The following is a 48,621-nucleotide window of genomic DNA, read 5'->3' as shown; positions in this document are numbered from 1 at the left end:
CCCCGTCCACGCCTCTTCCGGGGCCGGCGTCCGCGTGTGGGAAGGCGTGCCGGAGGGCTTCAGCCCGCCGCGACCGTCACGGGCGCGAAACGGCGGCTCCAGTCACCCGGCAGCTCCGTGATGCCGTACGTCATGACCGCGTTGAAGGCGACGGACTCCAGACCGTGCTCCTTCGCCCACTGCAGCAGTTCCTCGTGGCGGACGTCGATGTCGGTGCGCAGCGGCCGGTCGGTGCGGGCGGCGAGGGAGCGGACGAGGGCCTTGGCCGTCGCCGTGTCACGGGCGATCAGCGGGCCCACGACGTGCGTCTCCATGTTGGGCCAGGCGGCCGCGTACCCGATGAGACGGCCGTCCTCCTCGGCGACGCGCAGCTGGTCGGCGAAGGCGGGCAGCCGGGTGAGGATGTGCGTGCGGTCCGCCCCGAACACCTCGTGATCGAGCCGCAGGATCGCGGGCAGATCCTCGGCGGTGGCGGCCCGCGTGACGGCTTCGTCGGCCTCCCCGCCGGGAGTGAGATGCCCGCGCACCATCTCCGCCCGGCCGGTGACCTTGAAGCCGAGCTGCTCGTAGAGGGGGCGCCCGTTCGGCGTGGCATGCAGGGTGAGCGGTGTGGGGCCCGCCTCCTCGATCACATGGCGCATCAGCCGGCGGCCGACCCCCCGGCGGGCGTGCCGCTCCGCGACCAGCACCATGCCGATGGCGCCCAGCACGGGACGCTCCTCGGCCCCGTACTCGGTGACCACACAGGCGGCGGCCAGCCCGCCACCGGGGTCGTCGATGCCGTAGCCCTTGCCGGCCGAGAGGAGGAGTCCCCACTTGTGCTCCTCCCGTGGCCAGCCGCGGTCCTCGGAGAGGTCGGCGCAGGCGGTGAGATCCTTGAGCGTCAGGCGGCGGACGGGCAGTGAGGCAGGAGAAGGCATGGGCACGCAGGTCAGGCTGTCCGACGCAGGCCGCCGCCGTCCACCTGTTTCTTCCGATGGACAGACGCTTTTGGCCATGCCGTCACCGGCGAAGCGCCGGCAGGGTCAGCCCAGGTCGGGTGCGTGCATGGCGCGGACTCCCTCGATGTTGCCGTCCAGATAGTGCCGCAGGGACAGCGGGACGAGATGGACGGAGGCGATGCCGACGCGGGTGAACGGGACACGGACGATCTCGTACTCGCCGGCCGGCTCGTCGACCTCCGGGCCGTGCCGCAGGGAGGGGTCCATGGACTCCAGGCGGCACACGAAGAAGTGCTGCACCTTCACACCGGTGGCGCCGCCGTCCTCGCCGATGTGCTCCACCGTGTCGACGAAGCAGGGCACCACGTCGGTGATCTTGGCGCCGAGCTCCTCGTACACCTCGCGGTGCAGGGCATGGACGACGGTCGGGTCCGATGGCTCGACCCCGCCGCCGGGGGTGACCCAGTAGGGATCGACGCCGGGTTTGGTGCGCTTGATCAGGATGAGGTCGTCACCGTCCAGCAGAACGGCACGGGCGGTGCGCTTGACCACGGGTCGGACGGTCATGGGAGGAATGTGGCCCCGCATGTTCCACGTGAAACATCGCGGGGCGTGACCGGGTGCATGCTTCGGCCGGGACACCGTTTCCACCGTCCCGACCGTTCAGCACCAGTCCTTCGCCGCCCGCTGCAGCCACTCGTGAGCGCGCGCGACATGCGGCATCGCCAGCGTCCCCGTGCGGACCACCAGGAAGTACGTGCGCAGAGGGGGCACCGGCGGCTCGTGCAGCGCGATCACCTCGCCCCGCTCGAGCGCCGCCGCGCACAGATAGCGGGGCAGGACCGCCAGGCCCGCTCCCGCGACGGTGCACGCCAGCACCGCGCGCAGATCCGGGACGACGACGGTGCCGGTGGCGACGGGGCGGGAGTCGAAGACGGAGGCCCAGTAGCGGGAGACGAGCGGCAGCGACTCGTGCACCTCGACGACCGGTACCTCCTCCAGGACGGATCCGCCGGTACGGGGCAGCTTCTCGATGTCGATCCGTTCGGCCCAGCGCGGAGCGGCGACCAGCACATGCTCCTCGTCGCAGAGCGCGGTCGCCGAGAGCAGGGCGCCGCGCGGCAGGATCGTGCTGATCGCCAGATCGTGATGACCGGCGGCCAGCCCCTCCAGCACCTCCTCGGCGGTCCCGAAGGAGGCCCGCAGGGCGAGGCCCTGGCCGTCCTCGCCGGTCAGCTCGGTGAGGGCGGGCAGGGCCCGTTCCGCCGTGAACTCGGGAGGCCCCGCCAGATGCAGCGTCCGCAGGGAGGAGTCCTCCTCGAGCCCGGTCTCGGCGATCTCCACGAGGGCGTCGAGATGCGGGGCGGCCCGGTGCGCGAGTTCGTCGCCGATGGACGTCGGCGTCACGCCGCGGGCCTGCCGTAAGAAGAGGGGGCGTCCGAGCTGCCGCTCCAGCGTCCGGATCTGGGAGGTCACGGCAGGCTGGGAGAGGCCGAGCAGAGCGGCGGCGCGGGTGAAGGAACCGGCCCTGTGCACGGTCACAAAGGTCCGCAGCAAGGCCAGATCCACGGTGTGCCCTCCCCTTGTCCCAACTACTGCTCTGGCCCCCGAAGAAAGCTCAACTATAAATAAGTCGATAGGTCGCTGTCGCTACTGTGATTGGACACTGACAGCGAGTCAACTAGCCTTGTTCGCGCGGTTCTTCGCGCGCAGAACCGAGGACGGTCCGAGCCATGAGGGGGGAGGCTCGGACCGTCCGTCGTGCGGCCTGCGGGCCATGCGGCCCGCAGGTTGCGGATATCCGTATGTGAGCGTCAGGTGGCTGAGGCGTCCAGGGCCCGCAGCACATCGGCCACCAGGTCATCGGGGTCCTCGCACCCCACGGAGAAGCGCACAAAGCCCTCCGGCACGGCGTCACCGCCCCAGCGGCCGCGCCGCTCCGCGGTGGACCGCACGCCCCCGAAGCTGGTCGCGTCGTCCACCAGCCGCAGCGCCGCCAGGAAGCGGTCGGCCACCTCGCGCGAGGCCAGCGTGAAGGACACCACGCACCCGTAGCGCCGCATCTGCCGGGCGGCCACCTTGTGCGCGGGATCCTCCGGGAGCCCCGGATAGCGCAGACCCGTCACCTCGGGCCGCTCCCGCAGCGCCCGGGCGAGCGCCAGCGCGGTGGCGTTCTGCCGCTCGACCCGCAGGTGCAGCGTGGCGATCGAGCGGTGCGCCAGCCAGGCCTCCATGGGCCCCGGGATGGCACCGGCGATCTTGCGCCAGCGGCGTACGGCCGCCATCGCCTGCGCATCGCGGCCGGTGACATACCCGAGGAGGATGTCGCCGTGCCCGGTGAGCTGCTTGGTGCCGCTCGCCACCGCGAAGTCCGCGCCGAGCTCCAGCGGGCGCTGGCCGAGCGGGGTCGCCAGAGTGTTGTCCACGGCCACCAGCGCGCCGCGTGCGTGCGCGGCCTCGGCAAGGCGGCGCACATCGCACACGTCGAGGCCCGGGTTCGACGGCGTCTCGATCCACAGCAGCCGCGCACCGTCGAGGACGTCCAGCTGGGCGTCGCCGCCGGTCGGCGCGGTGCGCACCTCGATGCCGTACTCCTCCAGCTGGGTGCGCAGCAGGGGCAGCGCCTGGTAGCCGTCGTCCGGCAGGACCACGGCGTCGCCGCTGCGCAGCTGGGAGAAGAGCACCGAGGAGATCGCGGCCATGCCCGAGGCGAACACCAGGGTCTCGGTGCCGTCCTGACCGGGCGCCTCCAGTTCGCCGATGGCCCGTTCCAGCAGTGTCCAGGTGGGGTTCTCGTCCCGGCCGTAGGTGTACGGGCCCGTGGGGTCGCCCGGCAGGTGGTAGTGGGCGGCGAACACCGGCCCCGGCAGGGTGGGTTCGTGCTTGACCGGCTCGGGGAGCCCGGCGCGCACGGCGCGGGTGCCGTCGCCGTCGCCCGGCATCGTCCCGCTCATGCCGCGCGTCCTTCCAGCTGCTCGCGCACGGCGGCCAGCAGGTGGGTGCTGGCAGCCTCCACCATCTCCAGGCACGCCTCGAAGCCGTGGGTGTCGCCGTAGTACGGGTCGGGCACGTCGAGGTCGTCGCCGGCGGCGGGGTCGTAGGAACGCAGCAGCCGGACCTTGTCCGCGTCCCGTTCCGTGGGGGCCAGGCGGCGCAGCGCCTTCAGGTGGCTCGAGTCGAGGGCGATGACGAGGTCGAGGCGGGGGAACCAGGCAGGGTCGAACTGACGCGCCGTGTGGGCGCTGTCGTACCCGTTCTCCTCGAGGACGGCGACCGTGCGGGGGTCGGCGCCGTCGCCCTCGTGCCAGCCACCCGTACCGGCGCTGCCGACCTCGATCAGCTCGTCGAGGCCGGCCTCCGCCACGCGGGCACGGAAGACGGACTCGGCCATCGGCGAGCGGCAGATGTTGCCGGTGCAGACGAAACAGACGCGGTAGGTCATGGGAATCAGTCCCCGTCGGGCAGGATGACGTTCAGGGCCCAGGAGACCACGGAGACGATCAGGCCGCCCAGCACGGCGGTCCAGAAGCCCTCGACGTGGAAGCTGAGGCTCAGCTGGTGGGCCAGCCAGGAGGTGAGCAGCAGCATCAGCGCGTTCACCACCAGGGTGAACAGGCCGAGCGTCAGGATGAGCAGCGGCAGGCTCAGCAGCTTCACGACCGGCTTGACCAGGAAGTTCACCAGGCCGAAGAGCAGCGCCACCACTATGAGGGTGCCGATCTGCTTGCCGGTGCTGTCACCGGTCAGGGTGATCTTGTCGAGAAGCCATACGGCGACCGCCAGGGCGCCCGCGTTGGCGATCGTCTTGACTAGGAAATTCTTCATGTGTCTGATCGTGGCAGACACCGTCGGAGATGAGCAGTGAGGCAGGGGCGGACAACGTGAAGGCATTCCGGCTGGACGAACTGGAGGCGGAGCGCGCCGCCAACGACGGTGCGTACCTGCAGTTCCTGCGGGAGCGGAACATGTCCGTCGGCCTCTACGCCCTGAACGCGGGCGAACAGGACCCGCAGAAGCCCCACAACCAGGACGAGGTGTACTTCGTCGTCAGCGGCCGGGCCTCGATCACCGTGGGGATGGAGACCACGCAGGTGGCGCGCGGCAGCGTGGTCTATGTGCCGGCCGGAGTCCCGCACAAGTTCCACCACATCAGCGAGGACCTCCGGGTCCTGGTGGTGTTCTCCCCGCCCGAGGGCTAGGCCGATACCCGAGGGCCAGGGCCGGCACCCCGGATTCCCTAGGGGATCACTCAGGGGAGGACAAGGGATGCACGGCGCCCGTCCGGGCCCCTCGCCGCCCTAGCATCGGTAGCGGAACATCGAGACACGACCCGGAGCGCGACGGGCGGAGAGGTAAGGACGAGGGCGATGCGAGAGATCTTCGCGGGACTGCCGTGGTGGGTGAAGTGGGTCGCGGTGCCGGTCATCGCCCTGGTCGTGTTCGGCGGCCTGATAGCGAGTGTGGTCGGTTTCGTGATCAACCTGCTGTTCAAGCTGCTGGTCTTCGTCGCCCTGGTCGGCGGACTGATCTACGTCGTACGGAAGTTCACGTCGAGTTCGTCCTCGCGTGGCGACTGGTGAACCGGAGAGGGACCGGTGAACGGTGACGGGAATCACCGGTTCCCTCGGGCGGGGGAAGTTTCCCGGACAGACGGTCCCGCGGCGCTGACCCGCGGTTAGAGTCCGGATCTCGACGCGGGGCGATCCCCGCGAGCGGCGTCCGTCCCCCACCCGTGTTCCCCCGCACGGGCTGCCCCCTCGCACCGGGAGTGACCCTTGGCCACGGCTGAAACCGCCCCGTCCCCCACCGCCTCCGCGCCCCGGCCCACCGTCCCCGCGCAGCCCCGCTCCCCGGACGCCCCGCCGCCGGCGGCGACCCTCATCGGCTCGGTGCAGCGGGCCATGCGCCTGCTGGAGACCGTCGCCGGACACGCGTACGGCGCCCCCGCCAAGCAACTGGCACGCGAGACCGGGCTGGCGCTGCCCACGGCGTACCACCTCCTGCGCACCCTGGTGCACGAGGGCTATCTGCGCCGGGACAAGGGCTTGTTCTTCCTCGGCGAGGCAGCCGAGCGGCTGAGCGCCGCAGGGGCACAGCAGAAACGTCGCAGCACGCTGGTCGACGCCTTCGCCCGCTGGCGGGACGCGATCGGTGCCCCCCTCTACTACGCGGTGTACCGCGAGGGCGAGATCACCGTGCTGTGCGTCTCGGACAGCCCCGGCGCCCCGGCGGTCGAGGAGTGGGCCGACTTCCGGGAGACCGGCCACGCGCACGCGCTCGGGCAGTGCCTGCTGTCCCAGCTCGACGAGCGGGCCCGCCGCGACCACCTCGACCGCTACCCGGTCCAGCCCCTCACGCCGTACACGGTCCGCGACAACCACAGTCTGCTGCGCCGGCTGGAGCGGACGCGGCGCACGGACCTGGTGGTCGAACGCCAGGAGTACGCCGTCGGCACGGTCTGCGCGGCCATCCCCATCACGGTCGGCAGCACGGCCGCGACCCTGGCCATCTCGCTTCCCGCACATCAGGCCGACCGGCTGCTCCCGGCGGCGCAGCGTCTGCAGGCGGAGGCGGGGGCACTGCTGGGATCGCTCGCGCTCTCTATCAGTATCTGAAAACTCACTCCTTGTGATCTGTCGTGCACGTTCAGCAAGATTCCTTCAGAGTCCGAGGGTCAGGTCCCGGCAGTCAGCGTCGAATGACGGGGTAGGCGATGCGCGAGTCCGTACAGGCAGAGGTCATGATGAGCTTTCTCGTGTCGGAGGAGCTCTCCTTCCGCATCCCGGTGGAACTGCGCTACGACACCTGTGATCCCTACGCCGTGCGGCTGACCTTCCACCTGCCGGGCGATGCCCCGGTGACCTGGGCGTTCGGCCGGGAGCTGCTGATCGACGGAGTGGGCCGGCCCTGCGGCGAGGGCGATGTGCGGGTCTCGCCGGTCGACCCCGAGTCGCTGAGCGAGGTGCTGATCCGGCTTCAGGTCGGCAGCGACCAGGCGCTGTTCCGGGCGTCCACCGCGCCGCTCGTGGCCTTCCTCGACCGCACCGACAAGCTGGTGCCGCTGGGCCAGGAGGGGGCGCTGGCCGACTTCGACGCGCATCTGGACGATGCGCTGGACCGGATCCTGGCGGAACAGAGCGCCGGGTGAAGCGTTTTGCCGGGCGCCTGCTCTCCGGCGGAACGTGCTGAGTGTTCCGCCTGCGGGTGAGCGTCACACCACTCTGCAGGAACGCTTCTGCAGGAGGGGCGGCCGCCGTGCGTGGTGGCACTTCGCCCGGGCGCGGGCAGCGTGGCGAACCTCCGCGACCGCGCGACCGGCTCGGCCCCGCCGCCCTCAGCGCTTGCGCCGTCTCCCCCTGCCGCCCCGTGTCGCCGCAGGCCGGTCGCCCTGGGCCGGGACCCGACCGCTCGACGGGCGGTCGGCGGAGACCACCAGGGCGGCCAGGGCCGTGGTGACCGGTACCGAGGCGACCAGGCCGATCGAGCCGATCAGCGTGCGGACGATCTCCTCGGCGACCAGCTCGCTGTTGGCGACCGTCCCCACCCCGCTCTGCGCGATGGAGAACAGCAGCAGCAGCGGCAGCGCGGCACCCGCGTAGGCGAGGACCAGCGTGTTGACCACCGAGGCGATGTGGTCCCGGCCGATGCGGATACCGGCGCGGTACAGCTTGCGCCAGCCCATCGACGGGTTGGCCTCGTGCAGTTCCCAGACCGCCGAGGTCTGGGTGACCGTCACATCGTCGAGCACACCCAGCGAGCCGATGATGACCCCGGCCAGCAGCAGGCCGCTCATGTCGATCTCCGGGTAGAGCCCGTGGATCAGACCGGTGTTGTCGTCGGTGTCGCCGGTGAGCGCGGCCCAGCCGATGAAGCCCGAGCCCAGAAGACCGATCAGCAGCAGCGAGACCAGCGTGCCGAGTACCGCCACGGACGTCCGCGCGGACAGCCCGTGGCACAGATAGAGGGCGAGCAGCATGATGGCGCTCGCCCCCACCACCGCCACCACCAGCGGATTGGAGCCCTGCAGGATCGCGGGCAGGATGAAGGAGGTCAGCATCAGGAAGCTGACCGCCAGCGCGACCAGCGCCATGAGGCCGCGCAACCGCCCCACGACCACCACCGCCAGTGCGAAGACACCGGCCAGCAGGGTCAGTGGCAGCCGCCGGTTCACATCGGCGACCGAGTACTGCAGGTCCGCGGGCGCGGAGGGCTCGTAGGCGACCACGACCTCCTGCCCCTTGCTCAACTGCCGGGACTGGTCCGGCTGCACGATCTCCGTGAAGGTGCGGCCTTTGTCCTTGCCGGAGTCGACCCGGATCGTCGCCTTCTTGCAGGTGCCCTGGGCCTGCTGCTGGGCGGAGGAGCCCTCCGCGGTGGAGGTGTCACCGGTCGGCCTGCCGCCGGAGGCGTTGACGTCCTTGCAGGGCACCTCCACCACCTCGGTGACCGTGGCCTGCTGCGTCTCGCGGTCGAAGCCGACGCCGGTGCGTTCGTGCGCCGGGGCACCGCCCGGCCAGAGCACGGCGAGGCCGATCAGCACCGCCGCGGCGAACGGGACGAGGACGGCGGCGATCACCTTGCGCAGATGCCGCGAGACGGGGGCGGCCGGGCCGTGGCTGTGACTGTGCCCGTGGGCATGACCGTGGCCGGCGTCGGGGGACAGTTCGGACGGTGGGACCGAAGGATGCTGCGAAGGGGTCACCGACCGATCATCGCAAGCCCCGAGGGGGCCCTCTGTTCACCGCGCCAGAATTGACGCTAGCGTGGGGGGCATCTTTGTACACGCGGGAGCTCGGAGCACCGGGCTGAGAGGGCGCTGACCTCCGTCCCAGCGATGTTTCACATGAAACATCACCGATCGCGAGTGATGTTTCACACGGAACGTCGGCAGACGGATACCGCTGCGTCGACCGCCGAACCTGTTACCGGGTAATGCCGGCGTAGGGAGATCGGTCTCATGACCCACAAGGACGCACGCACGCCTGCCTCCACGCAGACCACCACCAAGCCGTCGGTCGGCGAGGAGTCCGGGAAGTCCATCGGCTGGCACAAGGCATACATCGAGGGCTCACGCCCCGACCTGCGGGTGCCGGTCCGTCAGGTGCATCTCACCAACGGGCAGACTGTCACGCTGTACGACACGTCGGGCCCGTACACCGATCCGCACGTCGAGACCGACGTGCGCAGGGGCCTGCCGCCCCTGCGGGAGAACTGGATCATCGCCCGCGGCGACACCGAGGAGTACGCGGGCCGCCCCGTCCGCCCCGAGGACGACGGGATCAAGCACACCTCGCCGCGCGGCGGCCTGCGCAATCTGGACGCGGTCTTCCCCGGACGTCCCCGTCAGCCCCGCCGGGGCCGCGACGGCCGGGCCGTGACGCAGCTGGCGTATGCGCGCCGGGGCGAGATCACGCCCGAGATGGAGTTCGTGGCGATCCGGGAGAACGTTTCGCCGGAGGTGGTCCGCGAGGAGATCGCCGCGGGCCGGGCCGTGCTGCCGGCCAACGTCAACCACCCGGAGAGCGAGCCGATGATCATCGGCAAGCGGTTCCTGGTGAAGGTGAACGCCAACATCGGCAACTCCGCGGTGACCTCCTCCATCGAGGAGGAGGTGGAGAAGATGACCTGGGCGACCCGCTGGGGCGCCGACACGGTCATGGACCTCTCCACCGGCCGCAACATCCACACCACCCGCGAATGGGTGCTGCGCAACTCCCCCGTCCCCATCGGCACCGTGCCCCTCTACCAGGCCCTGGAGAAGGTCGACGGCAAGGCCGAGGAACTGACCTGGGACATCTACAAGGACACGGTCATCGAGCAGGCCGAGCAGGGCGTGGACTACATGACCGTCCACGCGGGCGTGCGCCTGGCCTATGTGCCGCTCACCGCCAACCGCAAGACCGGCATCGTCTCGCGCGGCGGCTCGATCATGGCCGCGTGGTGCCTGGCGCACCACAAGGAATCGTTCCTCTACGAGAACTTCGAGGAGCTCTGCGAGATCCTCGCCGCCTACGACATCACCTACTCGCTGGGTGACGGTCTGCGGCCCGGCTCCATCGCGGACGCCAACGACGAGGCGCAGTTCGCGGAGCTGCGCACGCTCGGGGAACTCAGCCGGATCGCCAGGCGTTTCAATGTGCAGACCATGATCGAGGGCCCGGGCCATGTCCCGATGCACAAGATCAAGGAGAACATCGACCTTCAGCAGGAGATCTGCGATGAGGCTCCGTTCTATACGCTCGGCCCGCTGACGACGGACGTCGCGCCCGGCTACGACCACATCACCTCCGGCATCGGCGCCGCGATGATCGCCTGGTGGGGCACCGCGATGCTCTGCTACGTCACGCCCAAGGAGCATCTGGGCCTGCCCAACCGCGACGACGTCAAGACCGGTGTCATCACCTACAAGATCGCCGCGCACGCCGCCGACCTCGCCAAGGGGCACCCGGGCGCGCAGGCCTGGGACGACGCATTGTCGGACGCCCGCTTCGAGTTCCGGTGGGAGGACCAGTTCAACCTGGCTCTCGACCCGGACACGGCCCGCGAGTTCCATGACGAGACCCTGCCGGCGGAACCGGCGAAGACGGCCCACTTCTGCTCGATGTGCGGGCCGAAGTTCTGCTCGATGAAGATCTCCCAGGACATCCGCCGTGAGCACGGCGGCACCCGCGAGGAGATCGAGGAGGGCATGGCCCAGAAGGCGAAGGAGTTCGCCGCGAGCGGGAACCGCGTGTACCTGCCGATCGCCGACTGATGTCGTTCGGCTGCGCCTGACATCCGCTCCGGCAGTCCCTGCCGGTGCCCGCCCTGACCAGGAGGCTGCCCCGGGCCGGCCCGGGGCAGCCTCGGCGTTCGACGTCCCAGCACCCCCAACGCGATCCGATCCGAGAACCGACCAACCCCGACGACTTCACCTGACCCGGCCTTGGCACAACTCATCCAACGACCAGACCCCAACAAAGTCACCGGTATTGCCCCTAGTCCGGCTGGTGTTCCGGGCCGCCGAAGTCCGGGCTGGTGTAGTCGGGGCTGGAGTAGCTCGGGCGGGAGGCGCGGGGTGAGCCGCCCTCCGGGCTGCTGAAGCCCGGGCGGGCGTAGCCGAGGTTCGGGATCCGGCTGACGGGTGCGGACGGTGCCGTGGTGCGGTGCAGTGCGGCCGTCTCCGGGTCGGCGAGGGCGTCCCTCAGGAACGGGACTATGCCCCGTTCCAGCAGGGCTTCGCGCCAGGCCTCCCTGGCACGAGAAAGTTCCTCGTCGGCCTCCGGGTACGGTCCGCCCAGTGCGGACGGCTTGTTGCGCAGCGCGGTGAGCAGCAGGCCGATCGCGGCGACGAGGATCGCCACCGCCGTCACGGCACCGAACACCCAGCCCGTGGTGAGCATGGTCCGGGCGAACGCGGCGTCCGGGTCGAGCATCCGCAGGACGTAGCCGACCAGCAGGAAGATGCCCGCCGCGGTGCCGGCCAGCACCGGGGCCAGTACGGCGAGCACGGCGACGACACCCGCGCCGGCCGCCTCGGCGACCTCGCCCATGCCGCCGGTGAGGCCCACCGCGCCGGCGGACTGTTCGGCGGAGGCGGAGCCGGACTCGCGTACGGACGGGTCGGCCGGTGCCGAGGGGCGGCGCAGTTCCTCGCGGACCTTGACGTAGTGCTGGTACTCGGCCGCCGCGGCGGCCGTGATGATCGCGGTGGCGCCCAGCGCCATGGTGCGCAGTTGTTCCGTGTTGAGCCGCTGACCGACAGCGGCGAGTTCCGGGCGGTGTGGTGCGGAGCGCAGCGCCTCATCGAGAACCCGCTCGAACTCCTGGCGGTCCTCGCTCGACAGGTGCTGCGGAACGCTGTTCATGTGCATCCCCCGATGCTCCGTAGGGCTTGGGGCTCGGCATGCTGACGAGCCGTCGGGCAGAAACGGAGGGGAGCCTGCTACGGATAAGCCGATGGTAGAGCGGTGACGGCGCGCGGTGACAGGGGGTTTACCGAAATTGGCGCCGCGCGGCCCCGGGAACCGGGCTCGGAACGTCCGGTCCGCCCAACGGTCACGTGGACAGTGGCAGTTGCTGGACCAGCAGCTTTCCTGCCATGGTCACGCCGCCGTCCATGGCGATGGCCAGCCCGTCGGCGTAGACGTGCGGTCCCTCGACCACGGGGCCGGATTCGTCCCCTCCGTCCTCGGACCCGACCTCGCCCAGCAGGTACGGAATGGGGCTGTGGCCGTGAACGACCCGGGTGCCGCCGTACGTATCGAGAAGGGAGCGCACCGCGTCGGCGCCGCCCTCGTCGCGGAAGGAGAACCGCTTGGTGAATTTGCGGAACAGGTCCCAGACCTCGTCCGCGTCGTTACGGGTGAGCGTCTCGCGGACGGTGTCGTTGACCTCCTCGATGGAGCGGCCGAAGTCGAGGTAGGCCGTGGTGTCGGAGTGCAGCAGCAGATGCCCGTCGACCTCCTCCACGGCGTCGAGGCGGGCCATCCACTGCAGGTGGTGGTCCTGGAGGCGGTCCATGTCGGTCTTCTGGCCGCCGTTGAGCAGCCAGGCCGCCTGGAAGGTGGCGGTGCCCGCGCCGGAGTTGACCGGGGTGTCGCCGAAGCGCTTGGCGCCGAGCAGCAGCAGCTCGTGGTTGCCCATGAGCGCCTTGCAGTAGCCGCCGGCCGCGGCGGCCTCGGCGGACAGGCGCATCACCAGGTCGATGACGCCGATGCCGTCCGGGCCGCGGTCGGTGAAGTCGCCCAGGAACCACAGCCGGGCGGTGCCCGCGCACCACCGGCCCGCGGAGTCGATCAGGCCCTTCTCCTGCAGCGCTGCCACCAGCTCGTCCAGGTAGCCGTGGACGTCACCGACCACGTACAGCGGGCCGGGGCCGCCGGCCGGCTGGGGGGCGGGGACGGAAACGGGATCGACGGTCACCTGGACAGTGTCCCCCCGATTGATGACCGGGAGATCCCGCTGTGTGGGTGTGTATCCCTCCGGGTACGCCGCCTCCTCGGTCGGGGGGACGACGTCGCCGGGGTGGGTGCTCTGGGTGTACGGACCGGGCTCGTGGACGTACGCGGGTACCCGGAAGTCGCGCAGCGTCGCCGTCCGCTCCACTTCGGGTCCCTGACCGGCCCCCTGAGTCATCGACCCCTCCACCATCGCGCCGCATCTGCACCGCTCGGACTGCCTGGTCGCAGCGGCCCGCGGTGTCGTGGGCCCATCATAGGAATGCGAATCGCGCCATGTGATGACCCAGGGGTGGTGAATCAGAGCAGGGCTCCGGTTCGTCGCGGCTTTCGCCCCGATTGTGCCGGGCTGCGACCGCCTCACCGGCCCTCTCGCCCTGCTCTCGCCCTGGTCGCCCGGCGCGGGAGCGGACCGTCCTCCTCGGGCGACCGGCCCGTTTTCGCCCGGAGGAGTGATGCCGTCCGCTGCCCTCGACGCTACGGAAGCTCCGGCTCCGCCCGGTGGGCGGACCGGGGCGCGAGGGGCTCCACCCCTCCAGGAGCCCGTCGCCGTCCTCCGCCGGTGCCACGGTCAGGCGCCCCTCGGCGACCTCGGCGGGCTGACCGTCGTCCGCGGGGGGCGCCGCTGGGACGAGGTGCGCACGATCAGCTCGGTCGGTATCACCTGCTCCACCGGGTGGTCGGACTCGACTCCCTCGATGGCGTCGATCAGCAGCTGGACGACCGCGGTGCCGATGCGGCGCGGCTTGAGGGAGAGCGTGGTGACGGGCGGGTCGGTGTTGGCGTAGACCGTGGACTCGCTGCAGCAGACCAGCAGCAGGTCGTCCGGCACGCGCAGCCCGTAGCGCCGGGCGGCGGCCAGCAGATCGGTGCCGTTCGGGTCGAACAGGCCGTAGACGGCGTCGGGGCGGTCGGGACGGGCGAGCAGCCGGTCGGCCGCGACGGCGCCCGCGCAGGGGTCGTGCGCCGGGTAGGCCTCGTACACCGGGTCCTGGCCGACGCGCTCGCACCAGCGCAGATACGCGGTGGTCGACAGGTGGGTGTAGGTGTCGGTCGTGGTGCCCGTCAGCAGGCCGATGCGCCGGGCGCCCGCGTCGGCGAGATGGTCGAGGATGCCGAGCACGGCGGCCTCGTGGTCGTTGTCCACCCAGGCCGTGACCGGCAGGGCGCCGGCCGGGCGTCCGTCGGAGACGACCGGTAAACCCTGCCGGACCAGCTCGCTGACCACCGGGTCGCGGTCGGAGGGGTCGATGACCACCGTGCCGTCCAGCGCGACGTTGGACCACACGTCGTGGCGGGAGGTCGCGGGCAGGATGACGAGGGCGTAGCCGCGGGCGAGCGCGGCGGAGGTGGCGGCGCGGGCCATCTCGGCGAAGTACGCGAACTCGGTGAAGGTGAAAGGTTCATCCCCGTAGGTCGTGACCGTCAGGCCGATGAGTCCCGACTTGCCGGTGCGGAGCGTACGGGCGGCGGCCGAGGGGCGGTAGCCCAGCCGGTCGGCGACCTCGCGGACATGCCGGCGGGTGGCGTCCGGGAGCCGGCCCTTGCCGTTGAGGGCGTCGGAGACGGTTGTGATGGAGACTCCGGCGGCGGCGGCCACGTCCCTGATGCCCGCTCGACCCGGCCGGCTGCCTCGGCGTGAGGTTTCCGCGCGGCTCACCTGGTGCTTCCCTGCTGCTGTCATGGCGAGCCGATAGTAGGGCTCATGCGGTGGGGTAGGGCGGACGCATATGCAGGCATTGACAGGCACGTTTCTGCATGATCATCAACGCTGAATTGCCTTGGATGGCAAGGAGGTTGAGCGCTCCCACGACGGGACCTGTCGTGCCGCTGCACACGGGCCTGTCGAGGGTGCGATGTTGCGAAGAGGTCTCAACTCACCTGCACGGGTGATGCGCGCTACGGCGCAAGCCACCGGCGCATAGATATATGTGAGGCGCGCCCCCGTGGTGCGCGCCTTTCGTGCGCCTATGGGGATGTGTTGCCTCTGTTGTACCTGTGACGCATGAGGAACCACCTCGGGACGCCCGTCGCCGCTCTACGCAGCCGCGCGGAATCCTCATAAGGTGAGCAGTATTGATGTCGGCGGCGGTCAGGGGCCGCCGGTCTGTCGAGGAGGACTGCGGTGAGCGAGACGAGTCCCAGGCTGCGCGCCGAGCTGGAAGGGATTCCCACCTACAAGCCCGGCAAGCCGGCGGCCGCCGGTGGTCCGGTGGCCTACAAGCTGTCCTCCAACGAGAACCCCTATCCGCCGCTCCCGGGCGTGATGGAGAAGGTCACGGCCGCGGCCTCGTCCTTCAACCGCTACCCGGACATGGCCTGTACGGCGCTGATGGAGGAGCTCGCGGAGCGCTTCGCGGTGCCGGTGTCGCACCTGGCCACCGGCACGGGCTCGGTCGGTGTCGCCCAGCAGCTGCTGCAGTCCACCTCCGGTCCGGGCGACGAGGTAATCTACGCCTGGCGGTCCTTCGAGGCGTACCCGATCATCACCCAGATCAGCGGCGCCACCTCCGTGAAGGTGCCGCTGACGGCGGGCGAGGTGCACGACCTGGACGCCATGGCCGCGGCGATCACCGACCGGACGCGGCTCATCTTCGTCTGCAACCCCAACAACCCGACCGGCACGGTGGTGCGGCGGGCCGAGCTCGAGCGCTTCCTCGACCGGGTGCCCGGTGACGTCCTCGTGGTCCTCGACGAGGCCTACCGCGAGTTCATCCGGGACCCCGAGGTGCCCGACGGGGTCGACATCTACCGGGACCGGCCCAACGTCTGTGTGCTGCGGACCTTCTCCAAGGCGTACGGCCTGGCGGGGCTGCGGGTGGGCTTCGCCATCGCACACGAGCCGGTGGCGGCGGCGCTGCGCAAGACGGCGGTGCCGTTCGGCGTCAGCCAGATCGCCCAGGACGCGGCGATCGCCTCGCTGCAGGCCGAGGACGAGCTGATCGGGCGGGTCGGCTCGCTGGTCTGCGAGCGCAACCGTGTGGTGGAGGGGCTGCGGGCCCAGGGGTGGACGGTGCCCGAGACCCAGGCCAACTTCGTGTGGCTGCGTCTGGGGGAGCGGACGGTGGCGTTCGCCGAGGCGTGCGAGCAGGCGGGCGTGGTGATCCGGCCGTTCCCCGGTGAGGGTGTGCGGGTCACGGTCGGTGAGTCCGAGGCGAACGACATCTTCCTGAAGGTGGCGGAGGAGTTCCGCAAGGAGTCCTGAAGCACGCGAGCAGTCCTGAAGCTCGCAAGGAGTCCTGCAACCAGGACCAAGGAGCCGGTCCGCGACTCAGTCGTCGGCCGGCTCCACGCGTATCGGGTCGCCGTCGCGGACGGTCGCGAGCAGGCGCGGGTTCTGGTCGATCCGGCCCAGGATGTTGCACGGGCTCGCCAGGCGGCATTCGTCCCCGTGGGAGATCGGCGTGGGTCCGAAGGGGAGGGCCAGGGCGTCACCGTCGGTCCAGAAGGCGACGGTGCCGGGCTCGACCACCTGCCGGGCGTCCGTTTCACGTGAAACGGCCACACCCGTGTCGAAGTAGACCTCTTCGCCCCAGGTCCGGGCGGTGGAGGTGAGGGGCAGTGCCTTGGCGAGGGCCTGGGTGGTGGGGGTGTCGTCGAGGGTCGCGGTGAGGTGCCCCGCCGGCCAGGAGATGCGGATACCTGTGCTCATGGCCGCAAATTCAACAGACTGTTGAAGTTCTTGCCAAGGGGTTGACGTCACAGGGGACCCCCCTTCCTGGCCCGAAAAGGGGTAAGTCATAATTGCTTGTGAATGTGAACGCGTTCACAAGCGCGGGTAAGGAGTGACGACGTGGACCTGGCTCTGGCGCCGGAGACCCTGGCGCGATGGCAGTTCGGCATCACCACCGTCTACCACTTCCTGTTCGTTCCCCTGACGATCTCCCTGGCCGCACTCACCGCCGGCCTGCAGACCGCGTGGGTGCGCACGGAGAAGGAGAAGTACCTCAGGGCGACCAAGTTCTGGGGCAAGCTCTTCCTGATCAACATCGCCATGGGCGTGGTCACCGGCATCGTGCAGGAGTTCCAGTTCGGCATGAACTGGTCCGACTACTCGCGCTTCGTCGGTGACGTCTTCGGCGCCCCGCTCGCCTTCGAGGCGCTGATCGCCTTCTTCTTCGAGTCCACCTTCATCGGCCTGTGGATCTTCGGCTGGGACCGGCTGCCCAAGAAGATCCACCTCGCCTGCATCTGGATGGTCGCGATCGGCACCCTGCTGTCGGCGTACTTCATCCTCGCCGCCAACTCCTGGATGCAGCACCCCGTCGGCTACCGCATCAACGAGGACAAGGGCCGCGCCGAGCTGACCGACTTCTGGCTGGTGCTCACCCAGAACACCACCCTCAACCAGGTCTTCCACAGCTTCTCGGCCGCCTTCCTCACCGGTGGCGCGTTCATGGCCGGCATCGCCGCCTTCCACCTGATGCGGGGGAAGCACATCCCGGTGATGCGGACCTCCCTGCGGCTCGGCCTGGTCACCCTGGCCGTCGGCGGCCTGTTCACCGCCATCAGCGGAGACACCCTCGGCAAGGTCATGTACGAGCAGCAGCCGATGAAGATGGCCGCCGCCGAGGCCCTCTGGGACGGCGAGGAACCGGCGCCCTTCTCGGTGTTCGCCTACGGGGACGTCGACGAGGGCCACAACAAGGTCGCCCTGGAGATCCCGGGCCTGCTGTCCTTCCTCGCACACAGCGACTTCGAGTCGTACGTGCCCGGCATCAACGACACCAATGAGGCGCTGCAGGAGAAGTTCGGGCCCGGAGACTACAAGCCGATCGTCCCCGTCGCCTACTGGGGCTTCCGCTGGATGATCGGTTTCGGGATGGCGTCCCTCGCCCTCGGCGTGCTGGGGCTGTGGCTGACCCGGAAGAAGTTCATGCTGCCCGCGGCGTTGCGCACCGGGGAGGACGAGGTGCCGCATCTGGTGCTGTTCAGGCAGCCGCTCGGAGCCCGGCTCGGCCGCCTGTACTGGCTGCTGACGGTGTGGACCATGGCCTTCCCGCTGATCGCCAACGCCTGGGGATGGATCTTCACCGAGATGGGCCGTCAGCCCTGGGTCGTCTACGGCGTGATGCAGACCCGCGACGCCGTCTCCCCCGGCGCCTCCACGGCCGAGGTCGTCACCTCCATGTCCGTCTTCACCGCGCTGTACGCCGCCCTGGCCGTCATCGAGGTCAAGCTGCTCGCCAAGTACGTCAAGGCCGGCCCGCCCGAGCTGACCGAGAGCGACCTCAACCCGCCCACGAAGGTCGGCGGCGACCCCCGTGACGCCGACAAGCCGATGGCCTTCTCGTACTAGGCCGAGGGAGCTGCACCGCCATGGAACTGCACGACATCTGGTTCGTCCTGATCGCCGTCCTGTGGACCGGCTACTTCTTCCTGGAGGGCTTCGACTTCGGCGTCGGCATCCTCACCCGGCTGCTCGCCCGCGACCGGACCGAGAAGCGGGTGCTGATCAACACCATCGGACCGGTCTGGGACGGCAACGAGGTGTGGCTGCTCACCGCCGGCGGAGCCACCTTCGCCGCCTTCCCCGAGTGGTACGCCACGCTGTTCTCCGGCTTCTACCTGCCGCTGCTCGCCATCCTGATCTGCCTGATCATCCGGGGTGTCGCATTCGAGTACCGGGCCAAGCGGCCGGAGGAGAGCTGGCAGCGCCGGTGGGAGACCGCGATCTTCTGGACCTCGCTGATCCCGGCGTTCCTGTGGGGTGTGGCCTTCGGGAACATCGTGCGCGGGGTGAAGCTCGACGCGGACTTCGAGTACGTGGGGCACGTCTGGGAGCTGCTCAACCCCTACGCCCTGCTCGGCGGGCTGGTCACCCTGACGCTGTTCACCTTCCACGGGGCGGTGTTCACGGCGCTCAAGACCGTCGGGGAGATCCGGCAGCGGGCACGGACCATGGCGACCCGCGTGGGTCTCGTCACCGCCGCACTGGCGGCGGCCTTCCTGCTGTGGACCCAGGCCGACAAGGGCGACGGCAGCAGCCTGGTCGCTCTGGTGGCCGCCGTGGCGGCGCTGGTGGCGGCCCTGGCCGCGAACCGGGCCGGGCGCGAGGGCTGGTCGTTCGCCTTCTCCGGCGTCACCATCGTGGCCGCCGTGGCGATGCTCTTCCTGACGCTGTTCCCGAACGTCATGCCGTCCACGCTGAACGAGGACTGGAGCCTGACGGTCACCAACGCCTCCTCCAGCCCCTACACCCTGAAGATCATGACCTGGCTGGCGGTGATCGCCACCCCCGTGGTCCTGCTCTACCAGGGCTGGACGTACTGGGTCTTCCGCAAGCGGATCGGCACCCAGCACATCGCCGATCCCGTGCACTGAGGTGTGTTTCACGTGAAACCGATCGACCCGCGCCTGCTCCGCCACGCCCGTGCCACCCGCCTCTTCCTGGTCGCGGTCGTCGGCCTGGGGGCGGTCGGCGCGGGCCTGGTCATCGCCCAGGCCATGCTCATCGCCGAGACCGTGGTGGGCGCCTTCCAGCACGGCAGGTCCGCCAGTGGCCTCGCGACTCCCCTGGTGCTGCTGGCCGTGGTGGCGGTGGGCCGGGCACTGGTGGGCTGGCTGAGCGAGCTGGCGGCCCACCGGGCGAGCGCCGCGGTCAAGTCGGAGCTGCGCGGACGGCTGCTGGAGCGGGCGACCGCGCTGGGCCCCGGGTGGCTGGCCGGGCAGCGCACCGGTTCGCTGGTCGCCCTGGCCACCCGGGGCATCGACGCGCTCGACGACTACTTCTCCCGCTATCTCCCCCAGCTGGGGCTGGCCGTGGTGGTGCCGGTGGCGGTGCTGGCCAGGATCGTCACCGAGGACTGGGTCTCCGCCGCCGTCATCGTCGGCACCCTGCCGCTCATCCCGGTCTTCATGGTGCTGATCGGCTGGGCCACCCAGTCCCGGATGGACCGTCAGTGGCGGCTGCTGTCCCGGCTGTCGGGGCACTTCCTGGACGTGGTCGCCGGGCTGCCGACGCTGAAGGTGTTCGGGCGGGCCAAGGCGCAGGCGGAGTCGATCCGCCGGATCACCGCCGAGTACCGGCGGGCGACCATGCGGACCCTGCGGATCGCCTTCATCTCCTCCTTCGCGCTGGAGCTCCTCGCCACGCTGTCGGTGGCGCTGGTGGCCGTGACGATCGGCATGCGGCTGGTCCACGGCGACCTGGACCTCTACACCGGCCTGGTCATCCTGATCCTCGCGCCCGAGGCGTACCTGCCGCTGCGTCAGGTCGGCGCCCAGTACCACGCGGCGGCGGAGGGCCTTGCCGCCGCCGAGGAGATCTTCGGCGTCCTGGAGACCCCCGCCCCGGACACGAAGGGCGGGCCGGTGCCGGCCGGGGCCGTGTCCTTCGAGGGCGTGACCGTCCGCTACCCCGGCCGTTCCGCGGACGCCGTCACCGATGTGTCGTTCACCGTGGAGCCCGGCGAGACGGTCGCGCTGGTCGGGCCGAGCGGCGCGGGCAAGTCCACCCTGCTGGACGTGCTGCTGGGCTTCGTCCGTCCCGACGCGGGCCGGGTGTGCATCGGGGGAGCCGATCTCACCGGACTCGATCTCACCGAGTGGCACCGCAGGGTCGCCTGGGTGCCGCAGCGTCCGCAGTTGTTCGCCGGGACGGTCGCGGAGAACGTACGGCTGGCCCGGCCCGACGCCGACGACGACGCGGTACGGCGGGCGCTGCGGGACGCGGGGGCCTGGGACTTCGTCGCCGCGCTGCCCGAGGGCATCCACACCCCGCTCGGCGAGGACGGGTCGGGACTGTCCGCAGGGCAGCGGCAGCGCCTCGCGCTGGCCCGGGCGTTCCTCGCCGACCGGCCGGTGCTGCTGCTCGACGAGCCGACGGCCGCGCTGGACGGCGCCACCGAGGCCGAGGTCGTGGCGGCGATCCGACGGCTGGCGGCGGGCCGGACCGTGCTGCTGGTGGTGCACCGGCCCGCGCTGCTCACCCTCGCCGACCGCGTGGTGCGGCTGACGGAGCCGGGCGCCCGCGGCAGCGCCGTCCCCGCGCCGGGGACTGCTGCCCCCGTCACCGGCACACGGCACGCGGGCCGCGATCCGGAGGCCGGTACCGAGCCGACGCCCGGCCTCGCAGGGGAGCCTGTGGCGCCGGACCGCCGGGGCGGTGTCCTCGCCCGGGTCCGGGCCATGTCCGGTGCCCGGCGGGGACGGCTGGCGCTCGCGCTGCTGCTGGGCAGTCTCGCCCTGGGCAGCGCCGTGGGGCTCATGGGGACCTCCGGGTGGCTCATCTCGCGGGCCTCGCAGCAGCCGCCCGTGCTCCATCTGATGGTGGCCGTCACCGCGACCAGGGCCTTCGGTATCGGCCGGGCGGTGTTCCGGTACGCCGAGCGGCTGGTGTCGCACGACGCGGTGCTGCGGATGCTGGCCGACACCAGGGTGGCGGTCTACCGGCGGCTGGAACGGCTGGCACCCGCGGGTCTGCGCCGGGTGCGCCGCGGCGACCTGCTCTCCCGGCTGGTCGCCGATGTGGACGCGCTGCAGGACTACTGGCTGCGGTGGCTGCTGCCGGCCGGTGCGGCGGTCGTCGTGTCCGTGCTGTCCGTCGGCGTCACCGCCTGGCTGCTGCCGGAGGCGGGCGCGGCGCTCGCGGCCGGGCTGCTCGCCGCGGGAGCTGGAGTGCCGCTGCTCACCGGGGCCGTGGCCCGGCGGGCGGACCGCCGGCTGGCACCCGCGCGGGGCGCGCTGGCGACCCGGGTGACCGATCTGCTCACCGGCACCGCAGAGCTGACCGTCGCCGGGGCCCTGCCCGCACGGGCCGCCGAGGCACGGCGGGCCGATCAGGACCTCACCCGGATCGCCTCACGCGCCGCGACCGCGACCGCCCTGGGCGACGGGCTCACGGCACTGATCTCCGGACTCACCGTCACCCTGGCGGCGCTGGCCGGGGTTCAGGCGGTGGCCGCCGGACGCCTGGACGGGGTGACGCTGGCCGTCGTGGTGCTCACTCCCCTGGCCGCCTTCGAGGCCGTGCTCGGCATGCCGCTCGCCGTGCAGCACCGGCAGCGGGTGCGCCGGAGCGCCGAGCGGGTGCACGAGGTGCTGGACGCCCCCGCGCCGGTACGGGAACCGGAGTCGCCCCGGCAGGCACCCGCGACGCCGTTCCCGCTCACGGTGAAGGGACTGTCCGCGCGTCACCCCGGGCAGGACCGGGACGCCCTGACCGGACTGGACCTGACGCTGACGCCGGGGCGCAGGATCGCGGTGGTCGGGCCGTCCGGCTCCGGCAAGACGACCCTCGCCCAGGTGCTGCTGCGCTTCCTGGACCCGAGCGCGGGCTCCTACACGCTGGCCGGCGTGGACGCCCGCGCCCTGGACGGTGACGACGTACGGCGGCTGGTCGGCCTGTGCGCCCAGGACGCGCACCTCTTCGACAGCTCCGTGCGCGAGAACCTGCTGCTGGCCAGGCGGGACGCCACGGAGGACGAACTGCGCGACGCGCTCGCCCGGGCCCGGCTGCTGGACTGGGCCGACTCCCTGCCCGACGGGCTCGACACCTTGGTCGGCGAGCACGGAGCGCGGCTGTCCGGCGGCCAGCGCCAGCGGCTGGCGCTGGCCCGGGCGCTGCTCGCGGACTTCCCGGTCCTGGTGCTCGACGAGCCGGCGGAGCATCTCGACCTGCCCACGGCGGACGCGCTCACCGCCGACCTCCTGGCCGCGACCGAGGGCCGCACGACGCTGCTCATCACCCACCGCCTGGCCGGGCTGGACGCGGTGGACGAGGTGATCGTGCTGGACCGGGGGCGTGTGGTGCAGCGCGGCCCTTACGAGGAACTCGCCCTGGGGGAGGGGCCGTTGGGGGAGGTGCTGCGCAGGGAGGCCGAGGCGGACACGCTGATGACCACGCGTCAGCCCGCCGCACCCGCCTGACGCGGCATCAAGCCTTCGGCGGACGCGCCGATCGTTCGATCAGACGGCCGCATCACTGGTCCATCCGGGCAGGAGGTCCCCCGGGCGTACGACCAGAACAGGCCCCTGCGGCGGGGCCGGGTGAAGGATCGCTGTCATGCGCCTCATCCGTCGCCGTCCGCTGCTCGTCACCGTGCTGCTGTGTGCGCTGGCCGTGCTCGCCGCGCGGCCCAGTGACGGCGACGGCGCCCACGCCCCCGGCCACGGGGCCCCCACCAGCGTCAGCGCCCGGGTGGCCAAGCTGTACGCGGAGGCCGCGGCGGCGACCCGCCGGTACGAGGCCGGGCAGCGCCAGGCGGCCAGGCAGCGGTCGGAGGCACAGCGGCTGGAGAAGCTGCTGGACCGCGAGCGGCGGGAGATCGCCGTGCTGCGCCAGGACCTCGGGCGGCTCGCCCGGTCCCAGTACCGCAACGGCGGCGGGCTGCCGCTGACCGCCCAGATGATCCTCGCCGACGACCCCGAGGAGCTGATGCGCGGTCAGCGGGTGTTCTCCCAGGCGAATCTGGCGCTCGACAACGCGCTGGAGAAAAGTGCCCGTGCCGAGTCCCGGCTCGCCCGTGACGAGGCGAGGGCCGCGGTGGCCTGGAAGAAGCTGGAGAAGCGCAACCGGCAGCTCGTTGATCTGAAGCGGGACATCGAGCAGAAGCTGGAGACGGCGCGCTGGCAGCTGCAGGGGCAGGCGGACGCCTCGGTGGCGGCCGGCTCCTGCCGGGGCGCGGTGCGGCTCGACCAGCCGGAGATGAACTTCACCGACCCCTGGGTGGCGCCGGTGGAGACCTATGAGCTGTCGGCGTCCTACGGCAGCGGCGGCGCGCGGTGGGCCCACCGGCACACCGGGCAGGACTTCGCGGTGCCGATCGGCACACCGGTGCGGGCGGTGGGCCAGGGGAAGGTGGTGAGGGTGTCCTGCGGAGGCGCCTTCGGCATCGAGATCGTGATCCAGCACGCGGGCGGCTACTACACGCAGTACGCCCACCTGGCCTCGGTCGCCGTCGACCAGGGGGAGCACGTCGCACCGGGGCAGTGGATCGGCCAGTCCGGGACCAGCGGGAACTCCACCGGGCCGCATCTGCACTTCGAGGTGCGGGTCACCCCGGAGATGGGCTCGGCGGTGAACCCGGTCTCGTGGCTGGCCCACCGCGGGGTGTCGCTCTGAGCAGCCCCCGACCAGGCCCGGCCTCAGCCTTGCGCGGCCCGCTGATCAGCCGTGTTCGGCGAGCAGCTGTTCGATCACCACGGCCACGCCGTCGTCGTTGTTGGCGACCGTGCGGCCCGAGGCGGCGGCGAGGACGTCCGGATGGGCGTTGCCCATCGCGTAGGAGCGGCCCGCCCAGGTCAGCATCTCCACGTCGTTGGGCATGTCCCCGAAGGCGACGACCTCCTCGTGCGATATGCCGCGCTCGGCGCAGCACAGGGCGAGGGTGCTGGCCTTGGACACGCCCGGTCCGCTGATCTCCAGCAGGGCGCTGGGGCTGGAGCGGGTGACGGTGGCGCGGTCGCCGATCGCGACCCGGGCCAGGGTGAGGAAGGCGTCGGGATCCAGCTCGGGGTGGTAGGCGAGGATCTTGAGCACCGGCTCACCGGCGGCCTGGGAGTCCGGTGCCAGCAGCTCCTCGGCGGGGGCGAGGGCGTCCGGGATCTCCATGTGCAGCTTCGGGTAGTCGGGCTCCTGGTAGAAGCCGTAGGTCTGCTCCACGGCGTAGAGCGTGCCGGGTGCGGCCTCGCGCAGCAGCCGTACGGCGTCCAGCGCGTTCTCGCGGGCCAGCTCCCGCACCTTGACGAAGCGGTGCTCGCCGGGGCCGCCGTGCAGGTCGACGACGGCGGCGCCGTTGCCGCAGATGGCGAGGCCGTGGCCGTGGACGTGTTCACTGACGACGTCCATCCAGCGGGCGGGGCGGCCGGTGACGAAGAAGACCTCGATGCCTGCCTTCTCGGCGGCGGCCAGCGCGGCGACGGTGCGCGGGGACACCGACTTGTCGTCGCGCAGCAGAGTGCCGTCGAGGTCGGTGGCGATGAGCCGCGGTGGAGTGGCGAAAACCGGGGTCACGGGCTGTCGGGTCGCTGAGGTCACCCGGCCATTGTCCCGCATATGCCCGCACGGCCGTGCGGATCTCCGCACATCTGAGTGGTTACTCCCGTCACCACGCGGCAGCGTGCCGCCACTCCCTGGGGCCGTCGGCGGCACGCTTCTACCCCCTTGATGACGCCGGCGCCCGGAGGGCTCACGGAAGCTGTGCGGCCGCCTCGGTGGCGATGCGCTCGAAGACCTTCTGGTCCACGGCGAAGTCCGAATCCGGGATGGGCCAGTGGAGCACGATCTCGGTGAAGCCCAGCTCGGCGTGCCGGCCCGCGAAGTCGACGAAGGCGTCCAGGGACTCCAGCGGACGGTTCCGGTCCGGGGTGAACCCGGTGAGCAGGATCTTCTCGAGCGCGGCGGCGTCCCGCCCGATCTCCGCGCAAGCGTCGGCCAGCCGCTCCGTCTGCCTGCGAAGGGCCTGGACCGACTGCTCGGGGGTGCCGTGCTCGTACAGCTTCGGGTCGCCCGTGGTCACCCATGCCTGCCCGTACCGTGCCGCCAGCCGCATGCCGCGCGGTCCGGTGGCGGCCACCGCGAACGGCAGCCGGGGCTGCTGCACACAGCCGGGGATGTTGCGTGCCTCGTGCGCCGCGTAGTGGTCGCCCTCGTACGACACCGAGTCCTCGGTGAGCAACCGGTCGAGCATGCCGATGAACTCGGCGAAGCGGTCGGCCCGCTCGCGCGGGGTCCACGGCTCCTGACCCAGCACGGTGGCGTCGAAGCCGGTGCCGCCCGCTCCTATGCCGAGGGTGATGCGTCCGCGGGAGATGTCGTCGAGGGAGATGAGCTCCTTGGCGAGGGTGACCGGGTGCCGGAAGTTGGGCGAGGTGACCAGGGTGCCGAGCCGCATCCGCTCCGTCACGCACGCCGCGGCGGTCAGAGTGGGGACGGCACCGAACCAGGGGCCGTCCCGGAAGCTGCGCCAGGACAGGTGGTCGTAGGTGTATCCGGCGTGGAAGCCGAGCTCCTCGGCCCGTTCCCAGCTCGCGCGGCTGCCCTCGTGCCAGCGGCGGTAGGGGAGGATCACGGTGCTCAGGCGCAGACTCATGACCCCGAGCCTAAGTGCCGTCACCTGTTTCACGTGAAACGGTCACGGTCCCCGGCGTCGCCGGGCGAGCGGTCACCGCACCCGGCCGCTGAGCCAGGGAGTCAGGGCGATCATCGGGACGTACTCCTTGTGCGTCCGGTCGCCGGGCAGCGGCACGATCAGGAAGTAGCCGGGCAGAAAGCGGCGGGCCTTGACGTAGGCCAGGCCGTCGAAGAGGGAGCGGAGGAAGGCGGGCACGTCGTCGCGGGGGATGTCCGGGCACTCGACGCCCTCGACATCGATCAGCGCGTCGTCCTCCGGATACAGCCGCACGCCCACCCGGGGCAGGCCGCCGAACTCGACGAGCGCCTCGTGGGGGAGCGAGCCGTCCGGGTCGGTGACGACGCCGACGCCGGCGGCCGTACGGCGCGAGGTCTGGTCGGCTCCGATGTCATGGCTGACCCGGATCTCGCGTCCGTATGTCTCCGCGAGCTCCTTCAGCACGGTCACGGCGGCTTCTGTGGTCGGCAAGTGGTCCATACCACTGATCATGCCGCAGGATCGTCGGGGAACCGCAGGTAGCGGGGCGGCACCGCCTGGGTCAGCCACACGCCGTTCGCGCTCACCCGGAAGACATGACCGTTCCGGTGCATGGCCCCCGCCTCCACGGTGAGCACCACCGGGCGACCCCTGCGGGCCCCCACCCGCGTGGCGGTCTCGGTGTCGGCGGACAGGTGCACGTCGTGCCGGGCCATGGGCCGCAGGCCCTCCGCCCGGATCGCCGCCAGATGGCGGGCCACCGTGCCGTGGTAGAGGAGCCGCGGAGGGGTGGCCGGCGGCAGCCCGAGGTCGACCTCGATGCTGTGGCCCTGATGGGCCCGGATGCGGTTGCCCTCGACGGTGAAGCGCCGCTTGTCGTTGACGGCGACCACATGGTCCAGCTCCTCCCGGGTGAACCGGAAGCCATGGGCGGCCGCCGCGGCGATCAGCGCGTCGATCTCCACCCAGCCGCCCTCGTCGGGCACCAGCCCGATCCGTTCCGGGTGGTGGCGCAGGTGCTTGGCGATGTACTTGGCGATGTACTTGGCGATGTACTTGGACACCCGCACGGTGCGTCTCTCGTCCATCCCCTCAGCTTGCCGGGAGAGACGCACATCACGCGATTGATGTCGCCCGAGAGGTTTGATCCACAGTCAACTCGGTTTATCCACAGGTGATTTGGGCTTCCCTGTGGACAGCCCTCGCAGTCCAGTCGCGCGCTCTCCGGGGGACTCAGTCACACCGGCGGCCTCACCCGCGCCACCCTGCGCAGCACCCCCGGTGCCCATCGCTTCAGCGCATGGGCCACCCGGGCCTCGGCGGTCACCGGGACCACCGCCTGATTGCGCACCACCGCCCGCAGGATCGCGTCCGCGACCTTCTCCGGCGGGTAGTTGCGCAGCCCGTACAGGCGGGCCGCCCGCCTCCGCAGCCGCCGCTGCTCCTCGGCGTCCGCGCCCGCGAAGCGCGCCGTGGAGGTGATGGCCGTGTTGACGAAGCCGGGGCAGATCGCCGTCACGCCGATGCCCCGCCCGGCGAGCTCCGCGCGCAGGCTCTCGCTGAGCATCAGCACCCCCGCCTTGGAGGTGCCGTACGCAGGCAGGGCCCGGGTCGGCAGGAAGGCCGCCGCCGAGGCGACGTTGACGATGTGGCCGCCCTGCCCGCGCTCCGCCATCCGCCGGCCGAACAGCCGGCAGCCATGGATCACCCCCCACAGATTGACGTCGAGGACCTGCTTCCAGTCCTCCGGGGTGGTGTCGAAGAAGGAGCCGCCGAGTCCGATGCCGGCGTTGTTGACCAGGACGTCCACCACCCCGTACTCCGCAGTGACCCGGTCCGCGAGCTTCTCCATGACCTGCTCGTCGGACACGTCCGCCGGCTCCGCCCAGGCCGCCGGGGCACCGGCCCGGCGGGCGTCCTCGGCGGTGCGGGCGGCGGAGTCCGGGTCGCGGTCGACGGCCACCACCCGCGCGCCCGCCCTCGCGAACGCCAGCGCCGTCGCCCGCCCGATGCCGCTCCCGGCGCCGGTGACCAGCACCAGCTGCCCGCCGAAGCGGTCGGCGTACCGGCCCTGTGCCGCCACCCGGGTCCGGCCGGCCTCCACCGAGGTGATGAAGTCGGTGATCCACACCGCCAGCTGGTCGGGGCGGGTGCGCGGTATCCAGTGCCGGGCCGGCAGCGTCCGCCGGGTCAGCTGCGGCACCCACTGCTCCAGCCCGTCGTAGAGCCGCTCGGACAGGAACGCGTCGTCCAGCGGCGTGATCAGCTGCACCGGCGCATGCGCATACGCGTCGGGCCGCGGCCTGCGCAGCCGGGCGCGGACGTTGTCCCGGTAGAGCCACGCCCCGTGGGCCGCGTCGGACGGCAGCGACGAGGTCGGGTAGCCGCCGCCGGGGGCCTTCTCCATCCGCGCCAGGATGCGCGGCCAGGCCTTCCCCAGCGGCCCCCGCCAGGCCAGTTCGGGCAGCACCGGGGTGTGCAGCGCGTACACGTACCAGGACTTGGCGCCCTGGCCGAGCAGCTGCCCGACCCGACGTGGGGTGGGGCGCCTCAGGCGCCGGTCGATCCAGTGGCCGAAGTGGTCGAGGGACGGCCCGGACATGGAGGTGAAGGAGGCGATCCGGCCCTTGGTGCGCGCCACCGTGGTGAACTCCCAGCCCTGCACCGAACCCCAGTCGTGCCCCACCAGGTGCACCGGCCGGTCCGGGCTGACCGCTTCGGCGACGGCCAGGAAGTCGTCGGTGAGCTTCTCCAGGGTGAACCCTCCGCGCAGCGGACGCGGTGCCGTGGACCGGCCGTGCCCCCTGACGTCGTACGCCACCACGTGGAAGCGCTCGGCGAGACGCGGCGCCAGCTCGGACCACACCTCCTTGCTGTCGGGGTAGCCGTGCACCAGCACCACCGTCGGCCGTCCGGGCTCGCCCAGCTCGGCCACGCACAGCTCGACCCCGCCCGTACGCACCCGGCGCTCCCGCGCACCGGCCAGGCTGCTCTCCGCTGTCCCCGCCGTCCCTGCCATCCCCGCCCTCCCCGCCATCCCCGGCCCCCTTCGCCACGCGTCCGCAACGCGGTGTGAGCGGACGCGACTGCCGCGAATCTGGCAGTAGTTGGACAAGACGTCAACAGCGCCCCCTGCAGGCACGTACGACTCCCCTACGGGAACGTACGACTCCAGATGGACCCCAAGACGGCTCTCCGGTCTGACGACCGGGGTGGTACGGGTCACTACCGTCGAGGACGTGACTGTGATCGCGACCGAAAGCCTGAGCAAGCGGTACCCGAGGGTGACCGCTCTTGACCGGCTCTCCGTGGACATCGGGCCCGGTGTGACCGGACTCGTCGGAGCCAATGGAGCCGGCAAGTCCACTCTGATCAAGATTCTCCTTGGTCTCTCCCCCGCCACCGAGGGCCGTGCCGCAGTGCTCGGACTCGACGTCGCCACCAAGGGCGCCGCCATCCGGGAGCGGGTCGGCTACATGCCGGAGCACGACTGCCTGCCGCCGGACGTGTCGGCGACCGAGTTCGTCGTCCACATGGCCCGCATGTCGGGGCTGCCGCCCACCGCCGCCCGCGAACGCACCGCGGACACGCTGCGCCACGTCGGCCTGTACGAGGAGCGCTACCGCCCCATCGGCGGCTACTCCACCGGCATGAAGCAGCGCGTGAAGCTGGCTCAGGCCCTGGTGCACGACCCGCAGCTGGTTTTCCTGGACGAGCCGACCAACGGCCTCGACCCGGTCGGCCGCGACGAGATGCTGGGCCTGATCCGCCGGATCCACACCGACTTCGGCATCTCGGTCCTGGTCACCTCCCACCTGCTGGGCGAGCTCGAGCGCACCTGCGACCACGTCGTCGTCATCGACGGCGGCAAGCTGCTGCGCTCCAGCTCCACCACCGACTTCACCCAGACCACCACCACCCTCGCGATCGAGGTCACCGACACCGACGAGCACCCGGACGGCACCCGCGCGGTGCGCGAGGCGCTCCAGGCGCGCGGGGTGAGCGTCGAGGACGGCAGCGGACTGCCGGGTGCCGGACACATCCTGCTGCTCACCGCGCAGGGCGAGGAGACCTACGACCTGGTCCGCGACGTGATCGCCGACCTGGGCCTCGGCCTGGTGCGCATGGAGCAGCGCCGGCACCACATCGCCGAGGTCTTCACCACCAGCGACGAGCAGCGGAAGGAGGCGGTCGGCCATGGCGGCTGAGCAGTCCCTGCGGACACCCGCCACCCCTGCGGGTGACACCCGTATCCACAACATCGGCTACCGCTCCTACGACGGACCCCGTCTCGGCCGCGCCTACGCCCGCCGCTCGCTGTACTCGCAGTCGCTGCGCGGCGCCTACGGCCTCGGCCGCTCGGTGAAGTCCAAGGTGCTGCCGATGCTGCTGTTCGTGGTGATGTGCGTGCCGGCCGCGATCATGGTGGCCGTCGCCGTGGCCACCAAGGCCAAGGACCTGCCCGTCGACTACACCGAGTACGCGATCATCATGCAGGCCGTGATCAGCCTGTACGTCGCCTCGCAGGCACCGGTGGCCGTCTCGCGCGACCTGCGCTTCAAGACCGTCCCGCTGTACTTCTCGCGGCCGATCGAGACCGCCGACTATGTGCTCGCCAAGTTCGCCGCGCTGGCCTCGGCCCTGTTCGCCCTCACGGCCGCACCCCTGCTGGTGCTGTATCTGGGCGCGCTGCTCGCCAAGCTCGACTTCACCGACCAGACCAAGGGATTCGCTCAGGGAATCGTCTCCGTGGCACTGCTCTCGCTGCTTCTCGCCGGCATCGGCCTGGTCATCGCCGCCGTCACCCCGCGGCGCGGCTTCGGCATCGCGGCCGTAATCGCGGTCCTGACCATCTCCTACGGCGCGGTCTCCACGCTCCAGGCGATCGCGGACGCCCAGGGCAGCGACGGCTCCATCGCCTGGATCGGCCTGTTCTCGCCGATCACCCTCATCGACGGGGTGCAGACCGCCTTCCTCGGGGCCACGTCCACCTTCCCCGGCGGGGTCGGCCCGGACAGCACCGAGGGCGTGGTCTACGTCCTGTTCACCCTCGGTCTGATCGCCGCGTGCTACGGACTCCTCGTGCGCCGCTACAAGAAGGTGGGCCTGTGACCACGCTCTCCATCGACCACGTCTCCCGCTGGTTCGGCAACGTGGTCGCCGTCAACGACATCACCATGACCATCGGCCCCGGCGTGACCGGCCTGCTCGGCCCCAACGGCGCCGGGAAGTCCACCCTCATCAACATGATGGCGGGCTTCCTCGCCCCCTCCACCGGCACCGTCACCCTCGACGGACAGCAGGTGTGGCGCAACGAGGCCATCTACCAGCACATCGGCATCGTCCCCGAGCGCGAGGCGATGTACGACTTCCTCACCGGCCGCGAGTTCGTCCTCGCCAACGCCGAGCTGCACGGCCTGGGCGCCAAGGCGGCGCAGAAGGCGCTCGCCACGGTCGAGATGGAGTACGCCCAGGACCGCAAGATCGCCACGTACTCCAAGGGCATGCGCCAGCGCGTGAAGATGGCCTCGGCGCTGGTCCACGAGCCCTCGCTGCTGCTGCTCGACGAGCCGTTCAACGGCATGGACCCGCGCCAGCGCATGCAGCTGATGGACCTGCTGCGGCGCATGGGCGACGAGGGCCGCACGGTGCTGTTCTCCTCCCACATCCTCGAGGAGGTCGAGCAGCTCGCCCGGCACATCGAGGTGGTGGTGGCCGGCCGGCACGCGGCCAGCGGCGACTTCCGCAAGATCCGCCGTCTGATGACCGACCGTCCGCACCGCTACCTGGTGCGCTCCAGCGACGACCGCGCCCTGGCCGCGGCGCTGATCGCCGACCCGTCCACCTCCGGCATCGAGGTCGACCAGGCGGAGGGCGCGCTGCTCATCCAGGCCGTGGACTTCGGCCGCTTCACGGCGCTGCTGCCGAGGGTGGCCCGCGACCACGGCATCCGGCTGCTCACCGTCTCGCCGTCGGACGAGTCGCTCGAGTCCGTCTTCTCGTATCTCGTCGCGGCGTAGGAGGCCGAAGATGTACGACCCCACAGTCGCCCGGCTCACCTACCGGGCCCTGCTCGGCCGCCGCCGGGCCCTCATCCTGGGCGCGCTGCCCCTGCTGCTCCTGCTGATCGCGTTCGCGGTGCGGGGCCTGGCCGGAGCCGACGACCAGACCGCGGCCGACCTGCTGGGCGGGCTGGCGCTCGCCACCATGGTGCCGCTCATCGGTGTCATCGCCGGCACCGGTGCGATCGGCCCGGAGATCGACGACGGCTCGGTGGTGTATCTGCTGTCCAAGCCGGTCAAACGGCCCACGATCATCTTCACCAAGCTGATCGTCGCCATCGCCGTGACCATGGTCTTCTCTGCGGTGCCCACCCTGATCGCGGGCTTCGTCCTCAACGGCAACGGGCAGCAGATCGCGGTCGCCTACACCGTGGCGGCGCTGGTCGCCTCCATCGCCTACGCCGCTCTGTTCCTGCTGCTCGGCACGGTCTCCCGGCACGCGGTGGTGTTCGGTCTGGTGTACGCGCTGGTGTGGGAGGCGCTGTTCGGCTCCCTGGTGCCCGGCGCCCGCACGCTGAGCGTCCAGCAATGGTCGCTGGCCGTGGCGCAGAAGGTCGCCGGGGGCGATCTGATCACCTCCGACGTGGGCCTGACCACCGCGACGGTGCTGCTGGCCGCGGTCACCGTGCTGGCGACCTGGTTCGCCGGCCAGAAGCTGCGCACCCTGACCCTCGCCGGGGAGGAGTGACCCGGGACTGCGTCAGTACCGCGCCGGGGCGCCGCCGATCACGGTGACGCCCCGGCGCGGTTCCGTCGGCCCTGCGGCGCGGTTTCCGTGGATTTATTCGGTGGCGTCCGGCACGGCCGGCCGGGCAGAGTGGTTCTTGTCCAGCGCCGGTGAGGATCCGGCGCCCCCGCACTGGGAGAGGAGCGGGACGATGTCCATGCACGGCAGTACGTCCTGCTCCCGTCAGGGCAGCCCGCGGCGGACTCCGGAGTAGTCCCTACCGCTCCGTCGAGACCGCACCCCACGGGAGCTGCCCGGGGCGGCCGCTTCGAGCACGCGAGTCGCACCTCGCGTGGGCCGCCCACCCGGAGGATTGGCCGAGTGGCAAGGCACTGGCCCTGCGCTGCGCTCCACCAGAGGCAGGCCACGGTCGGGCTGAAGAGCCCGCGCACGTTCGATCCGTGCATCCTCCGCCGATGAACGAGCCGACCGCCGATGACCGGGCCGACCGCCGATGATCCGAGCGGCGCCGCTGATCGCGGGCGGTACCGCTGACCCCGGCCGGTTGAGCGATTCCGGCCGGGGTCAGCGGTACCGGCTGGTTCAGCGTTCCTTGCCGGTTCAGCCCAGCAACTGCTCCAGCACGACGGCCACGCCGTCCTCGTCGTTGGACGACGTCACCTGATCGGCCACCGCGCGCAGTTCCGCATGGGCGTTGGCCATCGCCACACCGTGTCCGGCCCAGGCGAACATCGGGATGTCGTTCGGCATGTCCCCGAAGGCGATCGTCTCCGGGGCCTTCACCCCGAGCCGGCGCGCCGCCAGCGACAGCCCCGTGGCCTTGGACAGGCCCAGCGGCAGCAGCTCCACGATGCCCTCGCCCGCAAGCGTCACGGTGACGAACCCGCCCGCGGTCCGCTCGGCCGCCTCGGCCAGCTCGTCGTCGCTCAGCGTCGGGTGCTGGATGTAGAGCTTGTTCAGCGGCGCGGACCACAGGTCCGAGGCGTCCGTGAACGGGGTCGCGGGCAGCCCGCCCACCACCTCGTAACCGGGCCCGACCAGCACCTCGCCGTCCAGCCCGTCCCGGCTCGCCGCCAGATGCAGCGGGCCGACCTCCGCCTCGATCTTGGCCAGGGCCACCCCGGCGAGCTGCCGGTCCAGGGTGACCGAGGTCAGCAGGCGCCGGGCCCCGGCGTCGTACACCTGGGCGCCCTGACCGCAGACGGCGAGGCCCTGATAGCCGAGGTCGTCGAGGACGGGGCGGGTCCAGGGGACCGCGCGGCCGGTGACGACGATGTGCGCCGCGCCCGCCGCCGCTGCCGCGGCGAGCGCGTCACGGGTGCGCCGGGTCACCGATCCGTCGGAGCCGAGCAGCGTTCCGTCGAGGTCAGTGGCGACCAGCCGGTACGGGAACGGCGACGGAGCGCTGCTCACTTGGCGACCGGTTCCAGCAGCTCCCGCCCGCCCAGGTAGGGACGCAGCACCTCGGGCACCCGTACGGAGCCGTCGGGCTGCTGGTGGTTCTCCAGGATCGCCACGATGGTGCGCGGCACGGCGCACAGGGTGCCGTTGAGCGTGGCCAGCGGCCGCACGGTCTTGCCGTCCCGCATGCGGATCTGCAGGCGGCGCGACTGGAACTCGGTGCAGTCGGAGGTGGAGGTCAGCTCGCGGTACTTGCCCTGCGTCGGGATCCACGCCTCGCAGTCGTACTTGCGGGCGGCCGAGGAGCCCAGGTCGCCCGAGGCGACGTCGATCACGCGGAACGGCAGCTCGAGCGAGGTCAGCCACTGCTTCTCCCACTCCAGCAGCCGCCGGTGCTCCTCCTGCGACTCCTCGGGAGCGACGAAGGAGAACATCTCGACCTTGTCGAACTGGTGCACCCGGAAGATGCCGCGGGTGTCCTTGCCGTGCGAGCCGGCCTCGCGGCGGAAGCACGGGGAGAAGCCGGCGTAGCGCAGCGGCAGCCGGTCGGCGTCGATGATCTCGTCCATGTGGTACGCGGCGAGCGGTACCTCGGAGGTGCCGACCAGGTAGAGGTCGTCCTTGTCGAGGTGGTAGACGTCCTGCGCCGCCTGGCCGAGGAAGCCGGTGCCGGCCATCGACCGGGGGCGGACCAGCGCCGGGGTCAGCATCGGCGTGAAGCCGGCCGCGGTGGCCTGCGCGATGGCCGCGTTCACCAGCGCCAGCTCCAGCAGGGCGCCCACGCCGGTGAGGAAGTAGAAGCGGGAACCGGAGACCTTGGCGCCGCGCTCGACGTCGATGGCGCCGAGGATCTGGCCGAGCTCCAGATGGTCCTTGGGCTCGAAGCCCTCGGCGGCGAAGTCACGGATGGTGCCGTGCGTCTCCAGGGTGACGAAGTCGTCCTCGCCGCCGACGGGCACGTCGGGGTGGACGATGTTGCTCAGCTTGAGCAGCAGCTCCTGCGTCTCCTGGGCCGCGGCGTCACGGTCGGCGTCGGCCGCCTTGACGTCGGCCTTGAGCTGCTCCGCCTTCCTCAGCAGCTCGGCCTTCTCGTCGCCGGTCGCCTTGGGGATGAGCTTGCCGAGCGCCTTCTGCTCGGCGCGCAGCTCGTCGAAGCGGACGCCGGACGACCTGCGCCTCTCGTCGGCAGACAGGAGGGCGTCGACGAGCGCGACGTCCTCTCCACGGGCGCGCTGAGAAGCGCGCACACGGTCGGGGTCCTCACGAAGCAGGCGAAGGTCAATCACGGCTCAAGGCTACCGGTGCGGACCGACGGCTCTCGACTCACTATTGCCGCGGCACCGATTACATCCCGTTATGAGCGAAATGCGCACTGTGGTCCGTGGGGTCAAGGAAATGGCGGCGCCGCCCGGAAAGGGTAAGTGCGAGTATGCGGGTTGACCGGAATTCCTTGGCCGTGAGGGCACTGGGCGGCCGGTTGTCCACAGGTCCGGGGGTGATCCGGAAAGTTATCCACAGGGTGTGGGGAAGAACTGTGGACGTCGGAATTGATCACTCCGAATCCCTTGATCGAACGCGAGGATTCCCTGGACAAAGGCCCTTTACCCCCACTTTCGAGTGGAAAGGAGTAGCTCCAAAGGGTTGACCAAGGGAAAAGGCTGGACGAAGGGTGATCTGCGGGATGGTGAGCGTGATCGTGCCCCAAAGGGTGATTTGTCGACCGAAGGTACCTTCGGTGTCGACTTGTCCCCAGGTCGAGAAGCGGACCTGTGGATAACTCCTGTGGACAACCCAAAATCAGCAGGTAGCACCGCTCGGAGCCGCCGCGCGGGGCCCGGTTCCGCACCCCGTCGGTCTGGCTCAGAGGGTCAGAACCTGCCGTCCTGGCACCGCGCCACCCAGTCCGCCGCCGCGGCGAACTCCTCGTCCGAGGTCCCCGGCAGCAGCGGGCGCACCTCCTCGGGGCGCACATCCGCCCGCGGGTACGAGCCGAGGAAGCGCACCTGCAGGCAGATCCGCTTCAGCCCCATCAGCGCCTCGGCCACCCTGCGGTCCGAGATATGGCCCTCGGCGTCGATGCAGAAGCAGTAGTTGCCGATGCCCGCGCCCGTCGGCCGGGACTGCAGCAGCATCAGGTTGATGCCGCGGGTGGCGAACTCGCCCAGCAGATCACGCAGGCCGCCGGGATGGTCGTCGCGCTGCCACAGCACCACGGAGGTCTTGTCGGCACCGGTCCGCGCCGCAGGCCGGGCCGGCCTGCCGACCAGCACGAACCGGGTCTGCGCGTTCTCCGCGTCGTGGATGTTGGTCTCCAGGGCCTCCAGGCCATAGCGGGAGGCGGCGAACTCACCGGCGAAGGCCGCGTCGTAACGGCCCTCCTGCACCAGCCGGGCACCGTCCGCGTTGGAGGCGGCGGACTCCCAGACGGCGTCCGGGAGATTGGCCTTCAGCCAGTTGCGGACCTGCGGCTGGGCGGCCGGGTGGGCCGTCACCGTCTTGATGTCCGACAGCTTGGTGCCGGGCCGCACGAGCAGCGCGAAGGCGATCGACAGCAGCACCTCGCGGTAGATCATCAGCGGGGCGCCGGCGACCAGCTCGTCGAGCGTGGTGGTGATGCCGCCCTCGACGGAGTTCTCGATCGGCACGAACGCCGCCTCCGCCTCACCGGCGCGCACCGCGTCCAGCGCGGACTGCACGGACACATAGGGGACCAGCTCCCGGGTGGCGGCCTCGGGAAGCGTGCGCAGGGCGACCTCGGTGAAGGTGCCTTCGGGACCGAGATAGGCATAGCTCGCGGGCATGACCTCACCCTAATGGGCCCACGCCCGTGACGGCTCGACATGACCTCTCCGGGGTGACAGACAGGCGCTTCAGCCCTCCAGCAGGCGCTGCCCCACGTACTCTCCCTCCGCCGCGCCGCCCGGCACCGCGAACAGCCCGCTCGCCTCATGCCGGATGTACGGCGACAGCGCGTCCCCGCGGTCCAGCTTGCGCTGGACCGGCACGAAACCGCGCAGCGGATCGGCCTGCCAGCAGATGAACAGCAGCCCCGCGTCCGGCACCCCGTCCGCGTCGATCCCGTCGTGATACGAGAACGGGCGCCGGAGCATTGCCGCCCCGCCGTTCTGGTCGGGCCGGGTGATCCGGGCGTGGGCGTTGTAGGGGACGACGAGATTGCCCTCGGCGTCCGTCTTCTCCAGGTCCATCTCCGAGGTCTCGGTTCCACCGGAGAGCGGGGCGCCGTCGGACTTGCGGCGCCCGATGACGTTCTCCTGCTCCTTGAGCGACAGCTTCTCCCAGTCATCGAGCAGCATGCGGATCCGGCGCACGACCGCGTAGGAGCCGTTCGCCATCCAGGCGGGCTCGCCGTCCTCCGGGACGAAGATCCGCTTCTCGAAGTCGGGGTCGGAGGGCTTGGGGTTGCGGGTGCCGTCGATCTGGCCCATCAGATTGCGGGCGGTCATGGGGTGGGCGGTGGCACCCGGAGTGCGGTTGAAGCCGTTCATCTGCCAGCGCACCCGGGCGGCCGAGCCCGCGTCCTTCTGGATCGCGCGCAGGGCGTGGAAGGCGACCAGCGCGTCATCGGCGCCGATCTGCACCCACAGGTCGCCGTTGCTGCGCGCCTTGTCGAGGTGATCGGAGGAGAACTCCGGCAGCGGGTCCAGGGCTGCCGGGCGCTGCTTCTCCAGCCCGGTGCGGCCGAAGAAGCTGTGCCCGAAACCGAAGGTCACGGTCAGCCCGGAGGGACCGGCGTCACGGGCCACATCCGTGTCGCCGTGCGCCGCCGGCTCCCCGGCCATCAGCCGCCGGGCCGTGTCCGACCAGCGGCGCATCAGCGCGGCGGCCTCCTTGCGGCCGGCGCCCGGCGCCAGGTCGAAGGCGATCAGATGGCCACGGGCCTGGAGTCCTTCGGTGATGCCGGGCTGGTGTTTCACGTGAAACGGCACCCGGCGCTCTCCCACCGACGACAGCGGGGTCGACGCCCCGGCCGGTGCGGAGGTGTATCCCACGGCACCGCCCGCCGCGCCGAACACAAGGCCCGTCGCCCCGGCGGTGCCCAGCAGCCGGCGCCGCGAGATCCCATGACCCGCGGCCTGCGTGGCGGTGCCCTCCTCGGGGGCGTCCGGAGCCGTCTGGGAAGTGGACTGGTCAGCCATGGCGGTTCAGCCGATCTGCGTGTTCTTGGAGACGGTCACCTGGTCGATGTCGGAGGTCCGCACGGTCGCCTCGATCTTCCAGTCGCCGGCCATGGGGATCTGCACCCCGCTCGCGGACCAGTGTCCGGTGGAGAGGTGATCGGGGACGACCGGCAGCGGCCCGATGTCCTTGGCCTCCAGGGTGAAGGCGATCTTCACCTCGGGGATGTCGTAGGGCTTGCCGTCGGGACGCTCCACATAGACGTGCACGGCGTTGCTGCCCACCTGCGCCGGGTCCAGGTCGATGGTCACCACGCCCTTGCCGTCCTTGCCGCCCGTGTCGAACGGCATGTTCAGCGTGACCGCGCCGGACCCCTGACCGGAGGCGGCGGACGACGAGGAGGCGGCTGAGGTCGCGGCCGCGGCTTCCTGCACGGTGCGCCCCGGCTCGGTCTGCGTCAGAACGGTGGTCACGGCGAGCAGGACGAGGGCGACTCCCGCCTCCGCGAGCACGGAGCGACGCAGACCGGAGCGGTTGGGGTCGGCGTCCCGCAGCCGCTTCTGCCGGGCCGCCTCCATCGCGGCCCGCTGCCGGGCGAGCTGCGCGGCCCGCACGGAGGCGGCATCGCTGCCCGCCTTTCCGGCGGGCGCGGCGTTCTTCCGGGCGTTGCCCTCGGCGGCAGAGCTGCTGCCCGCGTCGGCTTCGCTCGCGGAGTCGTCGCCCGCACCGGCCTCACCCGAGGAGCTCGTGCCATCGCCGGCCTCCCCGGACGTGCCCTTGTTCTCGCCGGCCTTACCCGCACCGGCTCCGGCGGTACCGCCCTCGACCGCACTGCCCCTGGCCGCACCCTTGCCCGTGCCGCCCCCCTTCGCCACAGCGCCCGCGGGCTCCTTGGCCTCATCGGTCTCCTCGGCCTCCTCCCGCCGGGCCGGGGCGGGCCGGGTCTCCGCCAGCCGGGCCGTCCACGTCCGTGAGACATAGGCGATCCCGACGAGCACCGCCACCAGGCTGATCTTCGCCAGCAGCAGCTGCCCGTACCGCGTGTCGGTGAACGCCGACCAGGACCCGAGCTGACGCCAGCTCTGGTAGATCCCGGTGACGGCCAGGACGATCACGCTGCCGAAGGCCAGCCGGGAGAAGCGCCGGACCGCGTCCCGGCCGACCGGGGTCTCGGCCGGCGCCCGGTAGAGCGCCACGAGCAGGGCGGTGAGCCCGCCGAGCCAGGCGGCGACGGCCAGCAGATGGATCACGTCGACCGGCATGGCGATGCCCGGCTGGAGCCCGGTGGAGGCGTGCTCGGACAGCGCCCAGCTCGCCGCGAGACCGGCCGCCACCACCGTGCCGCCGATCGCCAGACCGAAGGCCAGATCCCGCTTCTCCTCGTCCTCCCGCTTGTCGTACGCGCCGAAGAGCACCGCGATGAACAGCGCCGCCGCCGCGAGCAGCAGCAGCCGGGACACCAGTGCCGCACCCGTCTTGGTCTGCAGTACCTCACCGAGCAGCGACAGGTCGAAGACGTCCTCGACCTTCCCGGAGCCGGTGTAGGAGCCGCGCAGGAGCAGCAGCGCCAGGGTGGCCGAGGTCAGCGCCAGCCAGCCGGCGACCACCAGCCGTTGCAGCGCCCGCACGCCGGACCCGCGCGGCCAGCAGGCGAGCACGAAGGCGGCAGCACCGACGAGCACCACGAACCCGGCGTAGGACACATACCGTCCGGTGCCGTACAGCCAGCCGACCACGCCCTCGTCCGAGGCCTGCCCGGAGGTCGCCACGGTGGTCTCGGAGGGCGCGCCGATGGAGAAGGTGAAGGCACCGGTGACGGGGTGACTGTCCGCCGACACCACCTGGTAGGTCACGGTGTAGGTGCCGTCGGGCAGCCCGCTGAGCAGGCGCACCGAGTAGGTGGTGCCGTCCGGGTCGGACAGGTCGCCCCGGTCGACGCGCTTGCCCTTGGGGTCGAGGACCCGCACGGCGTCGTCGCTGACCGCGATCGGCTCGGAGAAGGTGAGCGAGACCCTGGTGGGGGCCTTGTCGACCACCGCCCCCTGCCGGGGATCGCTGCCGGTCAGCGCGGCGTGCGCGGAGGCGGGTGCGGCACCGGCCAGGAGTGTGCCGGCGACGGCCAGCAGCAGCGGGACCAGGGTCCGGAGGCGGGGGGCGATGGTCTGGGTGGTCACGGGGGTGGTCTCCCTCAGTGTCCGTGCTTCGGGGTGTAGGTGGCCGGCTTCACCGGGATGTCGACCGTGACGGGCCCGGAGTGGGCGAAGCGCAGTTGGACGGTGACCTTCTGGCCCTCCTTCGGCCTGCGCTTCAGCTCCTCGAACATCAGGTGGTTGCCGCCGCTCTTCAGCACCAGCCGGCCGTGGGCCGGGATCTCGAGGCTGTCGACCTCCTGCATCGAGCCGTCGACGGTCTCGTGCACGGTGACCTGGCCGGCGATGTCGCTGCTGACCGAGGTCAGCCGGTCGTCGGCGCCGCCCTTGTTGGTGATGGTGAAGAACCCGGCCGCCATGTCCGACACCGGCTGCGGCATGTACGCACCGGTGACGGACAGCTCGGCCTTGTCCGGCGCCGCGTCCGGCCCGGAGTCCGGGCCGCCGCAGCCGGCCAGGGTGAGCGCCCCCGCGACGACCCCGGCCGTGACCGCGAGCCGCCTCACGGGTTCTCCCCCTTGATGATCTTCGGGAGGTCCTTGGCGTAGTCCTGGACGGTGGCGTCGTCGCCGTAGAAGAGGTAGCCCGCGTCGGTCTTCGGGGAGAAGGCGACGACCTGGGTGCCGTGGTCGGAGACGATCTTGCCCTTGTCGTCCTTGCGCGGCGGCTCGATGGAGATGCCCAGCGTGCGGGCGCCGGCCTGGATGGTGTCGAAGTCACCGGTGAGGCCGGTGACCTGGGGGTCGATGCCCTTGAGCCACTTGCCGAGCTCCTTCGGGGTGTCCCGCTTCGGGTCGGTGGTGACGAAGACGATCCGCAGCTTGTCCTGCTGCTCCTTGGGCAGCTGCTTCTTCGCCACCGCGATGTTGTTCATCGTCAGCGGGCACACGTCGGGGCAGTGGGTGTAGCCGAAGTAGATCAGCGTGGGCTTGCCCGCCGTCTGCTCACGGAAGTCGTAGGGCTTGCCGTTGGTGTCGGTGAGGACCAGGTCCGGCTTCTCGAACGGCTTGTCGAGAACGGTGGCCGCCTTCTTCGGGCCGGCCTCCTCGGAGACCACGGTGACGGGATCGCCGCCGCCGTCGCCGTCGTCGGTGCCGCAGGCGCTGAGGGTCAGGGTGGCGGCGGCGAGCAGGGCCGCCGCCGTGAGGGTCTTGTTGCGCATAAGAAGGTGTCCCGGAGGTGAGTGCTCCGGCGTGCACCGGGAGGACACGGGGCCGTGGCCGGTCCCGGTGCACGCCGTGGGAAGGGATGCGGGTCAGGTGGTGGTGCGCCGGCGGCCGGCCAGCACGCCGTAGGCGACACCCGCGGCACCGACCACGATGCCGACGACGCCCAGGACCCGGGCGGTGGTGTCGGTTCCGCCGCCGGACTCCTCGGAGCCCGCGTCGCTGGTCCTGGCGGCGGCGTTCTCGGTCCCGTCCTCCGCCTTGCCGGCCGAGGCGCCGTGGTGGCCGTCGTCCGAGGCCTCGGACAGGGCGAGGACCGGCGCCGGGTTCTCCGGCTCCTCCTGACCCTTCTGCGGCACCTCGATCCAGCGGACGACCTCCTTGTCGGAGTACGTCTGCAGGGCCTTGAAGACGAGCTCGTCGGCGTCCTCGGGCAGCGTGCCCATGGACACCGGGAACTTCTGGAAGAAGCCCGGCTCGATGCCCTTGCCGTCGGCGGTCCAGGTGACCTTGCTGACCACCTCGTCGATCTTCTTGCCGTGCAGCTCGAGCGGCTTGTCCAGCTTGGACTTGGTGACCTCGGCCTTCCAGCCCGGCACCGGCTGCGGCATCACCGACGCCAGCGGGTGGTCGGCGGGGAAGGTCACCTCGAGCTTGGTGGTCGAGGCGTCGTCCCGCTCGTTGGGGACCTTGAAGTCGACGACCGCGTACGAGCCCTTCGCGGCCTCGCCCTCCGGCTGCACACTCACGTGCGCGACGGCGGGGGCGGACAGGGTGAGGACGGCGGCACCGGCGACGGCGCCGGCGGCGGCGATACGGGAAGCCTTCATGGCAGAAGCACTCCGCTTCGGTTCGTGGTTTCACGGACGGTGACGCGTACGCGGACGGCACCCTCGCTCGGGCGGTCCGGGCGCACGCGGGGAACGGGGACGCACCCACGCATGCCGGGCCTCTCCTCGAGGAGGCCCGCGCCGGGCCTCTTCTCGACGAGGCCGGGGCGTCCCCTCCGCGGAACCGGAAGCGGCGCCGTGTCAGGCGGCGAGCGCGAGTGCGATGCGGCCGGCGGGCGGGCCGCGGCGGATCACCGTGTGGTGGAGTGCGGTGGTGTGCAGCGGGGGCGGCGCGAGCAGCGCGGTGCGCGGCGTCCTCGGCGCGGCTTCCGGCGCGCCGGGCAGCCCCGCACGCAGCACGCGCACCAGGGCGATCGCGGCACGCAGCGACCGCATGAGCGCGCCCTCGGTGACGCCGTGGGCGGACAGTTCGGCGAGCCGCAGCAGCGCGAGGTCGCCGTGCCGCAGCAGCCAGCCCGTGGCGAGCGCCGCCAGGACGTGCACCAGCAGCATCGGCAGGGACGGCAGCAGCGACACCGGGGCCTCCGCCGAGGACACCGTGTCCCGCAGGATGTGCCCGGCGTGCGGGTCGCCGCCCGCGGGGAGCACCCGGGCGTCGGCCAGGATCCGCCGCGCCTGCGCCGGACTGATCGCCCCCTCGTGGGGGCCGCAGGCCAGCCGCGCCGCCCGCTCGATCAGCGCCGCGTCGGAGAGCCGGGACACGCCTGCGGAACCGGCTCCGTGCTGCCCCAGCCCGAACAGCGTGTGCAGCGCCGTCTGACCGACCGCCAGCATGGCCGCCGTCCCGGGCAGCGAGCGGGGGCGCCCCGCCAGCGGCGCCGCGACCACGAGCGCCGCGAGGAATCCGGCGCTCAGCGCCCACAACGGAACGGCGGTGCAGGAGGTGATCGTGTGACCTGCCCCGGCCAGCACGACACAGACCGCGGCGAACACCGCGGCCCGCATGATCCGGAGCCCTGCTCCGGTGCGCGTCGTACGCGGGTGGGGGGCAGTCATGGCGGGCCCATCATCGCACCGGGCCCCAGGCCGCCGTACGGCAGGTCCCGAAGATGAGGTTCGACCGGAAGGTCGCCTTGGCCGCCGACCGCCCCACATACACCGATCGGCTTCACGGCACACCCGCCATATGGGCGGCATCACGTCAACTTCACGCTTACAAGTGAGCACTCAGGGCAATACGTAACGGTATGTCGAGGCGCGGCCTGGAGGCTGGAGCATGAGCATCTGGTGGTCACTCCAACTGCGGCGTGAGGCTGCCAGCGTGCCGCTCGCCCGACGCCTGCTGCTCGGCACGATGGAGACCGCGGGCGTCGACCCCGACGTTTCCTACGACCTGTCCGTCGCCCTCAGCGAGGCCTGCGCCAACGCCGTCGAGCACGGCGGCGACGGCGCCCGCGGCGCCTCCTCCGAGGCCTACCGGGTCACTGCCTATCTGGACGGCGAGAAATGCCGTATCGAGGTCGCCGACGCCGGCCCCGGCTTCCCCGCCGGGGCCGGCGCCCGTTCCCGCCTCCCTGCCCGCCCGGCCCCCGCCGACGCGGAGCACGGCCGCGGCCTCTGCCTCATCCAGGAACTCGCCGACCACGTCCACTTCGGCACCGAACCCGGCCGCGGCGGCGCGGTGGTGAGCTTCGACAAGATCCTCAAATGGCGAAAAGACGCCCCCTTGATGGCGGTGTAGCCCAGAAGGCAGGCAAGCTTGTGTGCCCGTCGCCCCGGGCAGCCGGCGTCCGTCCCGGACTCCGAGAAGAGCCTTCCGGCGCGTCGAACTCCGGTGCACCACCCTCCCCTTGACGGCAACAGGCGATGGATTTTCCCGCGACCCGGTTCCATTGTCATGCCGTGATCAACAGCACCCTCGTTTCACCAGCAAACGGCTGTGCTTCAAGATCGATGTCAGGTACGAGTAAGGAGCGCACCGCGCCTGGGGAAATCGAAGGCGGGGCCGTTCACAGTTTCGGGGCTGTTCACACACTTCTGAGACCGACCGCTGTGCCCCGCCGCCTATGACCTCTTCAGTCGCAAGAGCAAGCGCGAATCTCTGCATTCGCACCATGAAACGGGGAGAAACAAGTGAAGAAGACGCTGCTGACCACGGGTCTCGTCGGCATGCTGCTGGTCGGAGCGACCGCGCCTGCCATAGCCATCTCCGACTCCGCCTCGACGCCGCTGCCCGGCACGGGGGCGAAGGTCGAGGCCAATGCGTGGCAGTGCAACGCGTACGTGGACAAGTGCTCCTTCAAGACCTCGACCAAGGCCAAGAAGGGCAGCTCGAAGTACAAGGTCAGCAAGATCACCAACACGGCGACCGTGAAGGCCAACGGCTGGCAGGCCACCCTGTCGCTCAGCCCGAGCGGTACGAAGGTGAGTGAGAGCACTCGCCGCGTCAGCTGGACGAACAAGAACACCTGGATCTCCGACATCAGCGGTATCGCCGACCCCGGCGGCGCGCTCAACACGAGCGTCACCACCTGCTCCGACGGCGGCGCCTTCAAGTCCGGTGTCAAGGCGTTCGCCTCGGCCTGCGCCAACGACTGACCGACGATCCGATCCATCCGGCTGCGGGGTCACGCATGTGCGTGGCCCCGCTCAGCCATGAGGAACCTCATGAAGATCAATCCTCTTCAGGCCGGTACAGGACGTCGCAGCCGTGTGGTCGCAGCAGTGGCACTGGCCGCAGCCGCGGCCGCCCTGGGCGTGACCGTGTTCGGCGGCGGCTCGGTGAACCGTCCCGAGCGGCCGGGCGACGGGCTCGCCGAACAGCTCGACGCCCTGCGCGGCGCGAACGACCTGGTCCGTGCCACGACCGAGGACGTCGGGCAGGACCCCGCCCTGTACCCGACCGCGTACGGACGCATGGAGGCCACGCTCGCCGCCGGCCGCCGGTCCGCGGCTCGGGTACCCGAAGTCCGTACCGCCGCCCTGGCGGATCTCGCCCGCACGGAGGTGCTGGACACCCCGGCCTGGCGGGCGCACTACGTGTGTCTGTCGTTCACGGGCTCCGGGGGACCGCCGTCCGCGGATGCCGCGACGGTCCTGGACCGGGCCGGGATCCGGAGAAAGGCCGAGCGCGAGGCACTCGCGTATCTGCGCAAGCCGGATGAAGGGGATGACGCTCTGACGTCGCTCGCCACGCGGGCGGCCTTCCTCCAGACCCTGACGTGCCTGGGGCGCGGGGACGACGTGCCTCGCGCCGTACTGGACCGTCTCGCCACCGACACCGCTCGTGCCGACCAGCCCGTACCGGTGCTCTACGCCGTCGACGCGTTGCGGGCCGCCGGGGTCCGTGCCCGCGCCACGCGGGTTCTGCGGGACGCCGGGACGCACCTGAACGCCGACTGCGCGAAGTCCGACCCGATGCAGCGAGCCGCTCTGGCCCTGCTCAGCCAGAACTTGACGCAGCAGACGCGCTCCTGCCTGCTGCCCGCGCTGAAGGACTCCGACACCCAGACCCGCTGGGTGGCCCGGCGTGCCCTCACCAGTGCCACCGCCAAGTCGCCTGCCCCGCTGCCCGCCCCGGCGGGCAGCATCAGGGCCGACGGTCTGGTCGCCAAGTCCCCCGCTCAGCTGGGCACGCTCACCGCCACGTACAACGCCGCCCGGGCCCTGACCGCCAGCGCCCAGCAGGAACAGGCACCGGACTGGCTGAAGAAGCGACTCAAGCAGCTCGGTTCGGATCCCGAACTCGACCCGTCCGACCGTGTCCTGCTCGCCATGACGTGCCACCGGCTCTCCCTGGACTGCGGGCCGCAGGCGGAGAAGGGAGCCAAGGAGGCCGCCGAGCTGAAGGTGCCGGCCCGCCTCACCAAGGAGAACCAGCGCAGCTGGTACGGCGCCCTGGCGGCCCGTGCCGAGTTCGGACTGGGATGCCGGCGTACGTCCGTCGAGCTGCCCGAGGACAAGGGCTCCCCGCTCTCCTACCGCTCGCTGCACATCGTGACGGTGCTCGCCGACGCGGGCTGCGAGCAGCAGGCCGCCCGGCTCACCAAGGGGGTCGACCTCGTGGCTCAGGTCCGCAAGGCTCTGCGCGACAGGGATCTGCTGACAGCTTCCGACGCGGCCCAGGCGGCCCTCGTCTCCGATCAGAACATCCCGCAGTCGCTGTGGGACGAGATCCCCGGCCTGCTGAGACGCTACCGCGACGCCGAGCACGGGGCGCTGTACGCGGCGACGCCGGGCGGTCCCGCCACGGCGGATGCGACCAGAGCCGCCTACTACCTCCTCGCCTGAAGTACCCCGTCCCCACCGCAGAAGGAAGACCCCCTCGTATGAACACCGATTCTCCACCCGCCGTCCTGGCCGAAGGACTGGCCTTCAGCTATGCCTCCGGCGGCGGGCTGGCCCGTGCCGACCTCACGCTCGACGCGGGAGTGATGGCTGCCGTCGAGGGTCCTTCCGGCTCCGGCAAGAGCACCCTGCTCGCCTTGCTCGGACTCATCCTGTCGCCGGCCGAGGGCTCCCTGCACATCGCCGGCACGGACGCCGGCGCGCTGTCCCAGGCGGAGCGGGACCTTCTGCGGCAGCGATCCATCGGCATCGTGCTTCAGGACCTCGGTCTGCTGACGTTCCTCAACGCCTGGGAGAACGTCGCCGCGGCCTTCGGTCCGCGGCTCGGCCGGCACCGCACGGCCGCCCGGGACCTGCTCGGCGACCTCGGCATGGCGCAGCTCGCCGACTCCCCGGTCACCGAACTCTCTGGTGGCCAGCGGCAGCGCATCGCCGTCGCGCGGGCCGCCGTGAAGCAGCCTGTGCTCATCTTGGCCGACGAGCCGACCTCCGGCCTCGACCCCAAGACCGCGAACTCGGTCATGGACTCGCTGCGTGCCTGCGCTGAGAAGGGCGCCGCCGTGCTGCTCGTCACGCACGACTCCGCGATCGCCGGGAAGTGCGACCAGCGCTACGTCCTCGACGAGGGAGTGCTGTCGGCCGCCGGTGATCAGGCCGCAGTCGCTCCGACCGCCGACAAGGAGACCCTGCGATGAGCCGTTGGAGCCTTTACACCTGGAAGCGTGACGGGCGTTCGCTGCGCAGGGCGTTGCCGACGCTCACCGTCCTGGCGGCTCTGCTGACCACCTCGGCCGGGGTGGCGGCGGGGGCCGCCGGGGCCGTGGAGCGGGATGTGCTGGGGTCGGGCGGGCTCACCCAGATCGAGCTCTCCTCGTTCGAGGGCGACGCCTCGGTCCGTCCGCTGACCACCTCGGCGCTGCGGGACGCGGAGGGTGTGCCGGGGGTCCGTCAGGTGGTCGCCGACTACTCCTCCGTGCTGTACGCCGAGGAGGAGGGCACCTTCGACCTCACCAGTCACACCCTGACCCCCGGGGACGACCTTCCGGTCACCGAGGGTGAGATCCCCGCCGAGCTCGGGCGGGACGAGGTCGTGCTGCCGGCCACCGCGCAGGGCACCGACTTCACTCCGCTCCTCGGGCGGAGCGTGGCCTTCGGGTACACCAAGGCGACGGGTGCGTCCTCCGGCACGACCGCCGTGATCAAGCTGAGGATCGCCGCCCTGTACGACCCGAGCTGGCAGGTCGACGGACCGGGTGTGGCCTATCTCTCCGAGGAGACCGCTGCGCTGCTGGCCGCGGCACGGGCGGGGCAGGAGCCCGAGACCTTCCGCAAGAAGGAGGGCGCCCAGTCCGCCATCGTCGTGGTCGGGCACCAGAAGCAGGTGGCCGCCGCCACCAAGGCGCTGCAGGACGACGGCTTCTCGGCGTCCCCGGTGTCCGACCGGGTGCGCAATCTGCCCGGTCTGTTCGGCGCCGCGGATCTCGCGATGCGGGTCGGCGTCCTGATCATGGCGCTGGTCGCCATCGGGCTCGGTGTCGTGCGGGCGGCGGACAGCACCCGCGCGCGGATCGGTCAGTTCGCCGTGCTGCGGATCCTCGGTTCCGGACGGCCGGAGTTGCGCCGGATCCTGCTCGGCGAGGCCCTGCTCACGGGCGGTGTGGCAGGCGTGGTGGGCACGGTCGCCGGCACCGGAGTCTCCCTCGCCCTGGCCGGTCCGCTCAGCGACATGCTCGGCCTGCCGATCACCCGCGCGGACGCCCTGCCCGGGCCGGGCTGGGCCGCCGCCGCGCTGCTCCTGCCCGCGGCCGGCCTCGCCGCCGGGACGCTCTTCGGCAGCCGTGAGGTCCTCCGCCGGGATCCCTACCTCACCGCGCGGGCGCACAGCTGACAGAGGCTGTATGGAGAGCGCTCATGCGGAAGCCGTGAGTGGAAGAGGCCGGGTACCGA

44 protein-coding genes and 1 tRNA gene are annotated in these 48,621 nt (G+C 71.2%); 20 read left to right on the top strand and 25 right to left on the bottom strand.

Translation table 11 applies throughout. The features are described 5' to 3' along the window. Window positions 1-59: 59 nt before the first annotated feature. From ABD207_RS09685 to ABD207_RS09660, 6 genes are all read right to left on the bottom strand, one after another. On the bottom strand, window positions 60-926 hold the full coding sequence (locus tag ABD207_RS09685) for a GNAT family N-acetyltransferase (RefSeq protein WP_344011614.1): 867 nt from the start codon (window positions 924-926) through the stop codon (window positions 60-62). Between the two features lie 99 nt (window positions 927-1,025). After that, entirely contained in the window at window positions 1,026-1,508 is a 483-nt protein-coding gene (locus ABD207_RS09680) for an NUDIX domain-containing protein (RefSeq protein WP_167997978.1), read from the bottom strand. A 96-nt stretch (window positions 1,509-1,604) separates the two neighbouring features. Continuing rightward, window positions 1,605-2,510, bottom strand: a complete 906-nt coding sequence (locus tag ABD207_RS09675) for a LysR family transcriptional regulator (protein WP_344011612.1) — start codon at window positions 2,508-2,510, stop codon at window positions 1,605-1,607. Between the two features lie 245 nt (window positions 2,511-2,755). Continuing rightward, a complete protein-coding gene (locus ABD207_RS09670) occupies window positions 2,756-3,895 on the bottom strand; it encodes a cystathionine gamma-lyase (protein ID WP_344011611.1) in 1,140 nt (379 codons plus the stop codon). Further along, window positions 3,892-4,383, bottom strand: coding sequence for a low molecular weight protein-tyrosine-phosphatase (locus ABD207_RS09665; RefSeq protein WP_344011609.1), 492 nt, complete (start codon window positions 4,381-4,383; stop codon window positions 3,892-3,894). The genes ABD207_RS09670 and ABD207_RS09665 overlap by 4 nt, the downstream gene beginning before the upstream one ends. Before the next feature lie 5 nt (window positions 4,384-4,388). Next, window positions 4,389-4,766: a phage holin family protein gene (locus tag ABD207_RS09660; protein ID WP_344007735.1), complete on the bottom strand. Its 378-nt coding sequence runs from the start codon at window positions 4,764-4,766 to the stop codon at window positions 4,389-4,391. Between the two features lie 56 nt (window positions 4,767-4,822). Between ABD207_RS09660 and ABD207_RS09655 the strand changes: the two genes are divergently transcribed. From ABD207_RS09655 to ABD207_RS09640, 4 genes are all read left to right on the top strand, one after another. Further along, window positions 4,823-5,140, top strand: coding sequence for a cupin domain-containing protein (locus tag ABD207_RS09655; protein ID WP_167997973.1), 318 nt, complete (start codon window positions 4,823-4,825; stop codon window positions 5,138-5,140). 168 nt (window positions 5,141-5,308) lie between these two features. Next, window positions 5,309-5,521, top strand: coding sequence for a DUF5326 family protein (locus ABD207_RS09650; protein WP_344011608.1), 213 nt, complete (start codon window positions 5,309-5,311; stop codon window positions 5,519-5,521). A 321-nt stretch (window positions 5,522-5,842) separates the two neighbouring features. Next, on the top strand, window positions 5,843-6,556 hold the full coding sequence (locus ABD207_RS09645) for an IclR family transcriptional regulator (RefSeq protein WP_425580665.1): 714 nt from the start codon (window positions 5,843-5,845) through the stop codon (window positions 6,554-6,556). A 98-nt stretch (window positions 6,557-6,654) separates the two neighbouring features. Beyond that, window positions 6,655-7,089: an SsgA family sporulation/cell division regulator gene (locus ABD207_RS09640; protein ID WP_167997971.1), complete on the top strand. Its 435-nt coding sequence runs from the start codon at window positions 6,655-6,657 to the stop codon at window positions 7,087-7,089. A gap of 186 nt (window positions 7,090-7,275) precedes the next feature. Here ABD207_RS09640 and ABD207_RS09635 read toward each other — a convergent pair whose 3' ends face one another. Further along, complete coding sequence (locus ABD207_RS09635) at window positions 7,276-8,643, bottom strand: YibE/F family protein (RefSeq protein WP_425580664.1); 1,368 nt, start codon at window positions 8,641-8,643, stop codon at window positions 7,276-7,278. A 255-nt stretch (window positions 8,644-8,898) separates the two neighbouring features. Here ABD207_RS09635 and thiC point away from each other — a divergent pair, with 255 nt between their 5' ends. After that, a complete protein-coding gene (thiC, locus tag ABD207_RS09630; protein WP_344011606.1) occupies window positions 8,899-10,695 on the top strand; it encodes a phosphomethylpyrimidine synthase ThiC in 1,797 nt (598 codons plus the stop codon). 223 nt (window positions 10,696-10,918) lie between these two features. Here the strand turns inward: thiC and ABD207_RS09625 are convergent, their stop codons facing one another. From ABD207_RS09625 to ABD207_RS09615, 3 genes are all read right to left on the bottom strand, one after another. Beyond that, window positions 10,919-11,794, bottom strand: a complete 876-nt coding sequence (locus tag ABD207_RS09625) for a hypothetical protein (protein ID WP_344011604.1) — start codon at window positions 11,792-11,794, stop codon at window positions 10,919-10,921. A gap of 184 nt (window positions 11,795-11,978) precedes the next feature. After that, on the bottom strand, window positions 11,979-13,073 hold the full coding sequence (locus tag ABD207_RS09620) for a metallophosphoesterase (protein WP_344011602.1): 1,095 nt from the start codon (window positions 13,071-13,073) through the stop codon (window positions 11,979-11,981). 378 nt (window positions 13,074-13,451) lie between these two features. Continuing rightward, on the bottom strand, window positions 13,452-14,564 hold the full coding sequence (locus ABD207_RS09615; protein WP_344011600.1) for a LacI family DNA-binding transcriptional regulator: 1,113 nt from the start codon (window positions 14,562-14,564) through the stop codon (window positions 13,452-13,454). 441 nt (window positions 14,565-15,005) lie between these two features. Here ABD207_RS09615 and hisC point away from each other — a divergent pair, with 441 nt between their 5' ends. Next, window positions 15,006-16,085 (top strand): histidinol-phosphate transaminase, encoded by a 1,080-nt coding sequence (gene hisC / locus ABD207_RS09610; protein WP_344011598.1) that lies wholly within the window; start codon window positions 15,006-15,008, stop codon window positions 16,083-16,085. A 66-nt stretch (window positions 16,086-16,151) separates the two neighbouring features. On the opposite strand, the gene ABD207_RS09605 is transcribed toward hisC, so the two are convergent. Beyond that, window positions 16,152-16,532: a cyclophilin-like fold protein gene (locus ABD207_RS09605; protein ID WP_344011597.1), complete on the bottom strand. Its 381-nt coding sequence runs from the start codon at window positions 16,530-16,532 to the stop codon at window positions 16,152-16,154. Between the two features lie 141 nt (window positions 16,533-16,673). Between ABD207_RS09605 and ABD207_RS09600 the strand changes: the two genes are divergently transcribed. From ABD207_RS09600 to ABD207_RS09585, 4 genes are all read left to right on the top strand, one after another. Continuing rightward, the gene (locus ABD207_RS09600) at window positions 16,674-18,179 is read left to right on the top strand and encodes a cytochrome ubiquinol oxidase subunit I (RefSeq protein WP_344011595.1); all 1,506 of its coding nucleotides are present in this window, start codon (window positions 16,674-16,676) and stop codon (window positions 18,177-18,179) included. Window positions 18,180-18,199: 20 nt separating this feature from the next. Continuing rightward, entirely contained in the window at window positions 18,200-19,204 is a 1,005-nt protein-coding gene (gene cydB / locus ABD207_RS09595; protein WP_344011593.1) for a cytochrome d ubiquinol oxidase subunit II, read from the top strand. A gap of 12 nt (window positions 19,205-19,216) precedes the next feature. Next, entirely contained in the window at window positions 19,217-22,750 is a 3,534-nt protein-coding gene (cydD, locus tag ABD207_RS09590; RefSeq protein WP_344011591.1) for a thiol reductant ABC exporter subunit CydD, read from the top strand. 136 nt (window positions 22,751-22,886) lie between these two features. Then, window positions 22,887-23,945, top strand: coding sequence for a M23 family metallopeptidase (locus ABD207_RS09585; protein WP_344011590.1), 1,059 nt, complete (start codon window positions 22,887-22,889; stop codon window positions 23,943-23,945). Between the two features lie 45 nt (window positions 23,946-23,990). On the opposite strand, the gene ABD207_RS09580 is transcribed toward ABD207_RS09585, so the two are convergent. The 5 genes from ABD207_RS09580 to ABD207_RS09560 form a co-directional block, all read right to left on the bottom strand. Beyond that, complete coding sequence (locus tag ABD207_RS09580) at window positions 23,991-24,878, bottom strand: HAD family hydrolase (RefSeq protein WP_344011589.1); 888 nt, start codon at window positions 24,876-24,878, stop codon at window positions 23,991-23,993. A gap of 133 nt (window positions 24,879-25,011) precedes the next feature. Further along, entirely contained in the window at window positions 25,012-25,914 is a 903-nt protein-coding gene (locus ABD207_RS09575; protein WP_344011587.1) for an LLM class flavin-dependent oxidoreductase, read from the bottom strand. A gap of 72 nt (window positions 25,915-25,986) precedes the next feature. Further along, window positions 25,987-26,433 (bottom strand): hypothetical protein, encoded by a 447-nt coding sequence (locus tag ABD207_RS09570; protein WP_344011586.1) that lies wholly within the window; start codon window positions 26,431-26,433, stop codon window positions 25,987-25,989. A gap of 8 nt (window positions 26,434-26,441) precedes the next feature. Beyond that, the gene (locus tag ABD207_RS09565; protein WP_344011584.1) at window positions 26,442-27,020 is read right to left on the bottom strand and encodes an RNA 2'-phosphotransferase; all 579 of its coding nucleotides are present in this window, start codon (window positions 27,018-27,020) and stop codon (window positions 26,442-26,444) included. Window positions 27,021-27,169: 149 nt separating this feature from the next. Further along, the gene (locus ABD207_RS09560) at window positions 27,170-28,951 is read right to left on the bottom strand and encodes an SDR family oxidoreductase (RefSeq protein ID WP_344011582.1); all 1,782 of its coding nucleotides are present in this window, start codon (window positions 28,949-28,951) and stop codon (window positions 27,170-27,172) included. Window positions 28,952-29,177: 226 nt separating this feature from the next. On the opposite strand from ABD207_RS09560, the gene ABD207_RS09555 reads away from it, so the two are divergent. From ABD207_RS09555 to ABD207_RS09535, 5 genes are all read left to right on the top strand, one after another. Beyond that, the gene (locus tag ABD207_RS09555; protein WP_344011641.1) at window positions 29,178-30,140 is read left to right on the top strand and encodes an ABC transporter ATP-binding protein; all 963 of its coding nucleotides are present in this window, start codon (window positions 29,178-29,180) and stop codon (window positions 30,138-30,140) included. Further along, window positions 30,130-31,044, top strand: coding sequence for an ABC transporter permease (locus tag ABD207_RS09550; RefSeq protein WP_344011580.1), 915 nt, complete (start codon window positions 30,130-30,132; stop codon window positions 31,042-31,044). The genes ABD207_RS09555 and ABD207_RS09550 overlap by 11 nt, the downstream gene beginning before the upstream one ends. Continuing rightward, entirely contained in the window at window positions 31,041-31,952 is a 912-nt protein-coding gene (locus tag ABD207_RS09545) for an ABC transporter ATP-binding protein (protein ID WP_344011579.1), read from the top strand. The genes ABD207_RS09550 and ABD207_RS09545 overlap by 4 nt, the downstream gene beginning before the upstream one ends. 10 nt (window positions 31,953-31,962) lie before the next feature. Continuing rightward, window positions 31,963-32,682 (top strand): ABC transporter permease subunit, encoded by a 720-nt coding sequence (locus ABD207_RS09540; protein WP_344004352.1) that lies wholly within the window; start codon window positions 31,963-31,965, stop codon window positions 32,680-32,682. 346 nt (window positions 32,683-33,028) lie between these two features. Beyond that, a tRNA-OTHER gene (locus ABD207_RS09535) sits at window positions 33,029-33,134 on the top strand. 148 nt (window positions 33,135-33,282) lie between these two features. Here ABD207_RS09535 and ABD207_RS09530 read toward each other — a convergent pair. The 9 genes from ABD207_RS09530 to ABD207_RS09490 form a co-directional block, all read right to left on the bottom strand. After that, on the bottom strand, window positions 33,283-34,095 hold the full coding sequence (locus ABD207_RS09530) for an HAD family hydrolase (RefSeq protein ID WP_344011577.1): 813 nt from the start codon (window positions 34,093-34,095) through the stop codon (window positions 33,283-33,285). Further along, on the bottom strand, window positions 34,092-35,369 hold the full coding sequence (serS, locus tag ABD207_RS09525) for a serine--tRNA ligase (RefSeq protein ID WP_344011575.1): 1,278 nt from the start codon (window positions 35,367-35,369) through the stop codon (window positions 34,092-34,094). The genes ABD207_RS09530 and serS overlap by 4 nt, the downstream gene beginning before the upstream one ends. 582 nt (window positions 35,370-35,951) lie before the next feature. Next, window positions 35,952-36,884 carry a prephenate dehydratase gene (gene pheA / locus ABD207_RS09520; protein WP_344004363.1) on the bottom strand — a complete coding sequence of 311 codons (933 nt, stop codon included), beginning with the start codon at window positions 36,882-36,884 and terminating at the stop codon, window positions 35,952-35,954. A 69-nt stretch (window positions 36,885-36,953) separates the two neighbouring features. After that, window positions 36,954-38,240 (bottom strand): iron uptake transporter deferrochelatase/peroxidase subunit, encoded by a 1,287-nt coding sequence (gene efeB, locus ABD207_RS09515; protein ID WP_344011573.1) that lies wholly within the window; start codon window positions 38,238-38,240, stop codon window positions 36,954-36,956. Window positions 38,241-38,246: 6 nt separating this feature from the next. After that, on the bottom strand, window positions 38,247-40,394 hold the full coding sequence (locus ABD207_RS09510; RefSeq protein ID WP_344011572.1) for a copper resistance CopC/CopD family protein: 2,148 nt from the start codon (window positions 40,392-40,394) through the stop codon (window positions 38,247-38,249). A gap of 14 nt (window positions 40,395-40,408) precedes the next feature. Then, the gene (locus ABD207_RS09505) at window positions 40,409-40,876 is read right to left on the bottom strand and encodes a copper chaperone PCu(A)C (RefSeq protein ID WP_344011571.1); all 468 of its coding nucleotides are present in this window, start codon (window positions 40,874-40,876) and stop codon (window positions 40,409-40,411) included. Next, the gene (locus tag ABD207_RS09500) at window positions 40,873-41,532 is read right to left on the bottom strand and encodes an SCO family protein (protein ID WP_344011570.1); all 660 of its coding nucleotides are present in this window, start codon (window positions 41,530-41,532) and stop codon (window positions 40,873-40,875) included. The genes ABD207_RS09505 and ABD207_RS09500 overlap by 4 nt, the downstream gene beginning before the upstream one ends. A 93-nt stretch (window positions 41,533-41,625) precedes the next feature. Continuing rightward, on the bottom strand, window positions 41,626-42,366 hold the full coding sequence (locus ABD207_RS09495; RefSeq protein ID WP_344011568.1) for a YcnI family copper-binding membrane protein: 741 nt from the start codon (window positions 42,364-42,366) through the stop codon (window positions 41,626-41,628). A gap of 201 nt (window positions 42,367-42,567) precedes the next feature. Further along, window positions 42,568-43,383 carry a hypothetical protein gene (locus tag ABD207_RS09490; RefSeq protein WP_344011567.1) on the bottom strand — a complete coding sequence of 272 codons (816 nt, stop codon included), beginning with the start codon at window positions 43,381-43,383 and terminating at the stop codon, window positions 42,568-42,570. A 220-nt stretch (window positions 43,384-43,603) separates the two neighbouring features. On the opposite strand from ABD207_RS09490, the gene ABD207_RS09485 reads away from it, so the two are divergent. The 5 genes from ABD207_RS09485 (at window position 43,604) to ABD207_RS09465 (ending at window position 48,562) form a co-directional block, all read left to right on the top strand. Continuing rightward, a complete protein-coding gene (locus ABD207_RS09485) occupies window positions 43,604-44,068 on the top strand; it encodes an ATP-binding protein (protein WP_344011565.1) in 465 nt (154 codons plus the stop codon). A gap of 392 nt (window positions 44,069-44,460) precedes the next feature. After that, a complete protein-coding gene (locus ABD207_RS09480; protein ID WP_344011564.1) occupies window positions 44,461-44,925 on the top strand; it encodes a hypothetical protein in 465 nt (154 codons plus the stop codon). A gap of 114 nt (window positions 44,926-45,039) precedes the next feature. Next, a complete protein-coding gene (locus ABD207_RS09475) occupies window positions 45,040-46,617 on the top strand; it encodes a hypothetical protein (protein ID WP_344011563.1) in 1,578 nt (525 codons plus the stop codon). Between the two features lie 38 nt (window positions 46,618-46,655). Beyond that, window positions 46,656-47,369, top strand: a complete 714-nt coding sequence (locus ABD207_RS09470; RefSeq protein WP_344011562.1) for an ABC transporter ATP-binding protein — start codon at window positions 46,656-46,658, stop codon at window positions 47,367-47,369. Further along, window positions 47,366-48,562, top strand: coding sequence for an FtsX-like permease family protein (locus tag ABD207_RS09465; RefSeq protein ID WP_344004392.1), 1,197 nt, complete (start codon window positions 47,366-47,368; stop codon window positions 48,560-48,562). The genes ABD207_RS09470 and ABD207_RS09465 overlap by 4 nt, the downstream gene beginning before the upstream one ends. The last annotated feature ends 59 nt before the right edge of the window (window positions 48,563-48,621 follow it).

The organism is Streptomyces thermospinosisporus, from assembly GCF_039526425.1.
Lineage (GTDB): Bacteria > Actinomycetota > Actinomycetes > Streptomycetales > Streptomycetaceae > Streptomyces > Streptomyces thermocarboxydovorans.
The sequence above is the reverse complement of the archived record's forward strand: the minus strand, read 5'-3'. Positions and strand labels throughout refer to the sequence as shown.

Coding starts and splice junctions, on each gene's coding strand:
- ABD207_RS09560 (WP_344011582.1), bottom strand. CDS start 28,951: ATGGCAGGGACGGCGGGGACAGCGGAGAGCAGCCTGGCCGGTGCGCGG.
- ABD207_RS09500 (WP_344011570.1), bottom strand. CDS start 41,532: ATGCGCAACAAGACCCTCACGGCGGCGGCCCTGCTCGCCGCCGCCACC.
- ABD207_RS09640 (WP_167997971.1), top strand. CDS start 6,655: ATGCGCGAGTCCGTACAGGCAGAGGTCATGATGAGCTTTCTCGTGTCG.
- ABD207_RS09550 (WP_344011580.1), top strand. CDS start 30,130: ATGGCGGCTGAGCAGTCCCTGCGGACACCCGCCACCCCTGCGGGTGAC.
- ABD207_RS09625 (WP_344011604.1), bottom strand. CDS start 11,794: ATGCACATGAACAGCGTTCCGCAGCACCTGTCGAGCGAGGACCGCCAG.
- ABD207_RS09680 (WP_167997978.1), bottom strand. CDS start 1,508: ATGACCGTCCGACCCGTGGTCAAGCGCACCGCCCGTGCCGTTCTGCTG.
- ABD207_RS09605 (WP_344011597.1), bottom strand. CDS start 16,532: ATGAGCACAGGTATCCGCATCTCCTGGCCGGCGGGGCACCTCACCGCG.
- ABD207_RS09540 (WP_344004352.1), top strand. CDS start 31,963: ATGTACGACCCCACAGTCGCCCGGCTCACCTACCGGGCCCTGCTCGGC.
- ABD207_RS09615 (WP_344011600.1), bottom strand. CDS start 14,564: ATGACAGCAGCAGGGAAGCACCAGGTGAGCCGCGCGGAAACCTCACGC.
- ABD207_RS09650 (WP_344011608.1), top strand. CDS start 5,309: ATGCGAGAGATCTTCGCGGGACTGCCGTGGTGGGTGAAGTGGGTCGCG.
- ABD207_RS09490 (WP_344011567.1), bottom strand. CDS start 43,383: ATGACTGCCCCCCACCCGCGTACGACGCGCACCGGAGCAGGGCTCCGG.
- ABD207_RS09575 (WP_344011587.1), bottom strand. CDS start 25,914: ATGAGTCTGCGCCTGAGCACCGTGATCCTCCCCTACCGCCGCTGGCAC.
- ABD207_RS09645 (WP_425580665.1), top strand. CDS start 5,843: ATGCGCCTGCTGGAGACCGTCGCCGGACACGCGTACGGCGCCCCCGCC.
- ABD207_RS09660 (WP_344007735.1), bottom strand. CDS start 4,766: ATGAAGAATTTCCTAGTCAAGACGATCGCCAACGCGGGCGCCCTGGCG.
- ABD207_RS09620 (WP_344011602.1), bottom strand. CDS start 13,073: ATGGTGGAGGGGTCGATGACTCAGGGGGCCGGTCAGGGACCCGAAGTG.
- efeB (WP_344011573.1), bottom strand. CDS start 38,240: ATGGCTGACCAGTCCACTTCCCAGACGGCTCCGGACGCCCCCGAGGAG.
- ABD207_RS09570 (WP_344011586.1), bottom strand. CDS start 26,433: ATGGACCACTTGCCGACCACAGAAGCCGCCGTGACCGTGCTGAAGGAG.
- ABD207_RS09565 (WP_344011584.1), bottom strand. CDS start 27,020: ATGGACGAGAGACGCACCGTGCGGGTGTCCAAGTACATCGCCAAGTAC.
- ABD207_RS09495 (WP_344011568.1), bottom strand. CDS start 42,366: ATGAAGGCTTCCCGTATCGCCGCCGCCGGCGCCGTCGCCGGTGCCGCC.
- ABD207_RS09485 (WP_344011565.1), top strand. CDS start 43,604: ATGAGCATCTGGTGGTCACTCCAACTGCGGCGTGAGGCTGCCAGCGTG.
- ABD207_RS09665 (WP_344011609.1), bottom strand. CDS start 4,383: ATGACCTACCGCGTCTGTTTCGTCTGCACCGGCAACATCTGCCGCTCG.
- ABD207_RS09470 (WP_344011562.1), top strand. CDS start 46,656: ATGAACACCGATTCTCCACCCGCCGTCCTGGCCGAAGGACTGGCCTTC.
- ABD207_RS09580 (WP_344011589.1), bottom strand. CDS start 24,878: ATGCGGGACAATGGCCGGGTGACCTCAGCGACCCGACAGCCCGTGACC.
- ABD207_RS09465 (WP_344004392.1), top strand. CDS start 47,366: ATGAGCCGTTGGAGCCTTTACACCTGGAAGCGTGACGGGCGTTCGCTG.
- pheA (WP_344004363.1), bottom strand. CDS start 36,884: ATGCCCGCGAGCTATGCCTATCTCGGTCCCGAAGGCACCTTCACCGAG.
- ABD207_RS09670 (WP_344011611.1), bottom strand. CDS start 3,895: ATGAGCGGGACGATGCCGGGCGACGGCGACGGCACCCGCGCCGTGCGC.
- ABD207_RS09585 (WP_344011590.1), top strand. CDS start 22,887: ATGCGCCTCATCCGTCGCCGTCCGCTGCTCGTCACCGTGCTGCTGTGT.
- thiC (WP_344011606.1), top strand. CDS start 8,899: ATGACCCACAAGGACGCACGCACGCCTGCCTCCACGCAGACCACCACC.
- cydB (WP_344011593.1), top strand. CDS start 18,200: ATGGAACTGCACGACATCTGGTTCGTCCTGATCGCCGTCCTGTGGACC.